General features: G+C 49.3%; 45 protein-coding genes, 1 other RNA gene and 1 pseudogene. 16 read left to right on the top strand and 31 right to left on the bottom strand.

Going from position 1 to position 51,241, the window contains the following annotated elements; translation table 11 throughout:
- Positions 1–332 precede the first annotated feature (332 nt).
- From BWI93_RS17355 to BWI93_RS17335, 4 genes and pseudogenes are all read right to left on the bottom strand, one after another.
- Positions 333–1,898 (bottom strand): OmpA family protein, encoded by a 1,566-nt coding sequence (locus BWI93_RS17355; protein WP_094813528.1) that lies wholly within the window; start codon positions 1,896–1,898, stop codon positions 333–335.
- A gap of 251 nt (positions 1,899–2,149) precedes the next feature.
- Positions 2,150–2,546, bottom strand: an RNA gene (rnpB, locus tag BWI93_RS17350) — RNase P RNA component class A.
- A gap of 246 nt (positions 2,547–2,792) precedes the next feature.
- Positions 2,793–4,237, bottom strand: a pseudogene (locus tag BWI93_RS28965) (DUF4403 family protein).
- 165 nt (positions 4,238–4,402) lie between these two features.
- On the bottom strand, positions 4,403–5,344 hold the full coding sequence (locus BWI93_RS17335) for a DUF2027 domain-containing protein (RefSeq protein WP_094813522.1): 942 nt from the start codon (positions 5,342–5,344) through the stop codon (positions 4,403–4,405).
- Positions 5,345–5,534: 190 nt separating this feature from the next.
- Here BWI93_RS17335 and BWI93_RS17330 point away from each other — a divergent pair, with 190 nt between their 5' ends.
- The 4 genes from BWI93_RS17330 (at position 5,535) to BWI93_RS17315 (ending at position 11,473) form a co-directional block, all read left to right on the top strand.
- Positions 5,535–7,454, top strand: a complete 1,920-nt coding sequence (locus BWI93_RS17330; RefSeq protein WP_094813520.1) for a sensor histidine kinase — start codon at positions 5,535–5,537, stop codon at positions 7,452–7,454.
- Between the two features lie 109 nt (positions 7,455–7,563).
- Positions 7,564–8,310, top strand: a complete 747-nt coding sequence (gene fabG / locus BWI93_RS17325) for a 3-oxoacyl-[acyl-carrier-protein] reductase (RefSeq protein ID WP_094813518.1) — start codon at positions 7,564–7,566, stop codon at positions 8,308–8,310.
- 139 nt (positions 8,311–8,449) lie between these two features.
- Positions 8,450–10,507 carry a carboxypeptidase-like regulatory domain-containing protein gene (locus tag BWI93_RS17320; protein WP_094813516.1) on the top strand — a complete coding sequence of 686 codons (2,058 nt, stop codon included), beginning with the start codon at positions 8,450–8,452 and terminating at the stop codon, positions 10,505–10,507.
- Positions 10,508–10,588: 81 nt separating this feature from the next.
- Positions 10,589–11,473: a DUF2279 domain-containing protein gene (locus tag BWI93_RS17315; protein ID WP_094813514.1), complete on the top strand. Its 885-nt coding sequence runs from the start codon at positions 10,589–10,591 to the stop codon at positions 11,471–11,473.
- A gap of 86 nt (positions 11,474–11,559) precedes the next feature.
- On the opposite strand, the gene BWI93_RS17310 is transcribed toward BWI93_RS17315, so the two are convergent.
- The gene (locus BWI93_RS17310; protein ID WP_094813512.1) at positions 11,560–12,171 is read right to left on the bottom strand and encodes an RNA polymerase sigma-70 factor; all 612 of its coding nucleotides are present in this window, start codon (positions 12,169–12,171) and stop codon (positions 11,560–11,562) included.
- 284 nt (positions 12,172–12,455) lie between these two features.
- Between BWI93_RS17310 and BWI93_RS17305 the strand changes: the two genes are divergently transcribed.
- Entirely contained in the window at positions 12,456–13,490 is a 1,035-nt protein-coding gene (locus BWI93_RS17305; protein ID WP_255157934.1) for a LacI family DNA-binding transcriptional regulator, read from the top strand.
- A gap of 71 nt (positions 13,491–13,561) precedes the next feature.
- On the opposite strand, the gene BWI93_RS17300 is transcribed toward BWI93_RS17305, so the two are convergent.
- Positions 13,562–14,473 carry an alpha/beta hydrolase gene (locus BWI93_RS17300; protein WP_094813510.1) on the bottom strand — a complete coding sequence of 304 codons (912 nt, stop codon included), beginning with the start codon at positions 14,471–14,473 and terminating at the stop codon, positions 13,562–13,564.
- Between the two features lie 65 nt (positions 14,474–14,538).
- Positions 14,539–15,462, bottom strand: a complete 924-nt coding sequence (locus tag BWI93_RS17295; protein ID WP_094813508.1) for an EamA family transporter — start codon at positions 15,460–15,462, stop codon at positions 14,539–14,541.
- A gap of 596 nt (positions 15,463–16,058) precedes the next feature.
- On the opposite strand from BWI93_RS17295, the gene BWI93_RS17290 reads away from it, so the two are divergent.
- Entirely contained in the window at positions 16,059–17,324 is a 1,266-nt protein-coding gene (locus BWI93_RS17290) for a hypothetical protein (RefSeq protein WP_217902303.1), read from the top strand.
- Between the two features lie 241 nt (positions 17,325–17,565).
- Here the strand turns inward: BWI93_RS17290 and BWI93_RS17285 are convergent, their stop codons facing one another.
- Genes BWI93_RS17285 through BWI93_RS17275 form a run of 3 tightly spaced genes read right to left on the bottom strand, consistent with a single transcriptional unit; the run spans position 17,566 to position 20,007 of the window.
- Complete coding sequence (locus BWI93_RS17285; protein ID WP_094813504.1) at positions 17,566–18,726, bottom strand: MFS transporter; 1,161 nt, start codon at positions 18,724–18,726, stop codon at positions 17,566–17,568.
- A 41-nt stretch (positions 18,727–18,767) separates the two neighbouring features.
- Positions 18,768–19,310 (bottom strand): hypothetical protein, encoded by a 543-nt coding sequence (locus BWI93_RS17280; protein ID WP_094813502.1) that lies wholly within the window; start codon positions 19,308–19,310, stop codon positions 18,768–18,770.
- A 7-nt stretch (positions 19,311–19,317) separates the two neighbouring features.
- Complete coding sequence (locus BWI93_RS17275) at positions 19,318–20,007, bottom strand: HAD family phosphatase (RefSeq protein WP_094813500.1); 690 nt, start codon at positions 20,005–20,007, stop codon at positions 19,318–19,320.
- Positions 20,008–20,103: 96 nt separating this feature from the next.
- Here BWI93_RS17275 and BWI93_RS17270 point away from each other — a divergent pair, with 96 nt between their 5' ends.
- Both BWI93_RS17270 and BWI93_RS17265 read left to right on the top strand, forming a co-directional pair.
- Positions 20,104–20,862, top strand: coding sequence for a DeoR/GlpR family DNA-binding transcription regulator (locus tag BWI93_RS17270; RefSeq protein ID WP_141217506.1), 759 nt, complete (start codon positions 20,104–20,106; stop codon positions 20,860–20,862).
- 181 nt (positions 20,863–21,043) lie between these two features.
- Positions 21,044–21,592 carry a YqgE/AlgH family protein gene (locus BWI93_RS17265; protein WP_094813495.1) on the top strand — a complete coding sequence of 183 codons (549 nt, stop codon included), beginning with the start codon at positions 21,044–21,046 and terminating at the stop codon, positions 21,590–21,592.
- Between the two features lie 70 nt (positions 21,593–21,662).
- Here BWI93_RS17265 and BWI93_RS17260 read toward each other — a convergent pair whose 3' ends face one another.
- The 9 genes from BWI93_RS17260 to BWI93_RS17220 form a co-directional block, all read right to left on the bottom strand.
- On the bottom strand, positions 21,663–22,313 hold the full coding sequence (locus tag BWI93_RS17260) for a porin family protein (RefSeq protein WP_176454256.1): 651 nt from the start codon (positions 22,311–22,313) through the stop codon (positions 21,663–21,665).
- Positions 22,314–22,550: 237 nt separating this feature from the next.
- Complete coding sequence (locus tag BWI93_RS17255; RefSeq protein WP_094813491.1) at positions 22,551–23,021, bottom strand: hypothetical protein; 471 nt, start codon at positions 23,019–23,021, stop codon at positions 22,551–22,553.
- A gap of 49 nt (positions 23,022–23,070) precedes the next feature.
- Positions 23,071–23,529: a hypothetical protein gene (locus BWI93_RS17250; protein WP_094813489.1), complete on the bottom strand. Its 459-nt coding sequence runs from the start codon at positions 23,527–23,529 to the stop codon at positions 23,071–23,073.
- A gap of 98 nt (positions 23,530–23,627) precedes the next feature.
- On the bottom strand, positions 23,628–24,167 hold the full coding sequence (locus BWI93_RS17245) for an RNA polymerase sigma factor (RefSeq protein ID WP_094813487.1): 540 nt from the start codon (positions 24,165–24,167) through the stop codon (positions 23,628–23,630).
- 202 nt (positions 24,168–24,369) lie between these two features.
- Positions 24,370–25,329, bottom strand: coding sequence for a transketolase family protein (locus BWI93_RS17240; protein ID WP_094813485.1), 960 nt, complete (start codon positions 25,327–25,329; stop codon positions 24,370–24,372).
- Between the two features lie 225 nt (positions 25,330–25,554).
- Entirely contained in the window at positions 25,555–26,403 is an 849-nt protein-coding gene (locus BWI93_RS17235; protein ID WP_094813483.1) for a transketolase, read from the bottom strand.
- A gap of 104 nt (positions 26,404–26,507) precedes the next feature.
- Positions 26,508–26,963: a thioredoxin-dependent thiol peroxidase gene (bcp, locus tag BWI93_RS17230; RefSeq protein WP_094813481.1), complete on the bottom strand. Its 456-nt coding sequence runs from the start codon at positions 26,961–26,963 to the stop codon at positions 26,508–26,510.
- Positions 26,964–27,107: 144 nt separating this feature from the next.
- Positions 27,108–28,979, bottom strand: coding sequence for a M23 family metallopeptidase (locus BWI93_RS17225; RefSeq protein ID WP_094813479.1), 1,872 nt, complete (start codon positions 28,977–28,979; stop codon positions 27,108–27,110).
- Between the two features lie 29 nt (positions 28,980–29,008).
- Positions 29,009–29,620: a fumarylacetoacetate hydrolase family protein gene (locus BWI93_RS17220; RefSeq protein ID WP_094813477.1), complete on the bottom strand. Its 612-nt coding sequence runs from the start codon at positions 29,618–29,620 to the stop codon at positions 29,009–29,011.
- Positions 29,621–29,812: 192 nt separating this feature from the next.
- Between BWI93_RS17220 and BWI93_RS17215 the strand changes: the two genes are divergently transcribed.
- Complete coding sequence (locus BWI93_RS17215) at positions 29,813–30,640, top strand: M48 family metallopeptidase (protein WP_094813475.1); 828 nt, start codon at positions 29,813–29,815, stop codon at positions 30,638–30,640.
- A 264-nt stretch (positions 30,641–30,904) separates the two neighbouring features.
- Here the strand turns inward: BWI93_RS17215 and sucC are convergent, their stop codons facing one another.
- On the bottom strand, positions 30,905–32,104 hold the full coding sequence (gene sucC, locus BWI93_RS17210) for an ADP-forming succinate--CoA ligase subunit beta (protein WP_094813474.1): 1,200 nt from the start codon (positions 32,102–32,104) through the stop codon (positions 30,905–30,907).
- A 292-nt stretch (positions 32,105–32,396) separates the two neighbouring features.
- On the opposite strand from sucC, the gene BWI93_RS17205 reads away from it, so the two are divergent.
- The gene (locus BWI93_RS17205) at positions 32,397–33,050 is read left to right on the top strand and encodes an ABC transporter ATP-binding protein (RefSeq protein ID WP_094813472.1); all 654 of its coding nucleotides are present in this window, start codon (positions 32,397–32,399) and stop codon (positions 33,048–33,050) included.
- A gap of 356 nt (positions 33,051–33,406) precedes the next feature.
- On the opposite strand, the gene BWI93_RS17200 is transcribed toward BWI93_RS17205, so the two are convergent.
- The 3 genes from BWI93_RS17200 to BWI93_RS17195 form a co-directional block, all read right to left on the bottom strand.
- Positions 33,407–34,255 carry a DUF481 domain-containing protein gene (locus tag BWI93_RS17200; RefSeq protein ID WP_176454255.1) on the bottom strand — a complete coding sequence of 283 codons (849 nt, stop codon included), beginning with the start codon at positions 34,253–34,255 and terminating at the stop codon, positions 33,407–33,409.
- A 333-nt stretch (positions 34,256–34,588) separates the two neighbouring features.
- On the bottom strand, positions 34,589–35,179 hold the full coding sequence (locus BWI93_RS28960; RefSeq protein ID WP_255157933.1) for a hypothetical protein: 591 nt from the start codon (positions 35,177–35,179) through the stop codon (positions 34,589–34,591).
- Positions 35,176–36,324: a M14 family zinc carboxypeptidase gene (locus BWI93_RS17195; protein ID WP_255157932.1), complete on the bottom strand. Its 1,149-nt coding sequence runs from the start codon at positions 36,322–36,324 to the stop codon at positions 35,176–35,178. Before BWI93_RS17195 ends, BWI93_RS28960 begins: the two co-directional genes overlap by 4 nt.
- 167 nt (positions 36,325–36,491) lie before the next feature.
- On the opposite strand from BWI93_RS17195, the gene BWI93_RS17190 reads away from it, so the two are divergent.
- Positions 36,492–38,213: an alpha-amylase family protein gene (locus BWI93_RS17190; protein ID WP_094813468.1), complete on the top strand. Its 1,722-nt coding sequence runs from the start codon at positions 36,492–36,494 to the stop codon at positions 38,211–38,213.
- A gap of 301 nt (positions 38,214–38,514) precedes the next feature.
- Here BWI93_RS17190 and groL read toward each other — a convergent pair whose 3' ends face one another.
- Complete coding sequence (gene groL / locus BWI93_RS17185; protein WP_094813466.1) at positions 38,515–40,140, bottom strand: chaperonin GroEL; 1,626 nt, start codon at positions 40,138–40,140, stop codon at positions 38,515–38,517.
- Between the two features lie 64 nt (positions 40,141–40,204).
- Positions 40,205–40,501, bottom strand: coding sequence for a co-chaperone GroES (gene groES / locus BWI93_RS17180; protein ID WP_094813464.1), 297 nt, complete (start codon positions 40,499–40,501; stop codon positions 40,205–40,207).
- Between the two features lie 235 nt (positions 40,502–40,736).
- On the opposite strand from groES, the gene BWI93_RS27895 reads away from it, so the two are divergent.
- On the top strand, positions 40,737–41,024 hold the full coding sequence (locus BWI93_RS27895) for a hypothetical protein (protein ID WP_176454254.1): 288 nt from the start codon (positions 40,737–40,739) through the stop codon (positions 41,022–41,024).
- Positions 40,949–41,446, top strand: a complete 498-nt coding sequence (locus BWI93_RS17175) for a hypothetical protein (RefSeq protein WP_141217503.1) — start codon at positions 40,949–40,951, stop codon at positions 41,444–41,446. The genes BWI93_RS27895 and BWI93_RS17175 overlap by 76 nt, the downstream gene beginning before the upstream one ends.
- Positions 41,447–41,540: 94 nt before the next feature.
- Here BWI93_RS17175 and secG read toward each other — a convergent pair whose 3' ends face one another.
- The 5 genes from secG to miaB form a co-directional block, all read right to left on the bottom strand.
- Complete coding sequence (secG, locus tag BWI93_RS17170; protein ID WP_094813460.1) at positions 41,541–41,906, bottom strand: preprotein translocase subunit SecG; 366 nt, start codon at positions 41,904–41,906, stop codon at positions 41,541–41,543.
- Positions 41,907–41,943: 37 nt separating this feature from the next.
- Positions 41,944–42,672, bottom strand: coding sequence for a hypothetical protein (locus BWI93_RS17165; RefSeq protein WP_141217502.1), 729 nt, complete (start codon positions 42,670–42,672; stop codon positions 41,944–41,946).
- A 226-nt stretch (positions 42,673–42,898) separates the two neighbouring features.
- Positions 42,899–43,444 (bottom strand): LptE family protein, encoded by a 546-nt coding sequence (lptE, locus tag BWI93_RS17160; protein WP_255157931.1) that lies wholly within the window; start codon positions 43,442–43,444, stop codon positions 42,899–42,901.
- The gene (locus tag BWI93_RS17155) at positions 43,434–44,723 is read right to left on the bottom strand and encodes a sigma-54-dependent Fis family transcriptional regulator (RefSeq protein WP_094813454.1); all 1,290 of its coding nucleotides are present in this window, start codon (positions 44,721–44,723) and stop codon (positions 43,434–43,436) included. Before BWI93_RS17155 ends, lptE begins: the two co-directional genes overlap by 11 nt.
- 95 nt (positions 44,724–44,818) lie before the next feature.
- A complete protein-coding gene (gene miaB, locus BWI93_RS17150; RefSeq protein ID WP_094813452.1) occupies positions 44,819–46,237 on the bottom strand; it encodes a tRNA (N6-isopentenyl adenosine(37)-C2)-methylthiotransferase MiaB in 1,419 nt (472 codons plus the stop codon).
- A 285-nt stretch (positions 46,238–46,522) separates the two neighbouring features.
- Between miaB and BWI93_RS17145 the strand changes: the two genes are divergently transcribed.
- Together BWI93_RS17145 and BWI93_RS17140 are read left to right on the top strand one after the other, a co-directional pair.
- Positions 46,523–47,269, top strand: coding sequence for a hypothetical protein (locus BWI93_RS17145; RefSeq protein WP_199182012.1), 747 nt, complete (start codon positions 46,523–46,525; stop codon positions 47,267–47,269).
- An 83-nt stretch (positions 47,270–47,352) separates the two neighbouring features.
- Positions 47,353–47,544 (top strand): hypothetical protein, encoded by a 192-nt coding sequence (locus tag BWI93_RS17140; protein ID WP_094813450.1) that lies wholly within the window; start codon positions 47,353–47,355, stop codon positions 47,542–47,544.
- Between the two features lie 318 nt (positions 47,545–47,862).
- On the opposite strand, the gene BWI93_RS17135 is transcribed toward BWI93_RS17140, so the two are convergent.
- Positions 47,863–50,331 (bottom strand): BamA/TamA family outer membrane protein, encoded by a 2,469-nt coding sequence (locus tag BWI93_RS17135; RefSeq protein WP_176454253.1) that lies wholly within the window; start codon positions 50,329–50,331, stop codon positions 47,863–47,865.
- A 62-nt stretch (positions 50,332–50,393) separates the two neighbouring features.
- Between BWI93_RS17135 and BWI93_RS17130 the strand changes: the two genes are divergently transcribed.
- Positions 50,394–51,134 (top strand): RNA methyltransferase, encoded by a 741-nt coding sequence (locus tag BWI93_RS17130; RefSeq protein ID WP_094813530.1) that lies wholly within the window; start codon positions 50,394–50,396, stop codon positions 51,132–51,134.
- The last annotated feature ends 107 nt before the right edge of the window (positions 51,135–51,241 follow it).

Raw genomic sequence — 51,241 nt, 5'->3', positions numbered from 1 at the left:
AGCGGGACGGGTTGTCCGTAGCATTTGCTACGGCCGCAAACGTTGGTAGGTTGTACTTATCTGGGCTAACCAAGTCCCCGCATTCCATACGGGGCTAATAACATGGAACCCCTCCGGGGTTGTCGGGTCTGGTAGCAAAGAAGTAGCTCTTTCGGGTTCGCAATCTGGAATAGCGAGTAGACCTGCAGGGCTATCTGATCTTAAATAAAAAAGAAAGGGTTTTAAGCCGGTTTTCCAGCCTAAAACCCTTTCTATAGTATGTTAAGAAAATTCAAAACCGCAACGGTAAACACCCAAAACTGAAAACCGTAAACTCTAAACTGAAAACTCCCCTAATTTCCCGGATAATTTTTCCAGTTGTTCAGCGGTAAGATCCGTAGCTCTACGCGGCGGTTGCGTTGCATGCCTGCGTTAGGCTTATCGTTTGGAGCGACGGGCCGGAATTCGCCGTACCATTCAATCGTCACCCGGCTGGGATCTTTCAGACCGTAACGGGTCAGGTATTTTTTAACGGCTTGTGTACGTCTTCTCGACAGCTTCATATTGTACGAATCCGACGCCCGGCGATCGGTGTGACCTACTACTACGACGCGGCATTCCGTGGCATTGTTAAGGTAGGAGATAACATCGTCCAGCAGGCGTTTGGCTTCCGGCTGAATGGTGGCCTGATCGGTTCTGAATTCAACGTTACCGAAAATCTGCGTACAGGTTTCTTTCGGCGTTTTAGCATCTACGAAAGGTTGCAGCAATTGTTGCAAATTCATCGCCACACCCGAACCCGACACGATACTGTTGGGTGGCGTATTGGGTTCCTGATCGTATAAATCTGCTACGCCATCGCCATCGGAATCTGTATACAAACGCGGATCCACTTCACCCGGCATGATCGCTTTCACGCGAGCCAGAGCAGTATCAACCGTAGGGTTGTAAGGTGCTGGAATCAGATCTTTCGGGTCCGTCCAGCGGAGGTGATACATTTCTCCTTTCTTCGTGGAGTATTTGCCCTGATCGCTTACCTGCGAAGCCCGTTTTCCAAATTTATACGTAACCTCAAAAGCCAGCGTACCGTATTTATCATAGGCCGAATCACCGCGGCGGAAGGAATTGTTTCCGTTGGGTGAAGCGTAAATTTCGCTGGGCAATGAATTGTCGTAGCCGCCCAGGGTCATATCGAGCTTTTCGGTGAAGGTATGATTCAGCATGTAGTGAATACCGATATCCAGTCGATTGGACCACTCGTACAAGACCCGAATGCCCGTAGGAATGACCAGATCACGGGTATACTTCGAGCCACTGCCCGTCCAGCCGCCCGCGGTGGTCGAGCTAAAGGGTCCATTTGAGAAACGGACCAGTTCTTTCGCGGCATACGTTTTGCGTTCGCCCAGCGAGTTTTCGTATTCAAAATTCCGGATGGAATAAACCTTGGTCCGGTAGTACATATACCCGACGCCCGCAATAAAATCTACCTTCAGGCGGCGTAATTTCTTGGTACCAAAAACCAGAGACTTCAGGTTAATGTCGGCGTTCAGGCCAGCCTGCATAATATCCGAAAAGAAGTAGCTCGGACCATAGGAGAGCCCCGCTGAAGGATTAATCGGATCGATGTAGACGAATCGGTCCTTGCTACCACTCAGTTGACCAAAACCAAAATTGGCCGAAACACCGAGTAAATGCGTCAGTTGTTTGTTGACCGAAAGCCCACCGAAAAAGGGCGTTTTTTCCCCCGGACCCGTTGAGAAAAAGTTACCCGTTTGTAAGTCTCCGTAGAACTTGCTAATGCCCCCGTGAGCAGTTACTGACCAGGTGTGCATTTTGTTGAATCCCTCGTACGAGCGACGCAACCGCTTGCTTTCGGCTTCAGCGAATACTTTTTGCTGGTTTTGTTCTTCCAGCGTCATGGGAGTTTGATATTTTTTATCAGGTGTTTGGGCCCAGAGCGACCCTAAACTTATACTAACGAGAAGGATAGAGAGAAGGCTTCGTTTCATAGGTACAGTACGTAGAAAGCAATTCCGGTTGATAGAATGCTTTAGCTCAGAAGTTTTCAGCGTAGTAGTTAAACAGTTCTGGTTTTTCCGTGAAGAAAACCAAAAAAGGTATACGAAGGCGACCTTTCGCGGTAAATTAAAACTGAAAACAGCCGATAGAAATAAAAAACAAGCCGATAAGCCGGGTTCTGTCATCTTCACTGGCGAACCAGTAAAAAGTCTTATCATTTATCTAGAACGGCAGTCGCCTGCCGTCTCTAACGACCTACCCACCAGCACCGGACGAGCAGCCCTTCGGTCCTTGCGGACACCGCTGGTTTATTTGGTCTTTCAGCCCGTGAGGTTTACCCTGCCTCAGAAGTCACCCCCTGAGCGGTAGGCTCTTACCCTACCTTTTCACCCTTACTTTCCCCGAAGGAAAGCGGTATCTTTTCTGTGGTACTGGCTGTCAGCCAACCGTCGCCAGTTGACTGCCTACCCGTTAGGTAGCACGGTGCTCTACGCTGCCCGGACTTTCCTCTTCCTGCTTACACCGGAAGCGATAAGATGGCTTGCTTGCCGCAAAGGTACGTGGAGTTTTGCGTTTTCGGTTTTGCGTTTTCAGTTTTCAGCTTCCGACAGCACCCGGTTTCAGCGGTAGGACGCCCTACATGAGGTCCTGCCTGCGTGATTACTAGTTGATGGTTGTCAGTTCAGATATAGGGAATCAAATCTTTAAAAAACAAATGTTTTACTGTCCCGATCATTCCCTAAGCGTATGATATGGTAACAACTCAAAACTGAAAACTCAAAACGGAAAACTCTCTACAGTCCATCCACGTGCAAATTCACTTTCCCTTTGGCAAAGACTACGGCGTAGATTGAACCGGGCGTCAGGTACACCTGATCGGGGGTAATCGAATCAATTTTCCCGGATAAGGTTACACCCTTCGTAATTTGCCGATTGGTCAATAAAGCCTGTAACTGCTTTTTCGCTTCGTCAATGGGCTCACCAACCGGGAAGGTCAGGGCCGATTGCAGCGACTTGCGTAGCTTACTCTGCAAAACCCAGTTGGCGGTTTTCACCAGAAAACTCCGCGTGTCCAGATCGTAATCCAGGTCTTTTAGCGTAACCGACTTGGTAACGGGATCGTAATACGGTACGCCTTTGAAATAAATATATCCGTCAAGACTGCCTTTCAGTCCGGCCCGTATTGCCAGCGTGTTCGCATCGCCGTATAGTTTGATGGACGTTACTTCCACGGCATATTTACCGTAATTGAATTTCTGTCCCACTACCGTATCCGCTACCATTCGTTCGGCTTCGGCGTGCGAGAGTTCGCTCACCAAGCCAATTTTAAATTCATTCGAGGGGGCCGCACCAAGCTTTAAATCCGGTACCTGATTGACTGCGTTTACGACAGGCTTATCCCCAAAAGCTGTTTCCGTATAGGTCTGAAAACCAATGGTTGACTGAATCGTTTTCCCCACCGTACGGAACGGAGCCATTTGAATAGCTACCGGCGTTATTTTCAACCAGGTGCGGTACTGTTCCGACACCTGATACGGTTGCAACGCCGCATTCCAGCCTGAACGACGTATTTCTTGATTTCAACGTTTTTAGCCACGGCATCGTCCACCCCTTTTTCCAGCGTGGATTTCTTCGAGTCCAGAGCTTTTCCGACGATTCCCGCAACAGGAATGGAAACAGGCCCTAGTTTGAGTACCGGCTTCGTTACCCAGTCGTAGCCTTCGAGTTTGGTCGTGGTATGAGCTTCCCAGTTGGGGGCAATCGAGAATCGGGTAGAAAGCCGCACGTCCAGGGCAAAATCCAGTTCCCGTTCCGTCGAGAGTCCAAGCAGACTGTAGCGAGCCCGAATCCAGATTTTCAGGGGAACCTTCAGATTCAGCGAACTTTCATTATTAACGCTGGCTCCCGGCGTAACCACAATGGTACCACGTTTCCAGACCCGAACCATCATATCGTCCTGATCTTCGTAACCCATATCTTCATAGATCAAGTCCGTGAGATTGGCGTTGATCTGACGTTCGACTTCTGAAAGAGAGATTTCAACCGGAAGGTTGATGGTTGATAGGTACCGACGACTTTCCACTTGTTTTTTCGTGTAGAGATACGATTCCTTAGGGGCTGAGGGATTGCTGGATATGGAACCTTTCGGCCGACAGCCCTCCAATGAAATCAAGAATACAAAACCAACTGCCGCCCAAAAACTACGGGAAAAGGGAATACGGCACAAATAATCAGGCATTTCAGTTTTAAGTTTACAATTTTCTGTTTTCAGTAATAGATTCCGTCGGAGTATAGAAGTCAAATGTTATAGTGAAACTTTATGCCTTGCTGGGATTGTGGTGAAAATTACCCCAGTTGAGACGTATGTAAGGGGAATCGTAACTGAAAACGGTAAACCCAAAACTTACTTAATTTTCACCCGCGTTGCTCCGTAGCCGAATTTTTCCTTCTGAGCGTCCGCGAAGAAAGCCACGTGCGGATGCTTGCCCAGTTTGCGGTGGATTTCCGTACGCAGCGTACCGTTACCAACACCGTGAATGAAAATGATTTCATCCAGTCCGTGGGCAATGGCGTTTTCCAGAGCCGTATTGAATGTCTTGAGTTGAAGTTCCAGCATCTCGCTGGTATCCATGGCCAGGAAATGCCGCGTGAGCTTCTCAATGTGCAGATCCACCGTAGTTTCGGGTTTCTCTACGACTGGCTTCGGCTCTTCCACTTTTCGCTCCGTCAGGCTTTCCTTGATTTTTTCCGGTTGAATCGCTTCATCATCTACCTGAAACAGATGCCCGACCTGATCGAGTACGGGAATGCGTTGTTTGGTTTTGAAAAACGAATTGGCCCGGAAGCGAATTTTCTTTTCCAGCGGTGGACGTACATTCCGGAAGGCCAGTCGGGAGAACAAAGCCTGCACCGTGAATACGCCCCAGTTTTCAAAATCCTTGACCTGCCAGTCACCCGTTTTTTGACTGGTACGAGCTTTCAATAAACCCGATCCCAGGCTTTTAAAATGCGGCTCTGACCCATTAATGAGCGAGAAGGGTACATCCCAGTCAGTATTATTAATGATGTACATCGACAGTTCCCGATCGTTAACCGGAACAAAAGCCAGATACAAACCCTGATTGGCAAACACCTCGGAAGAGGAGGGAGCTTTGGGCGTTTCGCTGGCGGGTACAGCCCGAAAACGATTTTTCTCCTCGGGTGAAATCAGCGAAACTTCCCGCCGTTGCACCGGAATACGAAACCCAGCCTCAATTTCTACTTCTACTAAATCACCGGGTAAAAATTTGGTGATAATGCCCTCTTCACGGCCGTGTACCAGCCGAACGCGGTCTCCAATATTCATACAAACTAGTTCAGATATACGAGCAAAGGTAGAGTAAAGCGGACAAGGCTGCCTCATCCATTTTAAAAAGCTCGCTCTATTAAAACCTATCATGAGGTAATAAAATTCACGGAATCGAGTAGTTTTACCCGGGAAAGCATGGATAGTAGTTCAAAAAAGGCTTATTTTGAATGTCCAATCCAGATTATTCATGCGAACGCTTTTCCTACTGACGCTTACCGGACTGTTAGTATTGAGCCGGGAAGGGGAGGCTCAAACGCATGAATCCGCTATCACGAAAGCTCGTACTGAGTTGGCGGCTCTTCCCCAGAGTCCATCAGGTACCAATTATTCTCCCCAAGCACTCGAGCTGTACGATAAGCTGACCAATCTGTACATCGCCTATGCCGATAGTTACGATGGCCGGGATCGCACCCTGGATTCCGCCCGCTACTTCGTTAACCAGTATCTGGAAACGGCCCAAGCTTTACGAATCGAACTAGCGGAAGCAGATGCCTTGACGCTGAAGGGAAAGGTGGCTCACCTCAGGATGCAATACCGGGAATCGTACGTAGCGAATTATCAGGCGTATCATATTTATTCCCAGTATCCCGTGGAGCGGTGCCGCTATCTGTATGAATGCCTGAAACGCATGGGACGGATTCAGTATAACACGCTGGAAGATTATGAAAAAGCGATGGGCTATTTTATGATCGGGGAAAAAATTGCTAAAACCCGGGAGGATCGGTCATTTATGCTTCGACAGATTGGCCTATGCTACCTGAAGTTAAAAAACTATCTACCCGCTCGACAATTCCTCTATAAATCACTCGCTTTAGCTCAGAAATCTACCTATGAAAGGGCAATGACCTTGAATTTTCTGGGTGAAAGCTACATCAAGTCTGGCGATACAACACGGGGTGAAGCGATGATTCAGCGGGCGATTCGACTGGATAGCAGTACCGTAACCCGTTCAGCCGGGCACTTATTGTTAGCGAAGCTGAACCTGGATCGTAAGGAGACGCAGCAAATCATTATGAATGCTCAGTTGGCCCTTCGATACGCTTCTTTAGAAAACAATAATCTATCGGATCGGGCGGAAGCCTGTCAATACCTTTACGAAGCGTATAAGCAGCGAGGCGATTACGCGAAAGCGTTAACGTATTACGAACGGTACAAAGCAACGGCCGATAGTCTGCCCAAAAGCAAGGGTATGCAGGATTACTACCAGATTATGGTAGAACTGGAACGAGAAAAGCTGGCCGAAAAAGAGGAGGAGGCCAATTTTCAACGAAAGTACAAACTCTGGATTACGGTAATAGCCGGATTACTATTACTCATTGGGGCCGGATTGGTCTGGCTCAATCAGTCGGTACGACGGAAGCAGCGAAAAATTGAGGCACAGAACAGAGAAATTGAACAGTTAAACGAAACCCTGGAAATCCGGGTACAGGAGCGTACGGCCGAATTACAGAAAGCCAACCGGGAGTTAGTCCAGAAAAACCGGGAGATTTCGGAAGCCCTACTGATTGGGCAGACGATGGAACGTAAACGCGTAGCGGCGGAATTACACGATAACCTGGGTGGGTTATTGGCAGCGGCCCGCATGACCATCCAGGCCCTGAATCCAGAACATTTGAGTTCGCAGGAAAAGGTCATTTACGACGATGTATTGGCCATGATGAAGCACGCGTACGAAGAAATTCGGTTCATCTCCCATAACATGCTACCCGTCGAACTCGAAAAGTACGGCTTGGAAGCAGGGTTAAAACGACTGGTACAGATTATGACTAACAGTCGTAGTCAAACCCAGTTTACGCTGCAAGTAAGTGGCTTGGAGGAACGGCTTTCGCAGGACATTGAATTCAATGTGTATAACATCTGTCTGGAACTCTGTAATAACATTCTGAAACACGCCAAAGCTCTGTTAGCTGAGATCGTTGTGGAGAAAAAGGAGGATACTTTACAGGTTACGGTGACCGACGATGGTGTTGGTTTTGAGGTAGATCAGTTGCCGGAGGGGATGGGCCTGCGGAACATCCGCGAACGGGCCGAAGCCATTGGCGGAACCCTTGACATTCATTCCGCTCCTCAAAAAGGAACCCACGTTGTTCTGGCAGTAACCGGGTGAGCGTCACGAAAATAACTTGACTTTACCGGAGCGATCCTCGCAACTTACCACCGTATTATCGCTATTTGCGGTTATTTTTGTCGCTTGTACTCCAAACATTTTTGTTCGTATGCCTTTATTACAAGGAAAAGTCGCCCTGGTTACGGGGGCTTCCCGGGGGATTGGCCGGGCCATTGCCACTCGCTTTGCTCAGGAAGGGGCTTCCGTTGCCTTTACGTATCTGTCGAGTGTTGAAAAAGGTCAGGCTCTGGAAGAAGAATTAGCCGCTCTGGGCGTTAAAGCCAAAGGGTACCGTTCGGATGCCTCCGACTATAAAGCCGCCGAAGAGCTGATTACACAAGTCATTGCTGATTTTGGTACGCTGGACGTGCTGGTCAACAATGCTGGTATCACCCGGGACGGCCTGCTAATGCGGATGACGGAAGAAGCCTGGGACGAAGTAATTCGGGTAAACCTGAAGTCGGTATTCAACCTGACCAAAGCGGCCACTCGCCCCATGATGAAGGCGAAGAGTGGTTCGATCATTAACCTGACGTCTATTGTAGGCGTGCGGGGCAATGCGGGTCAGGCTAACTATGCTGCCTCCAAAGCGGGTATTATTGGTTTTACGAAATCCGTAGCCTTGGAATTGGCGAGCCGCAATGTACGTTCCAACGCCATTGCACCGGGTTTCATTATTACTGAAATGACGGGTGAAGTAAGCGAAAAGGCCGTAGAAGAATGGATGAATTCAATTCCCATGAAACGCGGTGGTCAGCCCGAAGAGATAGCCGATGCCTGTATATTCCTGGCTTCGGATATGTCTAAATACATCACGGGTCAGGTGCTCCAGGTAAACGGGGGTCTGCTGACCTAAAATGGATAGTAGTTTTCAGTTTTCGATTTGCAGTTTTCAGGAGTTCATCGGGACAATTTCAGCATAGAAACAGTCACGTTGGCAGTACTGAAAACTGCAAACTGAAAATTGCAAACTGAAAAACTCTAAACTCAACAGCTTGAACTTCGTTTTTCAGTCTTCGCCGTGGTGGATTCTGCTTTGCCTCTTGGTGGGTGGATTCTATGCTTTTCTTCTCTACCAGCCCAAAGCGAATTGGAGCAAAGTGGCCAACGGGTCGCTGGCGGTCCTTCGGTTCATCGTAGTTTCCGGACTGTGCTTACTGCTACTCAATCTGTTACTACGCCAAACGGAAGTACGCGTCGAAAAGAAAACGCTGGTACTGGCTCTGGATAACTCGGCTTCGGTAGGGAAACAGGGGCAGGGACTGATCAGCGGGCTGAAAAGCTTTCAGGAAGCTCTGGAAAACAAAGGATACGCCGTTGAAGTACAAACGTTACGAGCTACGCCCGTATCCAGCCTGGATTCCGTCCGCTTCACTCAGAAATCAACCGATTTATCCGCTCTACTGACAAACGTTAAAACCAGTCTGGAAGGACGGAATGTTACCGATGTCGTGCTCCTTTCGGATGGCATTGTCAATCAGGGCGTATCGCCAACATTTCAATCCTTTACCTTTCCCATTCATTCGCTGGCCGTAGGCGATACCACGCCGAAACGGGATGTGAATCTGAAAACCATCACGGCCAACCAAATTGCGTACCTAGGCAATCAGTTTCCCATTCAGGCCGATATTCTGGCGGATGGCTACGCGGGCCGAACGGCTACGGTAGTGCTGCGACGGGGTGGTCAAACGCTGGCCCAGCAAACGGTACAATTTCCCAAAGAACGGGCTCTCGCTACCGTCAACTTCACTACGCAGGCTCTGGCCAAAGGTTTGCAACATCTGGTCGTCGAAGTCGTACCCTTACCCGGGGAACATACCACCCAAAACAATCGGAAAGATGTGTACGTGGAAGTGATTGATGGTCGGCAGCGGATTTTGCTCGTCGCATCGGCCCCTCACCCGGACATCAAGGCCATGCGTAGTATCATTGAAAAAAATGACAACTTCGAGTTTGACTTTCAGATCGTAAATTCCAGTACGCCGCCCCAGCCTTCCGACAAAAAATACGACCTCCTCATTTTCCACCAGCAGCCCGACGCTTTCAGTTCTTCCGGAGCGTACCTTAAACGATTAATGGATCAGGGTACCCCCGTGTTCTGGATCGTGGCGAGTCAGACGGGTACCAATCCACTGAATAATGCCCAGCAAGTGGCTCAAATTCAGGCTCAGGCGGGTCAACTGGATAAAGTTACGGCTTTCTATAACCGGAATTTCACCCGGCTGAATCTGAATGCCGAACAGATGGAATTGTTACGCAAACTGCCGCCGCTGTCCGTGCCTTTTGGGGAGGTACGGCCCTTGGCCAATTCGGAAGTCGTGCTGTTTCAGAAGAAAAATACGATTGAAACCAGTAAGCCCCTGCTCATCCTCAATTCGGGTCCTAAACGCGGGGCCATGTTACTGGGCGAAGGCTTGTGGGAATGGCGACTGGAAGAGTATCGGCTGACGGAAAAGCAGCAGGTGGTCGATGAACTGGTGACGAAACTGATTCAGTTTCTTTCTTCCAAAGATGACAAACGCAAACTGCGGGTATACCCCACCCAGAATCAGTTCCAACTGGAAGATCGGGTGGCGTTCGAAACCGAGATCTACAATGAACTGTACGAACGGATTTACGGGCCCGAGGTTACGCTGACGATTACGGATGAGAAAGGTCAGGCTCGCAAATACACGTATACCTCATCGGCTAGTCGTTTTGAGATCAGCAATTTGCCCGTTGGCGTGTATCGCTATGCGGCTACGGCGAAAGTGTTGGGGAAGGATGAGACGGCCAGTGGTGAATTCGTTATTCGGGATGAACAACTGGAACTGGCCAATACGACCGCTGACTTCAATTTGTTACGCCAGCTGAGCCAGCAATCCAACGGGAAGTTCTATACCGCCAGCCAGCTACAGACGCTTGAACAAAACCTGCTGAGCCGTGATTTGCCCGATAAGCTAACCAGTACGGAAGACTTACGGGAGCCCATCAATCTTCGCTGGATTTTCTTTATTCTGCTGACGCTGCTCGCTTTGGAGTGGGGTTTCCGCAAATACCTGGGTAGCTATTAAAGTATCCGGCCAAACAACTTTCCTGGCTCTGTTACGCGGCGTAAGCGGGCATCTGCTTTCTTTGTGCTCCTTTGGCACCTTATGCGTAAACTGATTTTTCTTCTCGTCTTTCTCCATTCAACGGTTTTCGGCCAAATTCGGCAGGATCGGTTGAATGGCTTGTTGATTGGTCAGGGAGCCGTTTTCGCTGGAACGATTTATGGCCTGAGTAAAGCCTGGTACAAAAAGCCGCTCAAGAACTTCCATACCTTCAATGACAATAAAGAATGGTTGCAGCTGGATAAAGCCGGGCACGCCTACACGGCCTATCAAATCGCTCGTATGGGTATGGCCGCGTACCAGTGGGCCGGAATGAATAACCAACAGGCCGCTTTGTACGGAGCTACCAGCGGCGTAACGTTCATGTTACCCATTGAAATTCTGGACGGGTTTTCGCCCGAATACGGCTTTTCAATTGGGGATGTGGTAGCAAATCTGACTGGTCCGGCGATTCTGGTAACGCAGCAACTGGCCTGGGGAGAAGTGCGGGTTACACCCAAATGGAGTTTTCACCCCACCCGGCTCGCTCGCGAAAGACCGGAGCTGTTGGGACGTAGCTGGAGCGAAAGCTGGCTGAAGGATTACAACGGGCAAACGTACTGGTTATCGATGAATCCGGCTTCCTTTCAGGCTCCTGACGAACGTACCGTTCGCTGGCCCAAGCTACTTAATATCGCCGTTGGATATGGCATTGACAACATGATTGCTGCGGATTACGAGAAAAGTATCGCTTTAGGCAGAAGGCCCGTCCGGCAGTTTTTTATCTCGCCCGACCTGGATCTGACGCGTATTCCTACGCATTCCGATTTACTGAAAAGTCTGTTATTCCTGGCGAATTGCCTGAAAATTCCAGCTCCAGCAATCGAATTCCGGATGTCAAAAGTACCTCCTAAGTTCAAAGTCAAGGTACATCCCGTGTACTTCTAAGTGTGTTGTAGGCTGTCGATTAACTAAAAAAGCGAGTCTGGTTTTCACCAGAACTCGCTTTTGTTATATACGTGGGTGGTTGGTACTTAAACGGCCTGAAATTGTTGTTCGTAGGCGGAACGGAGCATCTTTAAGGCCCGTCCCATCTGAGCTTCCACCGTTTTGATGGAAAGATTTAATTTTTCCGCGATTTCCCGGTACATCAGTCCTTCTTCCCGGCTCATCCGGAAAATCAGGCGGCAGCGTTTGGGGAGAGCCGAAATATGGCTTTCAATAAAATGACTGACAATTTGGTAATCGTATTGATCGGCGATGCGATCTTCCGAGAGGGGCAGGGAATTGGCAACCTCGGGGGTAATCTCGTGCAGGTGTAATTCGTGGCGGTAATGTTTCAGATAATCAAAGGCCAGGTTACGTACGGAACGGAACAGGTATGACTCAAACGAAGTGTGAATCTGCAACCGGGAACGGTGTTGCCAGAAGTGCATGAACACGTCCAGTACTACTTCTTCAGCCAGTTCCGAGGAATTTAAAATCTTCGTTGCGTATACCAGTAATCGCTTGTGGTAGCGATGGTACAGATCAGAAAATGCCGTAGCGTCAGCGTTTTGGATAAAACGTTCGAACAACTGTGACGTAGAGACCTTCGGTTTGGCGGGGCTCGTACGGAGGGTGGAGCGGCGAGACGTACTGTTCATAGATCTGTTTTTAGTGATTATCGCATACGATTATTCCTGGAAATCTGAATTTTACCGATTCAAATTCTGCTGAAACGATGAGGGGATATTAGAACGTATAGAACCGCATCGCCAAGAATAGGCAAAAATATTTTTACGCAACCGTTCCCGAAACCGTTCCCGGAACTATCTTTACTTCACTTTTTTTAGGTAAAATTCAATTTTTGCGTTCGTCGGAGTGGTTAGAGGACTTTTAGCATGGCTAGGAAACTTTGTACTATTCCGCGAAACAATCTGCTAGCTTTGTGAACACGCCTATTATTACCTTGAAAGAAATTGCCCGTCGATTGGGTCTTTCCAAATCGACCGTATCGCGGGCCTTACGGGACAGCAGTGAAATTGGTGCCGAAACCAAACAGCGGGTACTGGAGCTGGCTCGCGAACTGAGCTATACGCCCAACCCGATTGCGTTGAGTCTGCAACGGAGCCGGAGCCAGACCATCGGTATCATCGTACCCGAAATTGCGAACTCATTTTTTGGCTCGGTGATCAGTGGGATTGAAGAAGTGGCGTACCGGCAGGGGTACCATATTACGATCTACCAAAGCCACGACTCTTCGGATCGGGAAGTAACCGACGTGCGTAACATTCTGGTACGGCGAGCGGATGGACTGGTGGTTTCCACGGCCAGTCAGATTCGGAATCTGGATCATTTCCGAACGCTTCAGGAGCAGGGCATTCCCGTCGTCTTTTTCGACCGGAAAGTGGAAAATTTTCAGACCCACCAGGTGATTGTGGATGATTTCGATGGAGCGTTTCGGGCGACCGAGCATTTGATCGAGCAGGGCTGTCGTAAACTGGCCTGCCTGACCGGACCCCAGCATTTGCCCATTGTTCAACAGCGTACGGGTGGTTTTAAAGCCGCTTTGCAAAAACATAATTTACCGATACGAGCCGAATGGCTCGTCGAAGGCCCGTTCCGGCAACACAGCGGTAATCAGCTGACAAAAGAACTGTTCGCCGACCTGAGCGATCATCCCGACGGTATTCTGGCCGCCAGTACCAGCATTGCCCTAGGGGCTCATTTGGCGATTCGGGAAGTAGGTATGAAAATGCCCGAAGAAGTCGCTTTGATTGGTTTTTCGGATCCGCCCATTGCCCCCTTGCTTGATCCGCCCTTGAGTTCAATCGCTCAGCCCGGTTTTGAAATGGGTCAGCAGTCGGCAGAATTACTCATTGACATGATTGAAAAGAAAGGAAAACCCATCCGGTACCAAACGCGTATCCTGCAGACCGATCTGGTGGTCCGGCGATCTTCGCAACGGACGCCGGAAGTATAAACGAAAGGAGCAGCCTAATGAAGGCTGCTCCTTTCGTTTGAATGATACTCTAATAATCCGTTATAGAACCATCAATTTTTGAAAAGCGTACTCAGCCAGTTCTTTAGCCGATCGCTCCATTGATCCGGGGTTGTTTTATTGGTAAGGCCAAACCCGTGTCCGCCTTTCGGGTAGACGTGCAGTTCGACAGGAACGTCGTTTTTCTGACATGCCTGGAAGAAAACAATGGAATTATTGACGGATACACCTTTGTCGTCCGCCGCATGAACCAGAAAGGTGGGCGGCGTCTGGCGGGTCACCTGCTTTTCATTCGAATACGCATCTACCCGTTCAGTACTGGCATCTTTGCCCAGCAACGCGTCATGCGAGCCCTGGTGGGTCAGCTCCGGCGTCATACTGATAACGGGGTAAATCAGCATCAGGAAATCTGGTCGTACGGATACATTCGAACTCGCATCCAGAGGTTTTTCAAAGTGCGTACCCGCCGTGGCGGCTACGTGACCACCCGCCGAGAAGCCCATGATCCCAATGCGATCGGGCTGTATTCCAAACTCTTTCGCCCGTGACCGGACAATCCGAATGGCTTGCTGGGCGTCCATCAGCGGTCCGGTCTCTTTCTGCACTAGCAGATTCTCCGTAGAGGGTAATCGGTATTTCAGTACAAAAGCGGTTACGCCGGCTTCGTTGAGCACCTTCGCTACGTCGGAGCCCTCGTGACTAGCGGCTAAAATATGGTAGCCGCCTCCCGGACAAATGATAACCGCCGTACCATTAGGTTTAGCCGCTTTGTACACGGTGATACTAGGTTTGGTTACGTTTCTAATTCGTAAAACGCCATCGTTTTTGCCTGGTTCCACGATCTCGTCGCTGGTGGGAGCGTTGGGAGCCTGATTTGGAATAGGGCTACCCGTGTACAAGGGAATCACCTGCTGAGCCTGAGCCTGAAAAGAAAGCATGAGAGCGACGAACCAAAGTTTTTTCATGAGTAATGGTAGGTTTAGAAAAGGGGAGAAAGATCTAAAACTTTCTCCAGTTAAATACAGGATAACTAGCGAGCCGCTGCTCGTTTCTGCATGCGTTGACCGACCGTAATAAGGACGACGGCGAGAATAATAATCCCTGCGGCTACAACGACTTTAAAGGTGAGTTGCTCGCCCACAAATACATAGCCCAGCAACAGGGCTACCAGCGGATTGACGTAGTTATACGTGGCCAGCAAGGTAGGAGAGGTGCGTTGTGAAAGCCAGCTGAATACCGTAAATCCGCCCAGCGAACCTACACTCAGCAAGTACAGAAACGACTGCCAGGTACTATGATTGAAACCGGCCACATTCACCTTCGAAAACTCACCTACTGCGGAGCTGACCAGCAGCGTGGCGATACCACCGCCCAGCATTTGCATCGCCGATAAGTAGGCGGCGGAATACGGTAGCTGAGCCCGTTGCGAAATCACCATTCCCAGACTCCAGCAAAAGGTGGCCAGTAATAGAGCCAGAATACCCCAGGTAAAATTGGCCGACGTTCCTTCGAGCGAAAAAGCATCAAAATCCAGTAACAACCCAACGCCTATGACACCTGTCAGAACACCCCCAATGACCATGGGGCTCGGGATCTGGCGTAGCCATAGCAGTTGAAGCAAAACGAGCCAGATGGGTACCGCCGCCACAATCAAAGCGGCATATCCCGTGGGTACCCAGGCCACGGCAATACTCACACCCCCATTGCCGACGCCGAGCAGCAAAATACCCACAATACTTGAGGTAAGCCAGGCCCGGCTACTGGGCCATACCCGCGGTTCCGTGGCTTTGGCCCAGGCTAGCATGAGCAGCCCGGCGGTAAAGTTCCGTACGCCCGAAGCCATAAGGGGCGGGACGGTTTCAATGAGGTAGTGAATAGCCAGATACGTACTCCCCCAGGCTAAATAGAGGTAAATAAGTCCGGACCAGATTTGTAACGAAGACGTACGATTCATAGGGGAAGTGAAAAAAGCGAAGCAAAGCTACAAAAAGCGAAGGCTTGCTTTTACTGGAAAGACGCCGGAAGCTTTACATTACCCCCGGGAACTGCGAATCCAGAACCTGTGAACGCTTTTTATTCAAGGGTTACTAACCCATTTTGCCAGAAATGATGTCGTTGACGTGATAGAAAGTTGGTTTTCGTTGACTTTCGAAGAATGGAGTTCGTAGCAACTTTTCTACAAAGGCAGCTTGCTGGTTCCGATACTCCGGGCAACCCGGTAGATAGCGGCTACGAAACGTTTTGCAAGTCCTGAGGCAGTCAGATTTGACAAGGCTTGATAGCCCAAGCGAGGGTAAAATGGACGCCTATATTAAAACGGCCTTAAAATCAATGACTGTAGCTTAACTTTCAGAGGAAGAATGATCTAACGGACTAAGAATACTTCCATTTTTGCCGATAGTAAAGTCCAATATGAATACAGAAATTCAACGGAATTCTGATTTTACGTGAGTGAACACTGGGAAGGGAGCGATATTAGGGCGGTAAAAGGTCCTTTTAGTCTACTCTATGAAGAAGTATTGGTGTATTGGATGGATACTAGGTATGAGTTTGTCATCGCAAGCTCAGACTTTTAAAGAAGGAAAGCTGTGGCTGAACGAAGACGGCAGCAATTATTTTAAAGTGACCCTGAATGCCCAAATCTGGTTGCGAAATACGGAGCTAAATCCCGGTAGTACAGTGAATGGGTTTGCTCAGACGAATGTAACCGATATTGGAATTCGCCGGGCTCGTTTGCAGGCTTTCGGGCAAATTGCCGATCGCGTATTTATTTATACGCAAATTGGAATGAACAACTTTAGTGCTTTGTCGGATCGGAAAGCGGGGTTTTTCATCCATGATATCAACGGGGATTATGAAGTCGTTCGAAAGAAATTGTTCGTTGGGGGCGGACTTACGGCCTGGAATGGACTGTCGCGATTTTCGGCTCCGGCCGTCGGCTCCATTCTGGGAATTGATGCTCCCCTGTTCGAGCAGAATACCAATGACGTAACGGATCAGTTTCTGCGGAAACTCAGTTTGTACGCCAAAGGAAAATGGGGCAAGCTGGACTATCGGTTGGTGATGAGTAACCCGATGTCGATCACCAAAGCAGCGGGCTATACGCCTGGCGTATCCGGCAACTCGTCGTTTTCGCCCCGACCCACCCGCATGCAATGGCACGGGTACGTCCAGTGGCAATTCCTGGATCCGGAGTCGAATGTGACAGGTTACAATGCCGGAACGTATCTGGGAAGCAAACGGGTCCTGAACGTAGGAGCCGGGTTTCAATACCAGCCCGCCGCTCAGTGGCATTTAGTGGGTACGGATACCGTTTCGACGGCCATGCGAAATTTTGCCGTGGATTTATTTTACGATGTACCGCTGAATTCGGCCAAAGGTACCGCCCTGAGTGCGTACGCCGTGTACATGCATACGGATTACGGACCGGGGTACCTGCGAAATCAGGCAACCATGAATCCGGCCTCGGGTACTACGCGTACAGATATCGTGAATGGAAGTGGCAACGGCTATCCTTCCTTCGGGACGGGCCACTTGTTGTACGGGCAGGTAGGCTATAAGTGTAGGGAAAATCTGTTGGGTAAAACTACCCTAATGCCCTACGCGAGTCTGCAATACGCCCGTTACGAGCGGCTAAATGCGGCGGTACTATTCTGGGATGCCGGTATCAACTGGTTGTTGAAAGGACAAACCTCGAAACTCACCCTGGCCTATCAGAACCGCCCCGTTTTCCAGAATATACCTGGAACGAATACCGCGGATCGCATCGGTACCAAAGGAGCGGTACTGCTCCAGTATCAGGTGTTCTGGAATTAAGCGTTGCCGTGGCGTTTGACCGAGGGGAAAGCGAAACCAAAGGTTCGAATTTTTATCAGAGTAGTTTATAGTGGGAAGGTTAAAACCTCCGCTCTTTGAGCGGAGGTTTTTTGTTAGGGTACGATGCCGGAGGGTACTAAGCAGGTAGAGGAAACAGCAAACGTACACGGTCGCCTCGCCGATTGCGTTTAGCATTATGATTTTGAATAGAATCCTGAGTCAGGCCTTCCGTAGGGCTAGGCTAGTGCCGTACCCGACGGGCCAGTAACCAGATCGTAAAACCCAGAACGATAACGATACTCAGAGCGATGCGGAGGGTAGCGGCTTCCGCAACAAATCCAATCAGCGGAGGCCCCATTAAAAAGCCCGTGTACCCTACGGTGGATACGGCAGCCAGAGCAATGCCCGCCGACATGGTTGCGGAACGTCCTGCCTCCGAATACACCAGCGGTACAACGACGGCTACGCCAAAACCAATGATTAGAAAACCAATGATGACAGCCCAGGGAAAGGGAGCCGATACAGCCAGTGCCATGCCTACGGCAATGCCCAGGCCACTGATCTGAAGCATTTTTCGAATGCCGAGACGTACGGTAAGCCAGTCACCCATGAAGCGTCCGGCAGCCATGGTGATGGTGAAAGCTGTATACCCTAAAGACGCCACGTTACCGCCCCGTTGCCGGTAATAGATGGACGACCAGTCGGCCATGGCTCCTTCCGTGAGCATACAGCAGAAAGCAATGAGACCGAGCAGTAACAGGGCTCGGTCGGGCCACACGAAGAGGGGTGTCTTCTCCGTTGAAGTCTGTTGTTTATGATCCTGACTAAGCAAAGCCCGGGCGGATACCAAGGCCATAATGACGGATAGAACCAGGACCGCCAGAAAGTGATACAAAGGCGTTATTCGCAAGGAAACCGCAATACCTCCCAGAGCAGATCCCGCGAAGGCTCCAATACTGAACAAGCCGTGACAGGAAGACATAATCGGTTTGCCCAGGCCTCGTTCCACGTTTACCACCTGCGTGTTGACGGCGATATTGGAAACGTCTCCGGCGGCTCCGTACAGAAATAAAGCCACCGCTAGTTGCCAGCCACTTGTCATTAATCCCAGCAGAGGTAAGGCCGCTACGTAGGCGACCAAAGCCCAGAACGTTACTTTTCGGCTGCCTAGCTTGGTGACCAGCCAACCCGCCGGGGCCAGTGCCACCAATGATCCCAGGGGCATTCCCAGCAGGATCGAACCCAGTTCGCCCGCACTTAACTGCAGATTTTCCTGAATGTCCGGAATACGTGAAGCCCAGCTCGCGAAGCTCAGTCCCATCAAAAAGAAAAATGTACTGACCGATACCCGGGCCGCCGTATAGTTGAGGCGAGCCGGTGGGGGAACTTCAGGAGAAAACATAAAGTAAGCGTTCGTTTTGGGGTATCCGGACTTGCCTGGGGTTATGGATTCGGTAACAGCTCCGGCAACAGCAGGCGTTCAACGTCCCGCCAGGTTTGTACGCGTTGATACCCTTCCAGGGTTTGGTTGTGCGGAGCATCAAATAAAATCGGCGTACCACGAAAGGTACTCAAATTTTTCTCATGGTCGTCGATGAGGTAATCGCCATCAATCATCCATTTGTGCCCACAGAGAACAATATATCGCCAGTCGATGAATGCAAAGTGTTCAGCCAGCCACTCGACTTTTTCTTTCAGAGAATTAGGAAACTCAATCGCTGCTGAAACAATGAATACTTCATACTGTTCGGTGAGCTTTCTTACTACTTCCTGAGCGTCGGGCATCACGGTCATACCCCGAAAAAATCCGGGTTCGTGTACCCAACTTTTTACCGTATCTGCGTGAATATCCACGGCAGCCGCCCAGTTAGGGCCTTTCAATAAATCTTTGGTAACGGATCGGCCCAGCCGATTTACGCAATATTCCACAAAACGACCGGAAGCATCCGCCAGGACATCGTCCATGTCAATCAAAATACGTTTCATTCGTTTTTTAGCGAACCGTTTCCAGGTCCGTGGCTTTTAAAATGGTTAATAACTGTGTAATACCCGCCGTATCCCAGGCATCAATTTTCCAGTCGGCCAGCGATAAATCCTGATTGCCCGAGTTGGGATTGACGTACCCGACGCAGGGCATACCAGCAGCCTTGGCGGCCCGGCATCCATTCGTTGAATCTTCAATGACCAGACAGTCCTCGGGTGCTACGCCAAAATACACACTTTGTTTGATAAAAATTTCAGGATCGGGTTTCGCCCGGGCGACGTCTTCGCCGTTGTACACGTTCTCAAAATAGCTTTTTAAGCCCGAACGCTCCAGGCACAGATTCACCATGCGTCGCTGGTTGGAGGAGGAAACGCACAGTCTGAATCCCTGCTCCTGTAACGTGGCCAGCAATTCGGGAATACCCTGAATGACGGGAAAAGGCTCAAGAGCCGCGAATTTCTCCATCAGCAGGTCGTATTCCTGCTCCACGTATACTTCCGGGGCATTGGGTAATTGTTCGGGATACAGGGCTTTGTAGCGGCTGTAAATCTCGCGGGAAGCGACGCCCGTCAGGCCATCCACTTCTTCCTGGGTCAAGGGAATACCCAGATGGTTTTCAAAAAAATAGGGATGGAAATGATGGTAGATCGGCTCGCTGTCCACGAGTACGCCATCCATATCAAAAATGACCAGTTTCATAGGCTTATTGCTAGTGATGTTGCAAAATTCGGTAAAAAACCGAAATAAGCCGCATGATTAAGATTATCTTTGCGTTATAAAACGAAAAAAAACGAAATGCTTCGCGAAGAACGCCTCCAATACATTCTTCAGAAACTGACGCAGCACCAGCGGGTAAGTTCGGTAGAATTAAGCCAGGAATTAAACGTTTCGGATGACACCGTTCGTCGGGACCTCAATGAACTGGCGAAAGAGGGCTTACTCAAGAAAGTACACGGCGGAGCCATTCCCAGCGTACCCCGGGCACCGGCTCCGCTCAAGATGACCGAACGCATTGCTTACGCCCAGCACGAGAAGGAAGAAATTGCCCGGAAAGCTACTGCTTTGTTTAAGGATGGACAGACAATCATTCTGGACAATGGTTCCACCAACATGGTCATTGCTCAAAGGCTCCCAACGGACCTGAATGCCCAGATTTTTACCAACAGTCTAGCCATTGCACAGATTCTTAGCGAGCATCCTTCCGTGGAAGTACACTTGATGGGGGGATGGGTTTACAAGCGGGCTCAGGTCACCCTGGGGGCTGGGGTCATGCATACGCTCGAACAACTACGGCCGGACTTTTGCATCGTGGGCGTTTGTTCCATTCATCACGAGCTGGGCGTGACAACGCCGTATTGGGAAGAAGCCTTGCTGAAACAGAAAATGGTGGAGGTATCCCAAAAAGTCATTGCGACGGCCTGGCGGGATAAATTCGATACGGCCGATACGTGCCGGGTGTGTCCCTACGAAGCCCTGGACCTGCTCATTACCTCTTCGGCCATGACAACGGAGCAACTTGAACCGTATCATCACAAAGGCGTGGAAATCTGGTAACCGAAGGAAATGCAGATAAAAACCTGAAAAATATTTAAAAAAGGTAGTTTTTCTCCCGAAAGAAGCTGGTTTGTGAAGAAAAATCGTTTATCTTGCTCTTAGCAGCTTTATCCAACGATTTTCAAATAGTCTGACCATGAGAGAATTGAGCGACTTTCTTCCAGGAAAAAACAATGCTCAAATGAAGGTGACCCGAGGCAGTTTGTTGTTAGCTGAACCGTTTCTGGGTGATGAAAATTTTGAGCGGAGTGTAGTACTGATTTGTGAACACAATGAGCAAGGGACTTTTGGGCTGGTTTTGACTCAAACGACGGAGTTGCTGCTGGACGATGTAATTGAAGACGATATCTATCCTGACGTACCGCTTTTTGTGGGTGGACCCGTTGAGAAAAATACGCTGCATTACATTCACCGCCGCCCGGATTTGATCGAAGGTTCAACGGAATTGCAGGACGGTCTGTACTGGAGTGGTGACTTTGAACAGATCAAGAAACTGCTCAATCTGGGGTCGTTACCCGCCGGGGATATCCGCTTTTTTATTGGGTACTCGGGTTGGGGAGAGGGTCAGCTGAGCGATGAGCTGAACCGGGACTCCTGGATTGTATCGAATACGCTATCCCATCAATTATTTGACGCACCAACCGATCAGCTCTGGCGACTTACGTTACGGGATATGGGAGGAGCGTATCGGGTTTTATCGCATTATCCAACGGACCCCCGTTTGAATTAGTCGCAATGGATTCATTCATAAAAAAGGCCGGATGTTTAGTCCGGCCTTTTCGTATTTAGGCTTGGGAAGACTAACGTCTTCCGCTGAATTTATTACTTCCTTTGTCGTACTGGCCTACCGGGAAACTATAGCCTACGGTAAGTGAGAACCACTGATTACTCATGTCCTTACGATCAGGAATATTTTTGTATACCTGATTAAAGCCTAAGTTGTAACGAAGATCCACATTGATCCATTGCTGCTTAGCCAGACCAATGTTAACGCCTACGCCACCGGTAGCTCCCACATCAATTTTCTGGAAGTTATCATTAATCAGACCGTTGTTACCAACCATGAAGCTAACCGCGGGGCCTAAAAACAGTTTGGGACGGATGGCACCCGGCCCCATATCATTGCCGAAATAATACGTAGCCAGCACAGGTACGTGGATATAGTCCAAATTCAGCTTAAAAGCCCCATTCGTATTATTATTAAAGCTCTCATAGTCTGTGCCCAGACGCGTGTACAAAACGTTGGCCGTCAAACCAAAGTGTTCCTTGATACTATAGTTGACAAACACACCCGCCGACGGGCCAAATTTGTAGTTGGTCTGTACACCTTGGGGTGTATTCGTTAGGGTAGAATATGATCCACCGATCATAGGTCCCAGAGAAATATTTTCTCGTTGAGCAGAAACACTGCCCGTCCAGCAGAGACACAGGGCCAGCACAAACGCACGCATAGGATTGAAGGATTTAAAATAGGACTTTACTGGGATCTGATACATAGGTGAACAAACGAATGGTTAAACAGCTTATTTGATCAATACGAACGAAAGTTTTGTGCCAGCGGACTTGCTGTACTGAAAAATTGACCGTTCTTTTTGAACATATAGATCAGCTAGTAAGGTATTGAGTCCGAACGGCATAAAAAAACAACGCACCGGTTTTGATGCGTTGTTTCTCGAAATGGAGTCTGCTTAATGCTGGTCCTGTTCCTTATGAGGGCGGTTATTCAACCGTTCGATAAGCATCTGGGTGAACCGCTGATCCGCTTTGTACAATTCTGATAACTGTTTCACATTCAGAACTTTCAGGTATTTCGTCTGGTACTCGCGTTCGAGGTCTACCTCCTGTTGCCGCAGGTCCAGTACTTCTTTCAGATTCTTCCGAATGGTTTCGTCGCTGGCGTTCAAGTTATTGGTTTCTCCGTTGAGGCGACGCAGTCGGTGACGGATCTCCCGCTTTTTATCTTCACATTCATTAAAGAGCGGCCAGAAATCTTTAGCCTGATCGGGTGTCAGGTTCAGCCGGTTCGTAATCCAGGTAATTTTGGCGGCCCGGATGCGTTGCTGACCTTCCTTATTGGGCTGACCTTCTTTGGCAGGCTGCTGGGCGTAGGAAACTACCGTCAGCAAGAAAAACAAACTACCAGTGATCCAGAATTTCATACGTTTTCTTAAAAAACAATCGCTCAAACGATTGGGTAGGTGCATGGTACTAGATTAAATCTTCCAGATCTTCCAGCGGAATGTGATCCAGAATATCTTTCTTCGACGCCTTCAGGTTTTGCAGGGGTTGGGTACTGAGACTGTCGATGAGGGGCCGGTTTTTGGGCGACTCGGACAAGTCCTGTACTGAAACATTCGGCTGCTGCTGGAGATACTGGACAATATCTTCGGAAGCCACCTGACTCAGCGTTTCCACGCCGATGGAATCCTGCCGTACGGGCCAGCTGACGTACATCAGTACGGCTATTACCGCCGCCGCTCCCGCCGACAACCAGCTCCGCCGCCAGGACCAATTCAGGGACCATACGCGTTCGGGGGCCCGTTGTTCGTGAATGCGAGCCTGAATACGCTGCGGCAGGTCGTCGAAGTACGGATCAGGAGCAGAGTAGGGATTAATCTTCGGAATGTCTTCCAGTTTTATTTTCTTGTTTTCCATCTCTTTTTCCATCTCTTCGTCCTATAAAATCAACAAACTGTACTATTCAAAAACCTTGAGGATCAGTTTATTGCTTACTCGAAACTTGGAACAGTTCGCCCCGGCAAAGTTTAATTTCCATTTAAAAATTCTTCAATTTTTCGTACGGCGTGGTGATACGAGGCTTTCAGAGCTCCTTCGGAAGTCCCGGTCACTTCGGACATTTGCTCGTAGGGCATTTCGTCGTAGTATCGTAAGTGAAAAACTAGTCGTTGTTTTTCGGGCAGGCGAAGGATGGCTTTTTGTAATTTATTCTGAATTTCATCCCCGGAAAGCTGGGGATCGGCATCAATCTTCGCCTCCAGTTCGTAGTCTACATTATCGAGCGGCAGGAAGAAACGACGACGTTTTTTATTCAGAAAATTGAACGTCTCATTACTGGCAATGCGGTAAATCCAGGTAAACAGTTGCGAATCCCCGCGAAACTCGGCCAGGTGTTGCCAGACCTTGATGAAGGTTTCCTGCGTGAGATCATCGGCGTCCGAATGATCGATAACCATTTTCCGAATCAGGCTGTATACCTTATGCTGGTACTTACGAATCAGCAGGTTGAACGCGTAATTACGCGTTTCCGGATTCGCAAATTTTTCCAACAGTTCCTGATCAGACATGTACTTTACTTTCAACACTACTTATGAAGGAACAAGTATAGGGAATGGAAAGATTCCAATGCAAGCCCCAATAGACCTAATCGAAGGCTAAATTGTTAAAATCAGTGAAAAAACGACCGAGATAGGGCTTTTTCATGGATCAACAAAAAAGAAGGCTAGTCCGAAATAGTCTTCGAACTAGCCTTTAGGAAACAATGCAAGCTTATTTCGTTTTGCGGGCGATAGCTTTCTTAGCTGCTTCTACGATGTTCGCTGCTTTCAGACCGTACTTGGTCATCAGTTCATCGGGCGTACCGCTTTCGCCAAACGTGTCTTTCACGCCAACGAATTCCTGCGGAGCCAGGTAGTTGGTAATAAGCGTATGAGCAATGCTTTCACCCAGACCTCCATTCACCTGGTGTTCTTCCGCACTTACGCAGCAACCCGTCTTTTGTACCGAGGCCAGGATGGCTTCCGTATCGAGCGGCTTGATGGTGTGAATGTTGATGATTTCGGCTGAAATACCTTCATCTTCCAGCATCTGGCAGGCTTGCAGAGCTTCCCATACCAGGTGACCGGTTGCGAAAATGCTGACATCCGTACCTTCGTTCAGCGTGATGGCTTTTCCAATCTCGAAGGGCATATCTTCGGGAATGAATACCGGAATCACCGGACGACCAAAACGCAGGTATACGGGGCCTTCGTAAGCCGCTGAAGCAATCGTAGCCGCTTTCGTCTGGTTGTAATCGCAGGGATTGATGACCGTCATGTTGGGCAGAGCCTTCATCATGGCGAGGTCTTCGAGGACCTGGTGCGTGGCACCGTCTTCGCCCAGCGTCAGACCGGCGTGCGATACGGCGATTTTTACGTTCTTGTTGGAATAGGCCACAGCCTGACGTACCTGATCGAACACGCGGCTGGAACCGAAGTTGGCAAATGTCGTTGCAAAGGGAATTTTGCCCGTAATGGCCAGACCTGCCGATACGCCGATCATGTTGGCTTCAGAAATACCGCACTGGAAAAAACGATCGGGGTTTTCCTGAATGAACGTGTCAATTTTGAGGGATCCTACTAAGTCGGCACACAGCGTTACGACGTCAGGATTGGTACGACCCAGTTCGGTCATGCCCGCTCCAAAACCCGAGCGGGTATCTTTTTTATCGGTATAAGGATATTGTTTCATTGTGTCAGTTTTCAGTTTAGAGTTTACAGTTTTCAGTTAAATACTGACCAGTTTGTAAATCCTTATCTGATTCGATCAGGATACCAGGAATGGCCTATTGAAAACTGCAAACGCTGTACAGGATTAAGAAGTAGCTAGTCAATTTCTGATTGATGATTTCAAAGTTGAGAAAACCCTTGAGTTAATCAACAACTGAAAACAGTCAACCGGAAACTGAAAACGCTCCTAATAATCACCTAAAGTTTCGGGGAGTTGGGCGAGGGCTTTGGCGAGTTGTTCGTCGTTGGGAGCCGTACCGTGCCACTTGTGCGTGTGCATCATGAAATCAACACCCTGACCCATTTCGGTTTTGGTAATGACCACGATGGGCTTACCCTGACCCGTCAGTCCTTTTGCTTCGCTGAGAACCGTATCCAGGGAGTTGTAATCGTTGCCGTCCATGTGCAGAACCGTCCAGCCGAAAGCTTCATATTTAGCTCCGAGGTCGCGGTTGTTCATGACCTTCTCTGTTGGACCGTCGATCTGCTGACCGTTGAAATCCACGAACGCAATCAGGTTGTCCACTTTGTGGTGGGGAGCAAACGTAGCGGCTTCCCAAATCTGGCCTTCCTGCTGCTCACCGTCGCCCATGAGTACGTACACGAGGTGCGAATCACCGTTAAGTTTCTTGCCTAGAGCCGTACCGATGGCTACCGAAAGACCCTGACCCAGCGATCCTGAAGCGATGCGGATACCGGGCAAATGCTCGGCTGTTGCCGGGTGACCCTGCAAACGCGAGTCGAGTTTACGGAAGGTAGCCAGCTCGGCGGGTGGGAAGTAGCCGCGATGAGCCAGAACGGAATACAAAACCGGGGAGATGTGACCGTTGGACAGGAAGAAAAGATCTTCACCGTTTCCGTCCATGTTAAATACCACCTGGCCGTTTTCGTCGGTTTTCAAATCCATGTGTTTGAAATACAGACTCACCAGCAGGTCCGTACAACCTAATGATCCACCGGGGTGACCTGATTTGACGCCGTGTACCATCCGGACGATGTCACGACGAACCTGAGAAGCAATTTCCTGAAGATTCATATGTGTAGATAAGCGAAAACAAAGGGGCCTGCTTAAACGAGTACTTTAGTCCAGTCAAACCCTATAACTAAATGATAAATTACCTGTGTGAAATCGACACAAACTTACGCCGATTGCAAAATCTGACTGGTGTGGTCCTTGGTGTCAACTTTGCGGATGATCTGGGCAATTTTTCCGGATTCATCAATCACGAAAGTCGTCCGTGCCGTACCCATGTAGGTTTTGCCGTACATGTTTTTTTCCACCCAGACGCCGTAGGCTTCCACGATTTTATGGTCGGCATCAGCCAGCAAGGGGAAGGGCAGCTCGTATTTTTTAATGAACTTCTGGTGCGATTTCTCATCGTCTACGCTAACGCCCAGGACGACATAACCCGCCTGTAACAGGCTTTCGTAGTTATCGCGGAGGTTGCAGGCCTGAGCCGTGCAACCCGGCGTATCATCTTTGGGGTAAAAATACAGGACTACCTTCTTTCCGGCGAAATCACTGAGTTTCACGAGTTGACCATTCTGGTCGGCTGCTTCAAAGGCCGGAGCCTGATCGCCAGTTTGAAGAGACATAGATACGTAAGGCTTTAGGAATGGAAAGCAGTAACTTCCATTCCTGCTAAACTAAAAAGGGTATGGCTGGAATCGTACCGGGATCGGAAAATTTCTTCTTTTCTTATCCGAAAACAATTCCTGCTAATGACGGACATCCCCGATTTATGGATGGAGGTTCGGTCGTTCAAAAGTAGCTTTGTTTCCTGAATTGTCCGTCACTTCCAAGCGTAATTCACCCTGAAAAGGACGATTTTCTTCCCTTATTTTCGAAAACAGCAAATCATTTTTGGCGTCGTATTCCAGTATGACGGTTTCCGTACCGACCTGGGTTTGCCAGGTTTTAATCCCGGATAAATTGTCTTTAATGCGAAAACGAAGCTGGCGGGCATTTATACTCACCGGCGTGATGGTTGGAGCCAGCGTATCCGTCGCTAGTCGGTACGTGCCCAGGTACAGCGTTTCGGCGTGGATACGGCCGTCTTTCCACTGTCCGCCCACGAATTCAGGCCGTTCGCCATCCCGGTACAGGGCCGTTTTCTCGTATTCGGAGATGGGGCTTTCGGGCTGGTAATGAATCGTGACTTTACCCTTCAGGGGCACCGTCGGATCGCCAATCAGTAGCTTTTCATTCTTTTCCTGAAGATTCAGAAATAACGTATCGTAGAGACTTTCGGATTTCCATTCCAGCTCCAGGCGGTCCCTGCTAAGTCGTCCCGGTTTTTTGGGATAAGCCGTACCCACGAACGAAAACCGAATCAGCTGCGAACCCGTATCAAGTGAATCGGGCAAACCCTGACGTAAATCCCAGAGGTAACAGCTGGGGTACGCTGGACTCAGAATCTGATGTTTTCCAGGAAGATAGACCTGTAATGAATCGGCCAGAGCCCCTTTCACCACCAGCCAGTTTTCTTCCACCGTCCAGCGTATGGAAGGATCCGCGGAGCGGCCTTCTTTCGGATCGCCTTTCACCACAAAATGCAGTTGCGATTTGTTCTGAAAATGATCCCAAGTAGTAATCGTCACCTGATGAATGGCTCCGGGGTTGACGCGTAAACGTCCGTCGCGGGGGGAGTAAATCGGTACGCGGTCATTGCCATCCGCTTTGTAGCAACGCTGGAAAAAGCGACCCGTTTCGAAATACGTGGCGTAATCGGTGTGAATGTTAATGTCGTCGGTATAGGCTTCGGGTACCTGAGCCAGGTGGTGAAAATGCAGCTCGCGGCCATCCACATGTACTTCCACGCAACTTAGTCCATTTTTGGAAGCAGAGCCGTTACTCTGATCGTACGCCAGTAATTCCAGCCCCATTTCCCCCACCATTCGTAGCGTATCCCGTAACCGATACAGGTGCACGGAAGGCTTCGGCGATTCTTCCTTAATAAAGCCATACTCCATACGACCAAAACGGCCTTCAACCCGGGCATTCGCATCCAGGGTACGGACGGCTAGTGCTTCGAGCACGGGGGGAATGTTATCGTGTACTTCTGCAAAGGAATAATTCAGCGGATCAACGTTGATCCCTTGTGCATTCCGGATTTCAAAGTGCAGGTGTGGCCCCATGGACCCCCCCGAATTACCCGAAAGGCCCAGTTCTTCGCCCCGTTGCAGCGGTAGCGTACTGGAAGCGGGCGTAAGCACCACTTCGGGTGAATGGCGGGCTACCTGCTGTTGATACACGTACTGAGCAATCCGCGGATTGAACTGTTGCAGGTGAGCATAGACGCTGGTTTCGCCGGATGGATGCGTAACAAAAACCGCATTGCCGTATCCTGTACGACTAACGATAATCCTGGAAACGTACCCCCGGTCAATGCTCTGTACCGAAAGTCCTTCGCGTTGCTGGGTTTTGATGTCGATACCTGCGTGAAAATGCTGCGGCCGAAGCTCGGCAAAGGTACCGGCCAGTTGAGCGGTTTGTCCGGGTAAAATAGGAAAAAGGTACGGTTGCTGGGCGGCGGCGGAAAAGGCTAGTACCCAGGCCAACGAAAGAATACGAGCTAGCAAGACGAATACGTAAGAAAATGGATCAGCCAACCCGGGGTTGTTTCAGGTTGGCTGTAGAATTATTTGACTTCGAAATTCAGTAATTCCTGACCTTCCAGTGTACCCACCAGCCGGTCACCGATCTGTACGGGACCCACACCCGCGGGCGTTCCGGTAAAGATCAAATCACCAATTTTTAAGGTAAAGAATTTCGATAAATAGGCAATAATTTCCCCAAAGGACCACAACATCATCGTCGTGTCACCCACCTGACGGGTTTCGCCGTTGATGGTAAGATTGAAATTGAGCTTGGGAAATTCCGGAAACTGACTTTTCGGCACAAACTTGGAAATAGGGGCCGAACTGTCGAAACCTTTGGCAATATCCCAGGGAAGTCCTTTGGCTTTTAGCTTGGACTGCACATCACGAGCGGTGAAATCAATACCCAGAGCAATTTCTTCGTAATAATTATCCGCAAACTGTACCGGAATATTTTTGCCTAGCTTATTGATTTTCAATACGATTTCCAGTTCATGATGAACATCCTGCGTAAAGTCGGGCAGGTAGAAAGCGTTATTTTCTCTTAAAATGGCAGAATCGGGCTTGCTGAATATAACAGGCTCGGCGGGCCGCTCGTTTTGTAGTTCGGCGATATGCTCGGCATAATTTCGCCCAATGCAAAAAATCCGCATAAATGATGAATGTTCGAAGACAATACTGATCAAAAAGCAATCAAGTGGGTTTTATTCCTCATTTTTGGAGGCTGAACCGACCTGTATGCAAAGCTAAGCGATCCCGAAGCACTTTGCGGGTTCGGTACAGGATTTTCTAACAAGTACTTTACAATTCATTAGTGCATTTCCTCATTTAGCATTTCCACAATCATGAAAAGAACCTTTGCCCTGGGTATTGTACTGGCTACAACGATATGGGCGTGTAGTCGAGTACCTATCTCAAACCGGAATCAATTATTACTCGTATCCGATGCAGAAATGAATCAGCAGGCTCTGGTGAGCTACAAGCAGTTTCTGGATACTAACAAAGTTATTTCCAACGGCAACGCCAATACGCAAATGGTGAAGCGGGTAGGCGAGCGAATTGCCGCAGCGGCTACCAAGTATTTTAATGAGATCAAGCACCCCGAGTACCTGGATGGCTATAACTGGGAATTTAACCTGGTACAGGATAATCAGGTAAACGCCTGGTGTATGCCCGGTGGTAAAGTGGTCGTGTATACAGGTTTGATTCCCGTTGCTCAGACGGAAGCGGGATTAGCTACGGTGATGGGTCACGAGATTTCGCACGCCATTGCGAAGCACGGATCCGAACGCGTCAGTCAGCAGTACGTAGCCCAGGGCTTGCTCACGGGCGGACAGGTGGCGTTGGGCGTAGCCAATGCTAATAAGCCCACGCAGGCCCGTAATGTCTGGAGTACGGTCTTTAACGTAGCGGCTCCCATTGGGGCTAACCTGGCTATTCTGCGGTACAGTCGTCAGCACGAAAGTGAAGCGGATCACTTGGGACTGATCTTTATGGCCATGGCGGGTTATGATCCGAAAGAGGCAGTTACCTTCTGGGGACGTATGGCTGAGGCCAGCAAGAATGCTCAGAAGCCTCCCGTACTGCTTTCTTCGCACCCCTCAGATCAACAACGGATCAATGATCTGAAGAAGCTGTTGCCGGAAGCCGAGAAATACTACGCCCGCCGATAGGGTTAGTTTGCAGTTTTCGGTTTACCGTTTTCAGTTGTTGTAATAAAGCGATTTCGGTAAAATTGAAACTACGAACGTTGCAAAAAAGGAAAGGCTACTCCAAAGAGTGGCCTTTCCTTTTTTAGTTTGAAGCTACTGAAAATTGTAAACAGAAGACTGAAAACTATTGAAAGAAAGAAGGCCACTCCATCGAGCGGCCTTCTTTCTGTTTGACAATCTACGTTTCTAGTCGCTGAAAACGAAGAACCGTAAACTGAAAACTCCCTAGAATGCAGTGGCTAATACATCTTTCAGACGATCAGCCGCGTCTTTCAATTGTACCGCTGAGTGTACTTCCAGACCTGATTCATCGATGATTTTCGCTCCTTCTTCGGCATTCGTTCCTTGCAGACGAACGACGATGGGGACGGGGATATTACCGATTGCTTTGTACGCTTCCACGATACCCGTAGCTACGCGGTCGCAACGAACGATACCACCGAAGATGTTGATCAGGATCGCTTTTACGTTCGGATCTTTCAGGATGATACGGAAACCTGCTTCTACCGTCTGGGCGTTAGCTCCACCCCCTACGTCGAGGAAGTTGGCAGGCTCACCACCTGACAGTTTGATCAAGTCCATCGTAGCCATGGCCAGACCTGCACCGTTCACCATACAGCCAATGTTGCCGTCTAGTTTCACGTAGTTCAGGTTGTAATGACCCGCTTCTACTTCCAGAGGATCTTCTTCGCGAACGTCCCGCATTTCGGCCAGATCCGTGTGGCGATACAGAGCGTTGTCGTCGAGGTTCACTTTCGCATCAACGGCCAGAATTTTGTTATCGGACGTTTTCAATACGGGGTTGATCTCGAATTGAGAAGCATCCGTATCGATGTATGCTTTATAAAGAGAGCCAATGAATTTCACCATCTCTTTGAAAGCATCGCCTTCAAGACCTAAAGCGAAAGCGATTTTCCGAGCCTGGAAGCCCTGAAGACCCACTTTAGGATCGATCCATTCCTTGATGATTTTCTCGGGTGAGTGTTCGGCTACTTCTTCGATGTCCATACCACCTTCCGTAGACGCCATGATGACGTTACAGGCTTTGGCACGATCCAACAGGATAGCCAGATAGAATTCTTTGGGCTCCGTAGCTCCGGGATAGTACACGTCTTCGGAAATCAGAACCTTATGTACTTTCTTACCTTCGGGACCGGTTTGGTGCGTGACTAATTGCATGCCCAGAATCTGTCCTGATTTCTCACGGACTTCTTCGTAGTTTTTAGCCAGTTTTACGCCACCGCCTTTACCACGGCCTCCGGCATGAATCTGAGCCTTCACCACAAACCATTTCGTACCCGTTTTGATGTTGAGTTCGCGGGCTACTTCTACCGCTTTGTCGGGTGTGTCAGCGACGATGCCCTCCTGAATACGGACTCCGTATCGTTTGAGGATCTCTTTCGCCTGGTATTCGTGTATGTTCATTAGGAAGTTGAGTGAGGTTTCACTTTACGGCCCGAAAATTAGGGAGAAATCAATAAAGTCTTTGAGTTATGTTTGACAAAGTTTAGGAACTTTGCTCAACAAAATATAGCTACGACCGATGGAGTAGAAGGGGGTAGAAGTGATAAGGCCTTGATAAACAGATCGTAATAAGGGTCTTATTCGCTCTGGAAAGGGATAAGAATTTCGGCCCATCGGAATAGTAATACGGAAAGAGAAGGACGGCAAAAAGCCCCGGACCCTCCGTTTAACAAAAGTTTAGGATTCAACATTCATGCTCGAAGCTCGTCAACTCGTTAAATCATACGGAGCCCTGCCCGTACTCAAAGGAATCGATTTACAAATCCAGCCTGGCGAAATCGTATCAATCGTGGGAGCCTCGGGAGCGGGCAAAAGTACCCTGCTGCATCTGTTGGGAACGCTTGACCGACCCGACTCCGGTCAGATATTTCTGGACGGACAGGAAATCAGTAGTTTAAAAGACAAAGCCCTGGCCGAGTTTCGAAACCGACGCATTGGCTTTATCTTCCAGTTTCATAACCTGCTACCCGAATTTACAGCTCTGGAAAATGTTTGTATTCCGGCCTGGATTGGCGGCAAAACGCAGCAAACGGAAGAACGAGCCCAGATGTTACTGGGGAAACTGGGCCTTTCCCATCGGGAAAAACACTATCCCAGTCAGCTTTCCGGTGGCGAACAGCAGCGGGTGGCCGTAGCCAGAGCCCTGATCAATTCGCCCGCCGTGATTTTCGCCGATGAGCCCTCCGGCAACCTGGATTCCCGCAATGCCCGCGAATTGCACGAGTTGTTTTTTCAGTTGCGGGATGAACTCAATCAGACTTTCGTACTGGTCACGCACAACGAAGAACTTGCCCAAATGGCCGATCGCAAGCTGGAAATGCTGGACGGTCGGATTGTCTCGGAGTAAGTTCAAGGAAAGGTTTGATGAGTGTTCGTAGAAACAAAGCAATTAGAAACGAGCACCAGTAGTTCTGTCCTCCCTAGTGGCCAACCCCGAGGGAGTTCAATACGCATAGCCCCGTATGCAATGCGGGGACTCGAACAGCCCGGTAGGCACAGCCTACCCACTAGAACAGTCCGTAGCAGATGCTACGGACAACCCGGCCCGCTGGCGTTACCGCACTTCGATATGGAAACGGTAAGATGAGGACCCAACATTTCAATGACAAGTATCGGCTAGAAACGTGCAGTTCTATACCTAACCCCGGAGGGGTTCAATTTGATTAGCCCCGCATGCAATGCGGGGCACCTGCACCTACCTCATTAGTTCTTAAACGTCAACCCAATCGCCCAGTGAAAATCCGTACGTCTCTTCCCCGGTAGTACCACACTTTCATAGGTATGATCCGCCGTCAGCGAAAGAGCGAGCCGTTTGCCTAATGCATAAGCCAGCGTACTCAGCGAACTCCAGCGAAGGTTGGCCATGTTCAAAGCGGGCTGTACGAAGACGGTACTATTGAAGGCGAGTTTATCTTTGGTAAGACCAACCCGAATACGGGTAGAATTACGAATCACTCGAACATCTTCAGCGTTTAGAAAGTCGGTGTATTCGAAAATAATCGCATTCGTCATGGAGATTTTTACCAGCGTATTGGGCACCTTTCTTCCGCCCAGAACTCGCCAGCCAAAACCCGCTCCTCCGTACCAGCGATTAGAAATCTGTCGAAGGTTACTTTCCTCATGTACCCCAAAACCCATCAGATACACATCGTGCTGATTGTACCATAGGGTAGCGTTTAGATCCACAAACAGCTCCCGTTCCTGCAATTCCTTGTTAATGGTACCATAGGTATACCGTGGCGACGTATACAGGCCCAGGATGGATTTGGGATTAAAGTAATCAAACGACGTGACCAGCGTATACAAACTCCGCTGCACGTTGCCGCTGCGGTAATCACCGCCCAGCGTAATGGCGTAGGTGAAGTGTTTGAGCGTATCGGCGGGAGGACGGGTCACCTGAATTAGGCTCGGGAAATTTTCAACGCCCGGCGGTAGGGTGTCGGTTTGAACTTCTTCCCGTAATCGTAACGAATCAGAAACCATGAACGCATGAGCCAGCGGGGCAACAGCAAAAGTCAACAGAAAAACGGCGGCGTACTTGAGTCCTGACATAAAGAGCATAGGCGGTAAGAAATACGTGAAAAGATTTGCAAAACTTGCACAAATTTCGTGCGAGCGACCTGAAAAAAACAAAACCGGACGTTTTCGTCCGGCTGTTTTAATGATAGAAAATTTGATTTTCGGGGTTTATTATCAAAACGCCACCTTCTTGTAAACGCTGTATGTTATGGACGGCTGACTGGTCTTGAGCTTACCCGTTCGCCTATTTAGAAGAAGCCTCGATGCAATCAACGAAGCCTGATTCCCCCTTACTAATCCCTACAACAGGTACAGATAAGGAAGCAAACCTTACCAGCAACTTACAACCAGTAACCAACAACTACTTTACAAAACCCGAAACACCGGATACCGCATATGCTCCGGCTCATAGTACGGCGAAAGCTTGTGCACAAACTCCAGTTGAGCCCGGCCATTTTTAGCAAAAGCCGGATCCTGAGTCCGCTTTTCTTCCAGCTTCTGCCGGACTTCCGGGTGGCTTTTCAGGAACTCAGCCGCCAGATCTTCGAATACGTAATCCGAAAACCCTTCCTTTTGCTGTAAGATGGAATCGAAAAAATTCCAGGCAAAAAATCCTTCCGGACTCGTTGGTTCCAATGTTTCCACCAGGTAGCGATTTTTGTCCTGATTACATTCCACATAGTAATCGCCTTTACGGAAATGGATCGACTGCGTATGCGTGCTCACCTTGACGTCCGAATGCGGGTAATGCCCTTCGTAGGGGCGGGGTGAGGTCTGGTACGATTCAATCCGGTACGCTTCTACGCTCACCGTGGTATCCTGGTCGAGTTGCTTCATGACTACGTGGTTCGCTTTCAGCCGTTCAATCACGGGCCACCAGGCCTGCGGAATGAGGTACGCTTTCGGTTTCTTCACGGTCAGGGTCGGCACGAAGTAGTCATAATACGGAACGCTCATCTGAAACGGCTTACTGCGGTCGTAGTACAATCGCGGTTGCTGGATACCTCACTGGGTTTGTACCCGTGCTCGTAACCCAGAAATTCAATAGGCCGGGAGCGACTTTCGTTCTTTTTCCAGGCCAGTGGAAACTCCTGCTGCGTTCGAACGGCCTCCCGGTCGGCCTTTCGCAAACGCATGATTTCCTGAGCGTTCGTTACCGTAAATTCCAGATAGATTTTTAGCAATTCATAAGTTGATTTGACCCGTTGCTCGTACGACTTCAGCATGTGCGTTTCGGGCATGAAGCCGAGCGTCTGGAACATCGCCGCAAAACCCGTGGAGTATCGGGGATAGTCAATGAAACCGCTGAAGCCTTCCTTCGTCACATTCGGCCCAAAGTTGGTCACGTAGGGCGTCATCGGATAGCCTTTGGCTTTCATCTGCTCGTACAGATAGGGCTCCATTTTCGTGTGCAGGAACGGCCCCAATCCACCGCCCAGTTTGCTGTGTTGCGTAGCGATGAGCGTCATTACGTGCTGGTAATCGGCTCCGTTGCTCACGTGCGTATCGACAAAAACGTCAGGGTCAACGAGATGAAAAATTTCAGCAAAAGCCATCGCATTGCGGCTGTCGGCTTTTACAAAATCCCGGTTGAGGTCATAATTCTGTCCATTCGCCCGGAAACCGTAGGAGTTCGGACCATTCTGATTCACCCGACTGGTCGAATTACGGTTCAGGGCTCCGTCAATGTTATAAAAAGGAATCACGCAGAGCACGACGTTGTCGGGCAGTTTGAGGCCGTCTTTGCTAGTGAGCAGGTTTCGCAGAAGCATTTGACAGGCATCTACGCCGTCGGGTTCGCCGGGGTGAATGGCGTTATCAATGAGAAAGATGGCCTTCCCTTTCTTTCGCTGCTGGGCGAGATCAAAATTTTTATCCTTCGAAATCACCAGTAAATGCAGCGGCTCGCCCGAGTCGGTTACGCCCATCGTACGCATCTGTACCTGCAGAAATTGCTGATCCAGTTGCCGGAAATAGGCCATTCCCTGCTCGTAGGTAGGGGTTTCGGCTCCCTTGGTTCGTTCAAAAATCGTTTCCAGATCTTGGGCAAAAGCGGCTTGCATACGTAGTGCGATGGTCAGCAGGAGGAAAAAACGTTTCATGTAATCAAAGAAAAGGAAACCCCAAAGTTCTGCCAAATGCCCTCGTCCAGATTACGACCAAAGCATTCATTTTCAAGACCTGGGGAGACTTACGGGCAAAAAACTGCTTCGTATCATTTTTTAAGTAGAAAACCATAACGTATAATCAACCCTATTTACACCGCTGTATGAAGAAATGGCTTATTTTTCTAGCTTGCCTAAGTACCCAGCTCTCTTTCGCCCAGACCGAAGCACCTACCGCCCCACCAGCACCCATTCCGACGGATTTTGTCGAAGAAATCTGGTACAAGCGGGCCCTGATCTATAACCTCGACGTAAAAGTCTTCAAAGATTCCGACGGGGATGGCATGGGCGATTTCAAAGGTTTGATTCAGCAACTGGATTACCTGAAAGACCTCGGCATAACGGTAATCTGGCTATCGCCCTTTCATCCGTCTCCCTTGGAGGACGATGGATATGATGTAGCGGATTTTTATAAGATCGATCCCCGCGTCGGAACCGAAGCTGATTTCAAGCAATTGATCGAGGAATGTAACAAGCGGGAGATGCGGGTGATTATTGATCTGGTGATTAACCATACGTCCAATCAACACCCCTGGTATCAAGCGGCCCGGAAGGACAAAAATTCACCGTATCGCTCCTGGTATGTCTGGAGTAAGGAGCGGCCAAAGGATGCCGACGAGGGCATGGTATTTCCCGGCGTACAAAAGGAAACCTGGACCTACGATTCACTGGCTCAGGAGTACTATTTCCACCGTTTTTACGATTTTCAACCCGATCTGAATGCTCAGAATCCGGACGTCGAAGTAGAGATTCGCAAAATTGTCAAACACTGGCTGGACTTCGGCATTTCCGGATTCCGATTGGATGCGGTGCCTTTTTACATGGAAATCCCTCAGAGCGGCATGAAAAATCCCATGTTGCAATTTGATCTGCTCTATGGTTTGCGGCAATTCATCCAATGGCACAAAGCCGATGCTGCAGTACTGGGAGAGGCTAACGTCGATCCGAAGGAGACGGACAAATTTCTCGGTAAATACGGCGAAGGGATTCAAATGATGTTCAACTTCTACGGAAATCAGTACCTATTCTCGGCCCTGGCTTCCGAAAATATCGAAACGTTCAAAAAAGCCCTGATCGAAACCCGCGATCACTCACCCGCCAATCAATGGGCCTGGTTTCTACGGAATCACGATGAAATTGACCTGGGCCGACTGAGCAACGAAGCTCGGGAAGAAGTGTATTCCAAATTCGGCCCGAAAGAAAACATGCGTTTGTACGATCGGGGTATCCGTCGCCGGCTGGCTCCGATGTTGGGTAACCGGAAGCAAATTGATCTGGCCTATAGTTTATTATTTGCCTTGCCGGGTACGCCAAGCTTACGCTACGGGGAAGAGATTGGTATGGGGGATGACCTGAGCCTGAAAGAACGCAACTCGGTACGCACGCCCATGCAGTGGAATACGCAGAAAAACGCGGGCTTCTCTACGGCAGCCAAAACCTTTCATCCCGTCATCAGTCAGGGGGACTATGCGTATCAGAAAGTGAACGTAGCGACCCAGGAGAAAGACCAGAAGTCACTGCTGAACACCATCAAGAAGTTCATTAAAATCCGAAGCGAATGCCCGGAAATTGGCTGGGGAGAATGGACCATTCTGCCCGCTACAACGTCTACGGTACTGGTGATGCAGTACAAGTGGAAAGATAAATCAATCGTGGTGGCCCATAATTTCAGTAAGGAAAAACAGAACATTCAACTGCGAATGGCCGAATGGAAAGGCAAGTCTTTGCGGGACTTACTCAATGAAAAAACGGTTAAACCCGTTGCCGAGGGTTCGTATTCGCTGGCCATGGATGGCTACGGTTTCCAGTGGTTCCGATTGAATTAAGGCCATCCAAGGATATAGAAAAGGCTTCTCTACTTGAGAAGCCTTTTCTATATCCTTGAAGTTAGTAACCTACAGGTTTATAAAGTCTGTAACCATCATCCGGCAGTTTCCAATTTCGGTGATTAGTTTAAGCAATAAAAGCAGGTAAGAATCTGCCTAATTATTAGGTACAAATTTGGAAACTTGCATCAGTCAGTGAGACTTAATCGCCCTTAATAGCAGAGGGTAACGTTCGTTCCCGAAAGCCATAAAAAAAGCCCCTCCGAGTTATCGAAGAGGCTTTTAGAGAATGATCTATGAATTACATCATGCCACCCATTCCGCCAGGACCGGCAGCAGGAGCAGGATTATCTTCAGGCTTGTCAGCTACTACGCATTCAGTAGTCAGCAACAGACCCGCTACCGAAGCAGCGTTTTCCAGAGCCAGACGCGTTACTTTCGTCGGGTCAATGATACCGGCTGCAATCATGTTTTCGTAACGGTCTTCGCGAGCGTTGTATCCATAGTCACCCGTACCTTGTTTCACGGCATTGATTACTACAGAAGCTTCGCCACCGGCGTTAGCTACGATCGTACGCAGGGGAGCTTCGATGGCCTGACGAATGATGTTCACACCCGTCGTCTGGTCGTCGTTGTCACCTTTGAAGCCTTCGAGAGCGGCAACGGCACGGATCAGGGCTACGCCACCACCGGCTACGATACCTTCTTCAACGGCCGCACGAGTCGCGTGCAGAGCATCGTCAACGCGGTCTTTCTTCTCCTTCATTTCAACTTCGGTAGCCGCACCGATGTAGAGAATCGCTACACCACCTGACAATTTCGCCAGACGTTCCTGCAATTTCTCACGGTCGTAATCCGAAGTCGTATTTTCGATCTGCGTTTTGATCTGGTTTACGCGGCCCGTAATGTCCTCTTTCGCACCTACGCCGTTTACAATCGTCGTATTGTCTTTGTCGATCAGGACTTTCTCAGCTTGACCCAGGTATTCAATCGAAGCATTTTCGAGTTTGAAACCACGCTCTTCGCTAATTACCGTACCACCCGTCAGGATCGCGATGTCTTCCAGCATAGCTTTCCGACGATCACCGAAACCAGGAGCTTTTACAGCAGCCACTTTCAGGGCACCACGGATTTTGTTAACCACCAGCGTAGCCAGAGCTTCACCGTCTACGTCTTCCGCAATGATGATCAACGGACGACCGGTTTGAGCTACTTGCTCCAGTACGGGCAGCAGTTCTTTCATCGAAGAAACTTTCTTCTCAGAAATCAGCAGGAAGGGACGATCCAGATCGGCTTCCATTTTGTCCGGGTTGGTCACGAAGTAAGGAGACAGGTAACCGCGGTCAAACTGCATACCTTCTACCGTTTTTACTTCGGTTTCAGTACCGCGAGCTTCTTCAACCGTGATCACACCTTCTTTGCCTACTTTATCCATGGCATCGGCAATCATCGTACCGATTTCGTGGTCATTGTTAGCAGAGATGGTAGCCACCTGAGCGATTTCTTTGGAAGTGCTGATGGCACGTGATTGTGACTTCAGGTTTTCAACGATCTTACCTACGGCCTTATCGATACCGCGTTTCAGATCCATCGGATTTGCACCTGCTGCTACGTTTTTCACGCCGATCGAGTAGATCGCCTGTGTCAGAACCGTAGCCGTCGTGGTACCATCACCCGCCTGATCAGCCGTTTTGGAAGCTACTTCTTTCACGAGTTGAGCACCCATGTTTTCCAGAGCATCTTTCAACTCGATTTCTTTAGCTACCGTCACCCCATCTTTGGTGATGGCCGGAGAGCCAAATTTTTTATCGATGATCACGTTACGACCTTTAGGGCCGAGGGTTACTTTAACTGCATCTGCCAAAGCGTCAACGCCACGCTTCAGGCGATCACGAGCTTCGGTGTCAAAAAAAAGTTCTTTTGCCATAGCTAAATGACTTTATAATGTGTTGTAGTGTGAATCAAGGTTCACGTTGGGATGTAAAAGGAAATTAAGCAACAACCGCTGCTTCAGTAAGTACCGCCAGGATGTCTGATTCCCGCATGATGAGGTAATCTTTTCCGTCGGAAGAGATCTCCGTACCTGAGTATTTACCGTATAGTACGGTATCGCCTTCTTTAACCGTCAGGGGTTCATCTTTTTTGCCTGGGCCAACAGCCACTACTACTCCGCGTTGAGGTTTTTCTTTGGCGGTATCGGGAATGATAATTCCGAACGCAGTCTTTTCTTCTGCGGGAGCCGGTTCTACCAGAACGCGGTCTGCCAAAGGTTTGACGTTTACTGACATGTTAGTGATGAGATAGATTTGTTAACTTTTCGATTAACCATCTGGTTAGGTAGCCTGACTACGATTCCTGTGCCAGCCCAATTTGTCTGTCAATTTTACCGAACTTGCTGACAATTGCTGCAAAAAGCCTGGCAAACCAAATGAATGACTTTTACTTTAGGAAATTACTGTTAAAATATTTGGCGATTTATTGGAAAAGAATAGATTCGGGGATTAAAATATAAACCAGGAGGGTATGAAAAAGTTGCAAAAAACCTGGATTACCGACGGATTACTGGATTTTGAGTACAAAAAATACCAGTTATTGGCCTACCTGAAACATGTCAATGAACATTTTCAGGAAAAAAACTCTTCCCTGAACTGTCAGATTTACAGCTTCATTACCAGGAAAGTCTGGCGTTACAGCAACAACAAAGCCAGTGGTCAGACCGTATTCGCCGCAAATTGGTGGGCATCGACCGCGAAAAATGGCAACTCAAGTACACCAGTGAATTCGAAGCCTTACAACCGCTGGAGGAAGTAGATGAAATTCTAAGCTACGCCATACCCCGGCTCGAACATACGCTGAGTACTGGGAAAACGCTCTTTCAGCACGTCACCCAGGCCCTGTCTATCGCTCCGATTGGCATTATGCCACTTTTCCGAAAAGAGGGTTATCTGTTTGTGTACGAGAACATCAACCGTGAGCTACGGATTTATCAGTACAAAGTGCAGTTGTTCGAAAGTACAGCCCCGCCGAGCCGACGGGTCGAAACTCACCTGATCGATTCGCGTAACAAGAGCTACACCACGACGTTCGAAAGTATCAAGATGGAACTGGTTCGAAAGAATAAGGATCTGCCCAATCCGGCCTCGTATCTGGTAGAAAGTACCTTGGGCTATCCCATGGACGAAACGTTGCTTCCCATAGCCCGGCAAAAAGTGGCTCAGGCCGTAGAAGATTGATTCGCTCAACCTAAGCTCCGGTTTAAGTCATACGCTGTAAAAACGAAAAACCCTCCGAGCGAAAGTTCGGAGGGTTTTTCTATACCTGAATTTCTTATTTCTGAGGCTGTGCCGGTTGAGCGGGAGCCGGTTGAGCCGGAGTCGTCGGAGCGGGCGTTGCCGGACGGGGAGCGGGAGCCGTTACCGCCGGAGCTGCCGAACCTAAGCCATCATCCATTCCATCACCGGCAGTCTGACCCGTCAGGAAGAATACCGAAACCAGAGCAAATACGGCAATGGCCCCACCAAAACCCCAGGTGAGTTGTTCGAGTAGATCACCCGTTTTTTTCACGCCAAAGAGTTGTTGGGAACCGGCTCCGGTAAACTGTGAAAGTCCACCGCCTTTAGGGTTTTGAATTAATACCACCAGGACTAATAAGGCAGCCACAATGATGGAGAGGATAATTAACGTAGTAAACATTGGGTTCTTTTATAAAAAGGAGAAATGGTGTGCACGTTTAAAACAAGGAAAGTCGACTTCTCAGTTCCTCGATTTTGATTGCAAAGTACGCCTTTTTTTCTGGAAACTTCAACTGTAGCTTTTCGTAGATTTCAATGGCCTTCTCCGTTTTTCCCTGCCGGGCCAGTACTTTGGCATACGCTTCCGTTAGAGGCGTGCTGCTAGAGACTTGTTGTTTATAAGCCAGATCCACGGGTTCTTCGTCGCTTGGACCGGGTTTAGCCCGGAATGGACCGATCCGGGGTTCGGCTTGAATGAAGCGATCAATGATAGCCAACTGATCGTACGCGGGCGTTTCAAACTTCTCTTTTTCAGCTTTTTCTTCCGATTTTTTGAGCAGTACTTCCGAATAATCCAGGCCTCGTAGGGCGTGTACCGGATTGATGGTTTCGAAAACCGGAACGGGCTGCGTTGTGATTTCCTCTACTTCCCGGGGATGGCGACGCGTAAACGGTAGGCGTTGTTCTTCGGTGGGAGTAGTTGCTGCCGGAAATTCTCCTCCAATGAATTTACGCAGGGCGTTGCGGCTCAGCGAATAGGCAGCCGCTTTGCGTAAAGCCGCTGGGGCATCCGTATGATCGGCCTGATCGGTATAACCTTTTGCCAGCAGTACGTGCCCGGTTTGACAAAAAGGGTAATGTTCTACCAATTCTTTGAGATAAGCCACATCATCCGATGAAAGATCGGTTGGATTGGTAACAAGATAAGAAAAAATATCGCGTTGCATAAGGTGCCCAGTGGAGGAGGTCCGTCTAGCCAAAATGGCCAGGGGAAACTTTAAAATGTAGATTCTAAGATACAGAATTTCCTGCTCCGGAATCAATAGTTCCTGCTTTTCACTGGTAAGAGATGTCTAAAGTAATCGTTGAATAAAACCGCAGCAGGTTCTTACAAATGAATCCCTTGAGTAGGGAAGAGTTCGTAGAAATTTTCTTGGGTTTTTTAGAAAAATATTACCAGTCGCCCGCTGTTTTGTTAAAAATATCCAGAATGATCTGTTCCAGAATGGGCGGAATCAGCTGTCCTTCGACCTGATTCAGGGTTTGGGTTTGTGGGAAATCGCGGAAAAACGAAAAAGGTTGTTCGAAACTCGCTGATTCATCTTTGGTATTCACAAACCGAACCGTAACGGTGATGGTTAGTCGGTTCAAACCCGCCTTATCCTGGGCCGTAGGAGCCTGCGGCGTCACGTCGTAACCCGTAATGGCTCCTTCGATTAACAAGTCACCATCGCCGCCCGGTTTAAGTTGTAGACGGGTATTTCGCTGGAAATACTCTTTAAGCTGTTCGGTAAAGGTGTTGGGCAGGGTAGCCGGTCCACCCGCCGCATTCATGACGAAGTTGTTAATTGTAATGGTCTTTAGATCTGCTGACAATTTCCCGCCTGGCGAAAAGGAATACGGACCGCAACCGTTCAACAGAACGCCCGGTAGCAGAATCAGGAGGAGTAATAAGGTGCGGCGTAGGGTTTTGTTGCCGCGGAAAGGACTACTCTTCATCAATCTCATACTGTTTGATTTTCCGGTACAGCGTCCGTTCGGAGATGCCGAGGGCCTGAGCCGCATTTTTACGTTTATTGCCGTTCTTACGCAGAGCTTTGATAATCATTTCTTTCTCTTTCTTTTCCAGCGAAAGCGATTCATCTTCCGACTCGTCCGTCACATCCTCAAAGCTGGAATCGTTGGACGGATCCAGCGAAAAGACATTGGGTGTTGCGGGCGGCGTAGCCGTAGTCGAAACGGGCAGATACCGGGTCGGCGTATGATTTTCACTAAAATTAACGGGTTCGTCGGTCACGCCCTGAAACAGATTGGCGTGTTGCCGCAGAATTTCACCGTCGCCCGCACCATTCTGAGCCATTTCCACGAACAGCTTTTTCAGTTCCGTTACGTCGCGTTTGAGATCGAAGAGTACTTTGTATAGTAACTCCCGTTCGTTGAAATCCTGGCTCTGGCCGTCCCGGAATACGTCCGGTAGGGACGAACGCTGGGCATCCGGAATGTACTTGAGCAACGAACGACCATTGATGGTGCGTTCTTCTTCGAGGATGGAAACCTGTTCCGCCAAATTTTTTAATTGGCGAATATTTCCCGGAAAACGGTAACTCAGCAGTACCTCCCGGGCATCTTCGGTGAGCTGTACGGGGCGGATGCGTTGGCGTTCGCTGAAATCCGCCGTAAATTTCCGAAAGAGCATCAGTACGTCATCGCCCCGGTCCCGCAGGGGTGGTACGAAAATGGGTACCGTATTCAGACGGTAGTACAAATCTTCCCGGAAGCGGCCTTTCTCCACCGCCTGCATCAGATTAACGTTGGTGGCGGCTACGACCCGAACATCGGTCTTCATGATTTTGGAAGAACCGACGCGGATAAACTCCTTGTTTTCGAGTACCCGTAAGAGCCGGGCCTGCGTACCCAACGGCATTTCAGCGATTTCATCAAGGAAAATGGTACCGCCGTCCGTCACTTCAAAATAACCCTTCCGAGCATCGACGGCTCCGGTAAAGGCTCCTTTCTCGTGCCCGAACAACTCGGAATCAATGGTCCCTTCGGGGATGGCTCCGCAGTTGATCGCAATAAACTGGCCGTGCTTACGGGTCGATAATTGATGGATAATCTTGGAAAACGACTCTTTCCCGCTTCCGCTTTCTCCGGTAATGAGTACCGTCAGATCGGTAGGAGCGACCTGGGCTGCGATCTGGATGGCGTAATTCAGTGCTGATGAATTACCAATGATGCCAAACCGCGATTTTATGGATTGTATTTCCTGAGGTGACATGTGTGTAATGGATAGAGCTTAGAGAATGGACAAATGGGAAAAAAGAGTATTGCCTAACGAATGCCAGGCCATACTCTTTTTCGGGGATCTATGCTCTAAAGAACGGGTTCGCCCAGCAAGGTTGCCGCCGTACAATCCGTAACCAATACATTCACGTACTGACCTTTGGTGAAGTTATGTTTGGGGAACACAACGACCTTATTCTGGTCGTTACGGCCCTGCAGATGCTCGGCAGAACGTTTGGACGTTCCTTCCACGAGTACCTTGTGCACCTTACCAATGGCCTGCTGATTACGTTCGAGGCTGTGCTGCTGCTGTAAGGCAATGATTTCGTTGAGGCGACGCTTTTTCACGTCCTCCGGAATGTCATCGACGAACTTCTTAGCCGCTGGCGTACCCGGACGCTCGGAGTAGGCAAACATGTACCCGTAGTCGTACTTGACGTAGTCCATGAGCGTAAGCGTATCGCGGTGTTCTTCCTCCGTTTCCGTACAGAACCCAGCGATCATATCCTGCGAAATGCCGCAGTCATTGCCCAGAATCCGACGAATGGCGTCTACCCGGTTCATGTACCACTCCCGGTCGTAGGTCCGGTTCATGATTTTCAGTACGCGGGAATTGCCGCTTTGGGCCGGCAGGTGAATGTAGTTGCAGACGTTGTCGTACTTCTTCATGGTGTAGAGTACTTCGTCCGTAATATCCTTGGGGTGGGAGGTGCTGAAGCGTACCCGCAACTCCGGACTCACCAGGGCTACTTTTTCCAGCAATCCGGCAAAGTTTACCTGCTCGGTTCCGTCTTCCGAAGCCCATTTGTAGCTATCCACGTTCTGGCCCAGCAGCGTCACTTCCCGGTAGCCCTGTGCAAACAAATCCTGGGCTTCCTGCACGACGGAATACGCATCCCGCGAACGTTCGCGACCCCGCGTGAAGGGTACTACGCAGAAGCTGCACATGTTGTCGCAACCCCGCATAATGCTGATAAAGGCCGTTACGCCGTTGGAATTCAGGCGTACCGGAGCAATATCGGCGTAGGTTTCTTCCTTGGAAAGAAAAACGTTTACGGCTTTCTGGCCCGTTTCTACTTCGTCGAGCAAGCGGGGCAGGTCACGGTACGCATCGGGGCCTACGACCATGTCAACCACTTTTTCTTCTTCCAGTAACTTCGCTTTGAGACGTTCGGCCATGCAGCCCAGTACACCAATCATAGTGTCGGGTTTGCGGCGTTTCAGGCTGGTAAAAGTGCTTAAACGGTTCCGTACTTTCTGTTCGGCGTTGTCGCGAATAGCACAGGTGTTAAGTAGAACCAGATCGGCCTCGTCAATGCTGGAAGTCGTCGCAAAGCCTTTTTCCCGCATGATGGAAGCCACGATTTCGCTGTCGGAGAAGTTCATCTGACAGCCGTAGCTTTCAATATATAATTTCTTTTTACCAAGGGCATTTTGCTCATCCTCGAGTAAACGGGGAAGGTCAATGCCTTGCTTATCTTCAGGAGTCAGGATTTCTAAGGTCTTCATGGGTGCTCGGAGCGTTGAGCCTCAGGCTTTCCGCTTACATATCTAAATGTTCGTTGAATTCAGAAGTACAAAGGTATAAAAAAGCTGACAGATTGTCAGTAAAGAATGGGTTTCGAAAAGCTGGATTTTGTGTTAAAGGGAGTGACAGGAGTTGAGAGGCTCTCTGATTTGCTAGTCCCATACTGATGGGTAAATCAGGAAAATGAATGAAAGTTCCCAATTTTGATAACCTTCCGTTCGTACGCTGATAGTTATACTGAAACCTTTACTGATCAATCATTGCCCATGCCTACCCCAACAACCCTCGACCTGGTTACTGATTTTTGTTTGCAAAAACTCGATTTCTCGAATCCTAAACTAGACCCTGAATATTATTACGCTCATCTTCCGCTCTGTGTGGTAGACAGTGTGTTTTCCATGGGCGTGAAGTACGAATCCGTCCGAAACGTCGTCCGGCGAATGGAGCCACTGGTCGGTCATACCCTTTTTCGGGACCATGGCTCTTTACCTATTGATCCGGCACAACAGATTTCAGTAGCGGCTTTTCTGGAAAAAGTTGAGCATGAATCGCCCGAAAAACTGGCTCTGGAGGTCTACCGGAATAAACAGCGAACCTCTACACTAAACGGAATTCTGAAAGCGGAAGCCGTCAGTCGATTTTTACGGGTACTAGCCGATTTTGATGTGCAGTACTTTCAGGATGTACCTCGCCTCATCACGGATACGAATTTCGAACAAAAGATCAAGCGTATTCCCGGACAGGCCAGTGGTATTTGCTTGAGCTACTTCTTCATGCTGGCGGGAAACGATCAGCTTATCAAGCCCGATCGGATGGTGAGGGATTTCCTGAAAGCGATTACTGGAAGTACGGTAACCCTTGAAGAAGCACAAGTGCTCTTGGCGGAAGTATCGAGCCAACTCGTTTTGAAAGGATACGAAATGAATCCCAGGTTACTGGACAATTTAATCTGGAACTACCAGCGTAAACTACCCAAAAGGCTCTCTGGTACCAGGATGAACAGTGTACTTTAGTAGGTTGTTTCTAGTTTATACGCAGAAATTTTGAAGTACTTTTACTGTACTCTGTCTCCACCTCACCATCGTATACGCTATCTATGCTCCACCTGCTCTGGAATCTTCTCAACCTGGCTATACTGCTTTATTTTCTCTATTTGTGTTTGAAAGCTACGCAGTTACTCCGGCAAAATCTGGGCTGGTGGGCGGCGGCTATTTTTGTCGTTGGCGTCTTTTCATCCGCTGGAAAGTCTGGTACAAACCAAGCGGATGAAGTAGAGAAACAGGGCTAGTATCCCGAAATAGGGTAGCAGAGCAGGCTATACGTCGAATTCAGGTCAAGTTGCAAAAAGAACTACTGTCCAGCTACAATCTGTATCTACTGTACGGACCGGCTAAAGATTCCAGTAATGTCGTCGTCATAGATGCTTATTCAACCATGAATGGCCTTATGGGTGGTGTGGTCTGGAAACCAAAGTTTATAGCCGTGAATCCCGCTGGAAACACATTAAAATATAATGTGACGGGAATACTGGAATGGCGGCTTTTAGGGATGACGTTGTACAGCGAGTTTAAACAGCATCAGGGAAACGTTCCGCTAAATGAAAGCCTTAAAACGGATACCCAATTCCAAACCGTAGTTCCGGACGATACCGATTGTCCAGTGTTGAATTGAACATATCGCCTACTACCCATTGACCCAAACCACCATCGGCACGCGGGCGGGCGGGTTCGTAAAGCTTGATACCCCAGTCGGCTCGTAAGATGAAGAACGACTTATCGAAACGCAGGCCAAAACCCGCATTGAGAGCCGTCTGACTGAGAAAGCTACCCGGCTTAAATTGCGACTCGGTCTGATTCGTTCGCAGTAACCATACGTTTCCGGCATCCACGAATAAGGCTCCATTGAAATCGCCAAAAAGCTTGAACAGGGGAAACCGCCATTCGGCATTGAGTTCGAGTTGAACATCACCAGGGCGTTCGAATTTGTAACTCGGAACGACCACTCCTGACTTGAGTGTATCAAAACTGGCCGCCTGGGCTCCTAGCCCTAACTTACGCGGATTCCAGCCCCGCATCGAGTTGGCTCCCCCGGCAAAAAAGGCCTTTTCGTAGGGCAAAATTCCCCCATTCTTGGAGTACTCCCAACCAATGCCTCCAAACGCCCGGAAGACGAGCATGGACCGCCCCCGGCGGCGTAAGGGAACATAAACTCGGTAATCAACACTGGTTTTCAGGAATTTATAATAGCGGAGATCCTCGTTGTCGGTCAACTGATCCTGCCTGCTACGCGAGAGTAAGTTCAGGGTTGTACCACCCGATTCAGCGAAAACGCGTAAGTACTTCGTCCGACGGAAGGTGTTTAAGTTCAGGTTGTTATCGTTATACACGTACGAGCCGCTGATGCTGGAAACAAACGACCGATTGAAGGTAAAAATAAGGTTATTACCGGCGAGTTGCTGCTGCTGCAAAAATTGCTGAAAAGCGTCGGATTGACGACTGGTATTGATCAGGTTAATGTCCAGCGGACTGAAGTAAAACGTTTCCTTGGACGAAATTTGCCAGGAATAATTCATCGCCAGTTTAAAGCCCGTACGCCGAAAATCTTTCCGGTCGCTGAACGAATAACCAATCCCGACCTGGGTACGCGGGGCACTGTTGCTGTAGCGAACTTTCATTGCCGCCGGAATCAGTAATTGCGGAAAAATCAGTGAAGTATTCAGACCCGCTTCAAAGTTTTGATCCTTGAAGGCCAGATTCTGCGAGCTTTGGGTAAAACCGGGCTGACCATCGTAACCCGCCTTTCCGGCAATTTCCAGCGTTTCCAGTCCCTGAAAGAAATTCCGGATGCGTAAGGCTCCATTCAAAAAAGGACCGGGCAAACCCTGGTACACGTTCATACCCACCTCCGACGTAAGCTCATACCGTTGCAGCGGCTGGGCGTATACCAGTGCATTCAACCGGTGATTACTGGCCGTATCGTAGGTTATGTTCGGGAATTTGAATTGATCAAGCGTCCCCAGCATCCGTAGCGTCTCGTTGTGAAACGTCTGGTTATAGGTAGCTCCGGGACGTACCTTCAGCTTGGCATCGAGTAGTCGGGTCGAATATTTCTTCCCCACGAAAATGTACCGAATGCCATTGTAAACGGTCGAGTCCAGGTGTGAAGAGGGTTCGGAAGGATCGCGACCATCGACTACGAATGTAACCGAATTAATCTGGTAATAGGGATAGCGGAACGGCACCGAATCGATCACCATCGTGACATTCATATGGTGCTTCAGGGGCTCGGCCAGTGAGGTGTCGTAGGTGCCGGTAAACGAAATATTCTCCTTCGAGAAGCCGTAGTACCCCCGGTCTCGCAACAAGGCTTCCACCCGTTCGCGTTCGGCACTGAAATTACGCTCGTCGACCCGGTTTCCTTTTCGCAGAAAGCGAATGCCCCGGGCATTTTGGAGAATGCTGTCAATGCGGGGATCAACGGTGACCAGCCGGATGGAATCCAGTACGTAAGGTTTCCCCTGCTGTACTTCGTAGAGCACTTTTACCCGACGAAATTTGACCGTGTCAAGCTTGTACCGCACGGAATCATCAAACATACCCCGGTTGGTACGCAGAAAGGCCTGGAGGTTCTGGGCATTCTGACGGGCGTCTTCTTCGGTGATGATGGCGGGCGGTTCGCCCACAACCCGCATCCACCAGTGGCCCTGTTCAATCGCCAGGCGATTATGGTCAATCTTGCGGTCAAGCCGCTCAATCCGACGCAGATTTTTGCGGGATTGTGTCGAATCCGGAGCATTCCGAATCTGTTCGATACGGGCCTGATATTCCCGGATTTCCCGTTCGAAACGGGGCTTTTTGTACTTTAGAAAATCGGGGCGGGCAATCTGATACACCCACAGAAAAGGCGTAATGGGCTGCGTAATCAGAACCCGGTTCGATTCCTGGGGTAAAAGGGCTTCGAGCTCTTCGTTCGGAATTTCCTTGTTACCTTTGATGGTCTGTTTGGCTAAAAGATACTCGCCTCGCCGTAGTTCGGTATTACGGGTGCAGGCAGCTAGAAAACCAAGAAAAGCCATTCCTATCACCAGCAGATGACTGTATTTCTTCCTCGTTGGGAATGGCATAAGTATACGGGACAATGATCTCACAAAAGTGGCAAAAACAAATACGCCTGCTTCAGCAGAAAAAGCACCGGCAGGAATCGGGAGCATTTCTGGTAGAAGGCGGCAAGAGTGTCCGCGAGTTACTGACCGCTGATTTTAGACTTCAGGCTCTGTTTGTAACGGATACATTTTACAAAGAAAACCAAAAGCTACTCGACGAGCAACCCTTCCGGGCTGAATTGGTGACGGAAGATGAACTCGAAAAGGTTGGAACCCTGCAATCCAACAATGCCGCTCTGGCCATTGCAGAAACGAAAGAGAACCTTCCGCTGCGGGTACGGGGCCAGGAATTTGCTCTGGTACTCGATGATATACGCGATCCGGGTAACCTCGGAACCATCATTCGGATTGCCGATTGGTACGGAATAAAAAAGATTATCTGCTCGACTTCCTGCGTGGATGTGTACAATCCGAAGGTGATTGCAGCCAGTATGGGTTCCTTTACGCGTGTACAAACGTATTATGTCCCGCTGCAGGAATTTTTCGAACAGGAGAAAACCCAGACGGTTTACGGTACCTTCCTCGACGGGGAATCCATTCACGGCTTAAGCTTTAGTGAATCGGGATACATTGTGATTGGTAATGAAGCCAACGGCATTCGTCCGGAAAACGAAGGCTTCATTCAGAAACGCATCACCATTCCCCGGTTCGGCGAAGCCGAATCCCTGAATGCAGGCATTGCTACGGCGATTGTGCTGGATAATTTGCGACGGTAATAGGGGCGAAGGCGAAGGATGATTTATTATAGGTGTCGCCTTGAACCGACTGAGCTTGGTCCTTATAATTGGCTGACTAGTAGCCCCTGAGCCTTCCAGGCTGGACC

This window comes from Siphonobacter sp. BAB-5385, assembly GCF_002261125.1.
Classification (GTDB): Bacteria; Bacteroidota; Bacteroidia; order Cytophagales; family Spirosomataceae; genus Siphonobacter.
The sequence above is the reverse complement of the archived record's forward strand: the minus strand, read 5'-3'. Positions and strand labels throughout refer to the sequence as shown.

Coding starts and splice junctions, on each gene's coding strand:
- BWI93_RS17355 (WP_094813528.1), bottom strand. CDS start 1,898: ATGACGCTGGAAGAACAAAACCAGCAAAAAGTATTCGCTGAAGCCGAA.
- BWI93_RS17335 (WP_094813522.1), bottom strand. CDS start 5,344: ATGAATATTGGAGACCGCGTTCGGCTGGTACACGGCCGTGAAGAGGGC.
- BWI93_RS17330 (WP_094813520.1), top strand. CDS start 5,535: ATGCGAACGCTTTTCCTACTGACGCTTACCGGACTGTTAGTATTGAGC.
- fabG (WP_094813518.1), top strand. CDS start 7,564: ATGCCTTTATTACAAGGAAAAGTCGCCCTGGTTACGGGGGCTTCCCGG.
- BWI93_RS17315 (WP_094813514.1), top strand. CDS start 10,589: ATGCGTAAACTGATTTTTCTTCTCGTCTTTCTCCATTCAACGGTTTTC.
- BWI93_RS17310 (WP_094813512.1), bottom strand. CDS start 12,171: ATGAACAGTACGTCTCGCCGCTCCACCCTCCGTACGAGCCCCGCCAAA.
- BWI93_RS17300 (WP_094813510.1), bottom strand. CDS start 14,473: ATGAAAAAACTTTGGTTCGTCGCTCTCATGCTTTCTTTTCAGGCTCAG.
- BWI93_RS17295 (WP_094813508.1), bottom strand. CDS start 15,462: ATGAATCGTACGTCTTCGTTACAAATCTGGTCCGGACTTATTTACCTC.
- BWI93_RS17285 (WP_094813504.1), bottom strand. CDS start 18,726: ATGTTTTCTCCTGAAGTTCCCCCACCGGCTCGCCTCAACTATACGGCG.
- BWI93_RS17280 (WP_094813502.1), bottom strand. CDS start 19,310: ATGAAACGTATTTTGATTGACATGGACGATGTCCTGGCGGATGCTTCC.
- BWI93_RS17275 (WP_094813500.1), bottom strand. CDS start 20,007: ATGAAACTGGTCATTTTTGATATGGATGGCGTACTCGTGGACAGCGAG.
- BWI93_RS17270 (WP_141217506.1), top strand. CDS start 20,104: ATGCTTCGCGAAGAACGCCTCCAATACATTCTTCAGAAACTGACGCAG.
- BWI93_RS17265 (WP_094813495.1), top strand. CDS start 21,044: ATGAAGGTGACCCGAGGCAGTTTGTTGTTAGCTGAACCGTTTCTGGGT.
- BWI93_RS17260 (WP_176454256.1), bottom strand. CDS start 22,313: ATGCGTGCGTTTGTGCTGGCCCTGTGTCTCTGCTGGACGGGCAGTGTT.
- BWI93_RS17255 (WP_094813491.1), bottom strand. CDS start 23,021: ATGAAATTCTGGATCACTGGTAGTTTGTTTTTCTTGCTGACGGTAGTT.
- BWI93_RS17250 (WP_094813489.1), bottom strand. CDS start 23,529: ATGGAAAAAGAGATGGAAAACAAGAAAATAAAACTGGAAGACATTCCG.
- BWI93_RS17245 (WP_094813487.1), bottom strand. CDS start 24,167: ATGTCTGATCAGGAACTGTTGGAAAAATTTGCGAATCCGGAAACGCGT.
- BWI93_RS17240 (WP_094813485.1), bottom strand. CDS start 25,329: ATGAAACAATATCCTTATACCGATAAAAAAGATACCCGCTCGGGTTTT.
- BWI93_RS17235 (WP_094813483.1), bottom strand. CDS start 26,403: ATGAATCTTCAGGAAATTGCTTCTCAGGTTCGTCGTGACATCGTCCGG.
- bcp (WP_094813481.1), bottom strand. CDS start 26,963: ATGTCTCTTCAAACTGGCGATCAGGCTCCGGCCTTTGAAGCAGCCGAC.
- BWI93_RS17220 (WP_094813477.1), bottom strand. CDS start 29,620: ATGCGGATTTTTTGCATTGGGCGAAATTATGCCGAGCATATCGCCGAA.
- BWI93_RS17215 (WP_094813475.1), top strand. CDS start 29,813: ATGAAAAGAACCTTTGCCCTGGGTATTGTACTGGCTACAACGATATGG.
- sucC (WP_094813474.1), bottom strand. CDS start 32,104: ATGAACATACACGAATACCAGGCGAAAGAGATCCTCAAACGATACGGA.
- BWI93_RS17205 (WP_094813472.1), top strand. CDS start 32,397: ATGCTCGAAGCTCGTCAACTCGTTAAATCATACGGAGCCCTGCCCGTA.
- BWI93_RS17200 (WP_176454255.1), bottom strand. CDS start 34,255: ATGTCAGGACTCAAGTACGCCGCCGTTTTTCTGTTGACTTTTGCTGTT.
- BWI93_RS28960 (WP_255157933.1), bottom strand. CDS start 35,179: ATGAGCGTTCCGTATTATGACTACTTCGTGCCGACCCTGACCGTGAAG.
- BWI93_RS17195 (WP_255157932.1), bottom strand. CDS start 36,324: ATGAAACGTTTTTTCCTCCTGCTGACCATCGCACTACGTATGCAAGCC.
- BWI93_RS17190 (WP_094813468.1), top strand. CDS start 36,492: ATGAAGAAATGGCTTATTTTTCTAGCTTGCCTAAGTACCCAGCTCTCT.
- groL (WP_094813466.1), bottom strand. CDS start 40,140: ATGGCAAAAGAACTTTTTTTTGACACCGAAGCTCGTGATCGCCTGAAG.
- groES (WP_094813464.1), bottom strand. CDS start 40,501: ATGTCAGTAAACGTCAAACCTTTGGCAGACCGCGTTCTGGTAGAACCG.
- BWI93_RS27895 (WP_176454254.1), top strand. CDS start 40,737: ATGAAAAAGTTGCAAAAAACCTGGATTACCGACGGATTACTGGATTTT.
- secG (WP_094813460.1), bottom strand. CDS start 41,906: ATGTTTACTACGTTAATTATCCTCTCCATCATTGTGGCTGCCTTATTA.
- BWI93_RS17165 (WP_141217502.1), bottom strand. CDS start 42,672: ATGCAACGCGATATTTTTTCTTATCTTGTTACCAATCCAACCGATCTT.
- lptE (WP_255157931.1), bottom strand. CDS start 43,444: ATGAAGAGTAGTCCTTTCCGCGGCAACAAAACCCTACGCCGCACCTTA.
- BWI93_RS17155 (WP_094813454.1), bottom strand. CDS start 44,723: ATGTCACCTCAGGAAATACAATCCATAAAATCGCGGTTTGGCATCATT.
- miaB (WP_094813452.1), bottom strand. CDS start 46,237: ATGAAGACCTTAGAAATCCTGACTCCTGAAGATAAGCAAGGCATTGAC.
- BWI93_RS17145 (WP_199182012.1), top strand. CDS start 46,523: ATGCCTACCCCAACAACCCTCGACCTGGTTACTGATTTTTGTTTGCAA.
- BWI93_RS17140 (WP_094813450.1), top strand. CDS start 47,353: ATGCTCCACCTGCTCTGGAATCTTCTCAACCTGGCTATACTGCTTTAT.
- BWI93_RS17135 (WP_176454253.1), bottom strand. CDS start 50,331: ATGGCTTTTCTTGGTTTTCTAGCTGCCTGCACCCGTAATACCGAACTA.
- BWI93_RS17130 (WP_094813530.1), top strand. CDS start 50,394: ATGATCTCACAAAAGTGGCAAAAACAAATACGCCTGCTTCAGCAGAAA.